46 protein-coding genes and 3 pseudogenes (2 of these 49 running past the window's edge) are annotated in these 57671 nt (G+C 57.7%); 20 read left to right on the forward strand and 29 right to left on the reverse strand.

Going from position 1 to position 57671, the window contains the following annotated elements:
* From GGI60_RS26900 to plsY, 6 genes are all read left to right on the forward strand, one after another.
* Positions 1–1337 carry the 3' portion of a sugar ABC transporter ATP-binding protein gene (locus GGI60_RS26900; RefSeq protein ID WP_183934883.1) on the forward strand. 217 nt of this gene lie to the left of the window's left edge, so only the last 1337 of its 1554 coding nucleotides appear in the window; its start codon lies off the left edge, out of view; its stop codon occupies positions 1335–1337.
* Positions 1334–2308 (forward strand): ABC transporter permease, encoded by a 975-nt coding sequence (locus GGI60_RS26905; RefSeq protein ID WP_050577727.1) that lies wholly within the window; start codon positions 1334–1336, stop codon positions 2306–2308. The genes GGI60_RS26900 and GGI60_RS26905 overlap by 4 nt, the downstream gene beginning before the upstream one ends.
* Positions 2309–2319: 11 nt before the next feature.
* Positions 2320–3339: an ABC transporter permease gene (locus GGI60_RS26910; protein WP_040140060.1), complete on the forward strand. Its 1020-nt coding sequence runs from the start codon at positions 2320–2322 to the stop codon at positions 3337–3339.
* Positions 3340–3362: 23 nt separating this feature from the next.
* Positions 3363–4850, forward strand: a complete 1488-nt coding sequence (locus GGI60_RS26915; protein ID WP_040114005.1) for an NAD-dependent succinate-semialdehyde dehydrogenase — start codon at positions 3363–3365, stop codon at positions 4848–4850.
* Positions 4851–5508: 658 nt separating this feature from the next.
* Complete coding sequence (locus GGI60_RS26920) at positions 5509–6081, forward strand: histidine phosphatase family protein (RefSeq protein ID WP_183934884.1); 573 nt, start codon at positions 5509–5511, stop codon at positions 6079–6081.
* A 161-nt stretch (positions 6082–6242) separates the two neighbouring features.
* Entirely contained in the window at positions 6243–6911 is a 669-nt protein-coding gene (gene plsY, locus GGI60_RS26925) for a glycerol-3-phosphate 1-O-acyltransferase PlsY (protein WP_183934885.1), read from the forward strand.
* Here the strand turns inward: plsY and tnpC are convergent.
* The 4 genes and pseudogenes from tnpC to GGI60_RS26945 all read right to left on the reverse strand — a co-directional run bounded on the left by tnpC (position 6912) and on the right by GGI60_RS26945 (position 10738).
* Positions 6912–8481, reverse strand: a pseudogene (gene tnpC, locus GGI60_RS26930) (IS66 family transposase).
* A gap of 68 nt (positions 8482–8549) precedes the next feature.
* Positions 8550–8903 carry an IS66 family insertion sequence element accessory protein TnpB gene (gene tnpB / locus GGI60_RS26935; RefSeq protein WP_183934886.1) on the reverse strand — a complete coding sequence of 118 codons (354 nt, stop codon included), beginning with the start codon at positions 8901–8903 and terminating at the stop codon, positions 8550–8552.
* Complete coding sequence (gene tnpA, locus GGI60_RS26940; protein WP_246720493.1) at positions 8900–9274, reverse strand: IS66-like element accessory protein TnpA; 375 nt, start codon at positions 9272–9274, stop codon at positions 8900–8902. The genes tnpB and tnpA overlap by 4 nt, the downstream gene beginning before the upstream one ends.
* Positions 9275–9631: 357 nt before the next feature.
* The gene (locus GGI60_RS26945) at positions 9632–10738 is read right to left on the reverse strand and encodes an NAD(P)-dependent alcohol dehydrogenase (RefSeq protein ID WP_040140064.1); all 1107 of its coding nucleotides are present in this window, start codon (positions 10736–10738) and stop codon (positions 9632–9634) included.
* A gap of 666 nt (positions 10739–11404) precedes the next feature.
* Here GGI60_RS26945 and GGI60_RS26950 point away from each other — a divergent pair.
* The 11 genes from GGI60_RS26950 to GGI60_RS27000 all read left to right on the forward strand — a co-directional run bounded on the left by GGI60_RS26950 (position 11405) and on the right by GGI60_RS27000 (position 24259).
* Entirely contained in the window at positions 11405–12493 is a 1089-nt protein-coding gene (locus GGI60_RS26950) for a substrate-binding domain-containing protein (protein WP_013984701.1), read from the forward strand.
* A 56-nt stretch (positions 12494–12549) separates the two neighbouring features.
* The gene (locus GGI60_RS26955) at positions 12550–14076 is read left to right on the forward strand and encodes a sugar ABC transporter ATP-binding protein (RefSeq protein ID WP_170961474.1); all 1527 of its coding nucleotides are present in this window, start codon (positions 12550–12552) and stop codon (positions 14074–14076) included.
* 9 nt (positions 14077–14085) lie between these two features.
* A complete protein-coding gene (locus tag GGI60_RS26960; RefSeq protein WP_013984703.1) occupies positions 14086–15027 on the forward strand; it encodes an ABC transporter permease in 942 nt (313 codons plus the stop codon).
* Between the two features lie 5 nt (positions 15028–15032).
* Entirely contained in the window at positions 15033–16031 is a 999-nt protein-coding gene (locus GGI60_RS26965; protein ID WP_183934913.1) for an ABC transporter permease, read from the forward strand.
* 62 nt (positions 16032–16093) lie between these two features.
* Positions 16094–17245: an NAD(P)-dependent alcohol dehydrogenase gene (locus GGI60_RS26970; RefSeq protein WP_013984705.1), complete on the forward strand. Its 1152-nt coding sequence runs from the start codon at positions 16094–16096 to the stop codon at positions 17243–17245.
* On the forward strand, positions 17205–17516 hold the full coding sequence (locus GGI60_RS26975) for a putative quinol monooxygenase (protein ID WP_013984706.1): 312 nt from the start codon (positions 17205–17207) through the stop codon (positions 17514–17516). The genes GGI60_RS26970 and GGI60_RS26975 overlap by 41 nt, the downstream gene beginning before the upstream one ends.
* A 77-nt stretch (positions 17517–17593) precedes the next feature.
* Positions 17594–18856, forward strand: a complete 1263-nt coding sequence (locus GGI60_RS26980) for an NAD(P)/FAD-dependent oxidoreductase (protein ID WP_013984707.1) — start codon at positions 17594–17596, stop codon at positions 18854–18856.
* 95 nt (positions 18857–18951) lie between these two features.
* Positions 18952–19137, forward strand: a complete 186-nt coding sequence (locus GGI60_RS26985; protein ID WP_013984708.1) for a hypothetical protein — start codon at positions 18952–18954, stop codon at positions 19135–19137.
* Positions 19138–19408: 271 nt separating this feature from the next.
* Positions 19409–20170 (forward strand): SDR family oxidoreductase, encoded by a 762-nt coding sequence (locus GGI60_RS26990; protein WP_312863473.1) that lies wholly within the window; start codon positions 19409–19411, stop codon positions 20168–20170.
* A gap of 183 nt (positions 20171–20353) precedes the next feature.
* Positions 20354–22870, forward strand: coding sequence for a methyl-accepting chemotaxis protein (locus GGI60_RS26995; protein WP_183934887.1), 2517 nt, complete (start codon positions 20354–20356; stop codon positions 22868–22870).
* Positions 22871–23140: 270 nt separating this feature from the next.
* A complete protein-coding gene (locus GGI60_RS27000) occupies positions 23141–24259 on the forward strand; it encodes an ABC transporter substrate-binding protein (RefSeq protein ID WP_052451674.1) in 1119 nt (372 codons plus the stop codon).
* Between the two features lie 329 nt (positions 24260–24588).
* On the opposite strand, the gene GGI60_RS27005 is transcribed toward GGI60_RS27000, so the two are convergent.
* From GGI60_RS27005 to GGI60_RS27085, 17 genes and pseudogenes are all read right to left on the reverse strand, one after another.
* On the reverse strand, positions 24589–24735 hold the full coding sequence (locus GGI60_RS27005; RefSeq protein ID WP_176439444.1) for a hypothetical protein: 147 nt from the start codon (positions 24733–24735) through the stop codon (positions 24589–24591).
* Positions 24715–25045: pseudogene (locus GGI60_RS27010) on the reverse strand (IS6 family transposase); the annotation flags it as partial. The pseudogene GGI60_RS27010 and the gene GGI60_RS27005, both read right to left, overlap by 21 nt.
* A 33-nt stretch (positions 25046–25078) precedes the next feature.
* Positions 25079–27793 carry a bifunctional diguanylate cyclase/phosphodiesterase gene (locus tag GGI60_RS27015; RefSeq protein WP_183934888.1) on the reverse strand — a complete coding sequence of 905 codons (2715 nt, stop codon included), beginning with the start codon at positions 27791–27793 and terminating at the stop codon, positions 25079–25081.
* Positions 27794–27969: 176 nt separating this feature from the next.
* The gene (locus tag GGI60_RS27020) at positions 27970–30237 is read right to left on the reverse strand and encodes a methyl-accepting chemotaxis protein (protein WP_183934889.1); all 2268 of its coding nucleotides are present in this window, start codon (positions 30235–30237) and stop codon (positions 27970–27972) included.
* A 271-nt stretch (positions 30238–30508) separates the two neighbouring features.
* Positions 30509–31510 carry an AraC family transcriptional regulator gene (locus GGI60_RS27025; RefSeq protein WP_013984715.1) on the reverse strand — a complete coding sequence of 334 codons (1002 nt, stop codon included), beginning with the start codon at positions 31508–31510 and terminating at the stop codon, positions 30509–30511.
* 357 nt (positions 31511–31867) lie between these two features.
* A pseudogene (locus GGI60_RS32685) lies at positions 31868–32030 on the reverse strand (IS6 family transposase); the annotation flags it as partial.
* 6 nt (positions 32031–32036) lie between these two features.
* A complete protein-coding gene (ribB, locus tag GGI60_RS27035) occupies positions 32037–32840 on the reverse strand; it encodes a 3,4-dihydroxy-2-butanone-4-phosphate synthase (protein ID WP_183934890.1) in 804 nt (267 codons plus the stop codon).
* Positions 32841–32855: 15 nt separating this feature from the next.
* Entirely contained in the window at positions 32856–33365 is a 510-nt protein-coding gene (locus tag GGI60_RS27040; RefSeq protein ID WP_040140080.1) for an NADPH-dependent FMN reductase, read from the reverse strand.
* 16 nt (positions 33366–33381) lie between these two features.
* Positions 33382–34398 carry an ABC transporter permease gene (locus GGI60_RS27045; protein ID WP_040140082.1) on the reverse strand — a complete coding sequence of 339 codons (1017 nt, stop codon included), beginning with the start codon at positions 34396–34398 and terminating at the stop codon, positions 33382–33384.
* Positions 34399–34410: 12 nt separating this feature from the next.
* Entirely contained in the window at positions 34411–35379 is a 969-nt protein-coding gene (locus GGI60_RS27050; RefSeq protein ID WP_013984720.1) for an ABC transporter permease, read from the reverse strand.
* The gene (locus tag GGI60_RS27055) at positions 35379–36938 is read right to left on the reverse strand and encodes a sugar ABC transporter ATP-binding protein (protein WP_013984721.1); all 1560 of its coding nucleotides are present in this window, start codon (positions 36936–36938) and stop codon (positions 35379–35381) included. The genes GGI60_RS27050 and GGI60_RS27055 overlap by 1 nt, the downstream gene beginning before the upstream one ends.
* A gap of 539 nt (positions 36939–37477) precedes the next feature.
* Positions 37478–37876 (reverse strand): GFA family protein, encoded by a 399-nt coding sequence (locus GGI60_RS27060; RefSeq protein WP_183934891.1) that lies wholly within the window; start codon positions 37874–37876, stop codon positions 37478–37480.
* 2 nt (positions 37877–37878) lie between these two features.
* Positions 37879–39090, reverse strand: a complete 1212-nt coding sequence (locus GGI60_RS27065) for an LL-diaminopimelate aminotransferase (RefSeq protein ID WP_210314578.1) — start codon at positions 39088–39090, stop codon at positions 37879–37881.
* A gap of 82 nt (positions 39091–39172) precedes the next feature.
* Positions 39173–40342, reverse strand: coding sequence for an ABC transporter substrate-binding protein (locus GGI60_RS27070; protein ID WP_064843764.1), 1170 nt, complete (start codon positions 40340–40342; stop codon positions 39173–39175).
* A 127-nt stretch (positions 40343–40469) separates the two neighbouring features.
* Positions 40470–41594, reverse strand: coding sequence for an LLM class flavin-dependent oxidoreductase (locus tag GGI60_RS27075; protein ID WP_183934892.1), 1125 nt, complete (start codon positions 41592–41594; stop codon positions 40470–40472).
* A 56-nt stretch (positions 41595–41650) separates the two neighbouring features.
* On the reverse strand, positions 41651–42070 hold the full coding sequence (locus GGI60_RS27080) for a carboxymuconolactone decarboxylase family protein (protein WP_007636445.1): 420 nt from the start codon (positions 42068–42070) through the stop codon (positions 41651–41653).
* A 73-nt stretch (positions 42071–42143) separates the two neighbouring features.
* Positions 42144–42653, reverse strand: coding sequence for a flavin reductase family protein (locus GGI60_RS27085; protein ID WP_183934893.1), 510 nt, complete (start codon positions 42651–42653; stop codon positions 42144–42146).
* A gap of 129 nt (positions 42654–42782) precedes the next feature.
* Between GGI60_RS27085 and GGI60_RS27090 the strand changes: the two genes are divergently transcribed.
* The gene (locus GGI60_RS27090) at positions 42783–43550 is read left to right on the forward strand and encodes an SDR family oxidoreductase (RefSeq protein ID WP_183934894.1); all 768 of its coding nucleotides are present in this window, start codon (positions 42783–42785) and stop codon (positions 43548–43550) included.
* A gap of 375 nt (positions 43551–43925) precedes the next feature.
* On the opposite strand, the gene GGI60_RS27095 is transcribed toward GGI60_RS27090, so the two are convergent.
* From GGI60_RS27095 to GGI60_RS27120, 6 genes are all read right to left on the reverse strand, one after another.
* Positions 43926–45158, reverse strand: a complete 1233-nt coding sequence (locus tag GGI60_RS27095; RefSeq protein ID WP_040140095.1) for an alpha/beta fold hydrolase — start codon at positions 45156–45158, stop codon at positions 43926–43928.
* Positions 45159–45267: 109 nt separating this feature from the next.
* Positions 45268–45957, reverse strand: a complete 690-nt coding sequence (locus GGI60_RS27100; protein ID WP_183934895.1) for a GntR family transcriptional regulator — start codon at positions 45955–45957, stop codon at positions 45268–45270.
* Between the two features lie 151 nt (positions 45958–46108).
* A complete protein-coding gene (locus GGI60_RS27105; protein ID WP_064843771.1) occupies positions 46109–46885 on the reverse strand; it encodes an N-acyl homoserine lactonase family protein in 777 nt (258 codons plus the stop codon).
* A gap of 21 nt (positions 46886–46906) precedes the next feature.
* Positions 46907–48031, reverse strand: coding sequence for a zinc-dependent alcohol dehydrogenase family protein (locus GGI60_RS27110; protein WP_183934896.1), 1125 nt, complete (start codon positions 48029–48031; stop codon positions 46907–46909).
* Between the two features lie 12 nt (positions 48032–48043).
* Complete coding sequence (locus tag GGI60_RS27115) at positions 48044–48937, reverse strand: MBL fold metallo-hydrolase (protein ID WP_183934897.1); 894 nt, start codon at positions 48935–48937, stop codon at positions 48044–48046.
* Positions 48938–49019: 82 nt separating this feature from the next.
* Positions 49020–51758, reverse strand: a complete 2739-nt coding sequence (locus tag GGI60_RS27120; protein ID WP_246720496.1) for a methyl-accepting chemotaxis protein — start codon at positions 51756–51758, stop codon at positions 49020–49022.
* Positions 51759–51991: 233 nt separating this feature from the next.
* On the opposite strand from GGI60_RS27120, the gene GGI60_RS27125 reads away from it, so the two are divergent.
* Positions 51992–54436 (forward strand): beta-glucosidase, encoded by a 2445-nt coding sequence (locus GGI60_RS27125; RefSeq protein WP_183934917.1) that lies wholly within the window; start codon positions 51992–51994, stop codon positions 54434–54436.
* 605 nt (positions 54437–55041) lie between these two features.
* The gene (locus GGI60_RS27130) at positions 55042–55299 is read left to right on the forward strand and encodes a hypothetical protein (RefSeq protein ID WP_183934898.1); all 258 of its coding nucleotides are present in this window, start codon (positions 55042–55044) and stop codon (positions 55297–55299) included.
* 178 nt (positions 55300–55477) lie between these two features.
* Here GGI60_RS27130 and GGI60_RS27135 read toward each other — a convergent pair whose 3' ends face one another.
* Together GGI60_RS27135 and GGI60_RS27140 are read right to left on the reverse strand one after the other, a co-directional pair.
* Positions 55478–56476 carry an MBL fold metallo-hydrolase gene (locus GGI60_RS27135; protein WP_183934899.1) on the reverse strand — a complete coding sequence of 333 codons (999 nt, stop codon included), beginning with the start codon at positions 56474–56476 and terminating at the stop codon, positions 55478–55480.
* 615 nt (positions 56477–57091) lie between these two features.
* Positions 57092–57671 carry the 3' end of a TRAP transporter large permease subunit gene (locus GGI60_RS27140; RefSeq protein ID WP_004130056.1) on the reverse strand. It continues 1286 nt past the right edge of the window, so only the last 580 of its 1866 coding nucleotides appear in the window; its start codon lies off the right edge, out of view; the stop codon is at positions 57092–57094.

Genomic DNA, 57671 nt, shown 5'->3' on the forward strand with positions numbered 1-57671 from the left:
CCGTCGACGCCAAGCGGGTCGGCCTGACCACCATCTTCCAAGAAGTTCTGGTTGCTGACGAGGCTAGCGTATTCGAGAACCTCTATGTCGGTCGTGACGGTGTCTTTCGTTCGCAGTCGACCGGCGATCGGCGGACCGAAGCAGCTGAAATCCTGGCGCGGCTCGTTGGAAAATCCGTAGACCTCGATCAACTGGCAGGCAGCCTGCCGCTCAGCATCAAACAATGGATCGTCATCGCACGGGCTATTCTTCGCAGGCCGCAGGTGCTGATCCTCGACGAATCTTCGGCCGCGCTCGACCTCGACTCGACCCTCCGGCTCCACGCGGAAATCGACCGCCTTCGTGCCGAGGGCGCGACGATCCTCATCGTAACCCACCGGATCGCGGAACTCGTGCGTATCGCCGACCGTGCGACGATCCTGCGTGATGGGATAACTGTCGGTACGCTCGGAAAGGATGAGATTACCGAGGAAAACCTGCTGTCCATGATGACGCCGGCAGATCGGCGCGCCAGCGATGCGACAGAATACGCCTCCCGAAAGAAGGCGCTATCGGCCCCTCTCATACTAACCGCGACGGGTCTCGCCGCGCACAGGTCGGCGCGCCTATTCGATTTCGACCTTCCCAAGGGGAGCATCGTCGGCGTAGCCGGGCTTGATGGGCAGGGGCAGGACGCTTTTATCCGCGTCTTGGCCGGCATCATCCAGCCGTTCGGTGGCGAGGTGAAGGTCCGCTCGGTTGATACGGACAAGATGATCGGGCTGCAATCGCTCGACGATGCTGCCAAGCTCGGCGTTTCCTACGTCTCCGGGGATCGCAAGCGCGAGGGTATCTTCCCGCAACAAAGCATCTTCGAAAACCTCGCCATCGGTGTCTACAGGAAGACGCTCGGACCCCTGGGCGTGATCCGCAAGCCCACGCTGAAATCCATGTTTAAGCGCGAAGTGGATCGTCTGCGCATCAAGATCGGCAGCCCGTCGAACAGGATCACCTCACTGTCGGGCGGCAACCAGCAGAAGGTGCTTATCGGGCGCGCCTTCGCAAACGATCCCCAAGTCATCCTCCTGAATGACCCCGCCCGCGGTGTCGATCTCGGCACTAAACGTGACCTCTACCGGGAGCTACGTCTGTTCGCTGAAAAAGGCGGCAGTGTCATTTACGTCTCGAGTGAGATCGAGGAGTTCATCGGGTTTGCCGATCGCGTCGACGTGTTCTTCGGGGGAACGTTGTTTCGATCCCTGACCGGCGAGGAAATCGCCGAGGCACCAATCCTCGCCGCTATGTTCGGGAAAGCCCGGGACGCTTCCGTTGATTTCGATCTGGAAAGGACCGCATGATGTCCGTAACCGCTTTCCGTCAAGTCACGCAGGACCGCTCGTTGTTCGTTCCGGCCGGGCTTTTCCTCGTCCTCCTTTGCGCTGTCGCCTTCCGGGGCCAGGGTCTGTTCACGAACAATGGTCTGGCCGGAGCCATTCTGGTTGCAACGCCGCTGATCCTGACCACGCTCGCGATAACACCGATCGTCATGGCGGGCCGCGGAGCGGTGGACCTTTCCGTGGGCCCGCTCATGGGCTTCGTCAACGTCACGCTCATTACGTGGCTGGTCGGCAACGGCATCACGCACCCGTTGGCCATCATTGCCTGGGCGGTGGGATTGGGAGCAGCGTTCCAGCTGGTGCAAGCACTTGTGATCATCTATGTGCGCGTCGCGCCCATCATCGTCACGCTCTCCGGTTTCCTCGTTCTGTCGGGCGTCAACCTGATGGTCATGTCGCGTCCCGGCGGTGTCGCTCCAGACTGGATGCTAAGCTGGGGCGCGGGAACGAGCATATTTTCGCCTGTTCTGTTGCTTCTGCTCGGCGCTTTCGCAATCTGGGGCGTCCTGAGGGGCACGATGTTTTACCGCAACCTGCGGATGACAGGCGCTGACGAGCGGATGGCCTATACCAGCGGTGTGCAGGTCGACGTCGTGCGCATCATCGCCCATACGGTCGGCGGCGTTTTTGCCGGGCTGGCGGCATTGAGCTACACCGCGCTGATCTCATCCGGCGACCCGACCCAGGGCAGCACCTACACGCTGCAAGCGGTGACGGCGCTGGTCCTTGGCGGAGCTAGTCTCTCCGGGGGCCGCGGCGGTGCGCTCGGCTCGACGCTCGGCGCGATCAACATGTTCCTCATCTCGTATCTTCTGTCCACTTTCAACTTCGGGACGGTTTCCGGCTTCGTCACGCAAATGGCCTTTGGCCTGATCCTCGTTGGGTCACTTCTCGTGAACGTCTTCGTCATCAGCCGCCGCACTGTCGCGTGAGGAGTAAGGAAATGATCTCCACTGTCTTGAACACAGAAATCGGCGCGACCCGTGGCGCCAGCCCTTTGCGCAAGCACAAGAGTATTTCGATCGGCTTCTGTCTCCTTGCGTGTCTGCTCATTCTTGGAGCCCTGCTCGTGCCGGGCTTCGTGTCGCCGCAGAACGCGCGATCGATCCTCCTTCTCGCCGCCTTCCTTGGGCTGGCGTCTGTCGGGCAGACGCTCTGCGCGCTCGTTGGAGCGCTGGATCTTTCCATCCCATACATCATCGGTGGCGCCAATATCCTGCTTCCAAGCCTCATGGTGGCGGGTCTTCCCGCCCCCGTCGCCATGATCGTCGTGCTTCTCCTTGGCATTTTGGTCGGGGCTTGCAACGGCGCCCTCAGTTTCCGGCTGCAGGGTCAGGCGCTGATCATGTCGCTCGGTCTTGGTTTTGCCGCCGTCGGGGCGGTCCAGATCTACACCTCGCTCGGATCGCAGTTCGGCGGTACCGTCTTTGCGCCCGTCCCCGGATGGCTTCGCAACCTTTCGGCGTTCAATGGCAAGTTCTTCGGTCTGCCGTTTCCACCGGTTATCGTCATATGGGCTTTCATCGCCGTCGCTCTGGGCTGGATAATGCACAACACCTGGTTTGGCCGGAGCCTCTATGCTGTTGGCGGGAGCCGCACGGCCGCCGCCCGCCTCGGAATCTCGGAATTCAAGATCTGGACAGTGATCCACAGCGTCAGCGGGGCGATGTCGGCACTCACCGGAATGCTGCTCCTCGGTTTCTCCGGCGGCGGTTTTGTCGGGGTCGGTGATCCCTATCTGTTCACCACCGTGGCGGCGGTCGTTATCGGCGGAACGTCTCTCCTAGGCGGTGCCGGCGGGTATGGAGCGACGGTCCTCGGCGTCCTCGTCCTTACTGTCCTGACCTCGCTTCTCGTCGGCCTGGGGCTCAGTTTCCCGGCACAACAGGCCGTCGTAGGGCTGCTGATCGTCCCCATGGTCGCGATCTACGCCCGCTCACCACACATCCGTAATCAGATTTGAACGTTGCATCGAAAGGAATACCAATGGCTATCTCCACCGCTCTACTGGATCGCCTGAAAGACCCCTCCCTGGTACGCGAGGAAATGCTGGTAGGAGGCGACTGGCGAAAAGAGGGCGCGAGCGGCAAGACGATCCAGGTCCACAATCCCTCGACCGGGGACGTGATTGCGAGCCTCCCGAGCGCAGGACTCCAGGACGTCCGCGAAGCCATCGACGTCGCCAAACTCGCCCAGAAAAAGTGGGCCGCACGATCGGGCAAGGAACGTGCCGGCGTCATGCGGAAGTTCTTCGACCTCGTCACGGCCAACACCGAGGACCTCGCGATCATCCTGACGTCCGAGATGGGCAAGCCTCTAGCCGAGGCACGCGGAGAGGTCGCCTACGGCGCTTCCTACATTGAATGGTTCGGGGAAGAAGCCAAGCGCGTTTACGGCGACACCATTCCGGGGCATCAGGCCGACAAGCGCCTGATAGTCATCAAACAGCCCGTCGGCGTGGTGGCGGCCATCGCGCCCTGGAACTTTCCTTCCGCCATGGTCTGCCGCAAGATCGCCCCGGCGCTGGCATCCGGCTGCGCCATCATCTTCAAGCCGGCCGCCGAAACCCCATTGTCGGCCCTTGCTCTTGCCATACTCGCTGAGCGCGCGGGAATACCCGGCGGCCTGTTCAGCGTCCTGCCGACAGACAACGCCCGGATGTTCGGTGAAGAAGTCTGCTCGAACCCCGTCGTCAAGAAGCTGACCTTCACAGGGTCTACCGAGGTCGGCCGCATCCTGATGGCGCAGGGCGCACAAAAGATCATGAAGCTCAGCCTCGAACTCGGCGGCAACGCTCCCTTCATCGTCTTCGACGATGCCGACCTCGACGAGGCCGTGGAAGGAGCGATGCTGTCCAAGTTCCGCAATGCCGGCCAGACCTGCGTTTGCGCCAACCGTCTCTACGTCCAGAGCGGGGTCTACGACCGCTTCATAGAGAAACTCGCGGCGCGGGTTTCCGCGCTCAAGGTCCTTGACGGGTTCGAGGATGGAGCCACCATCGGTCCGCTGATCAACGAGGATGCGGTGGCGAAGCTCTATAGTCACATCGATGACGCGGTCGGTAAGGGTGCGAAGATCGTTGTGGGCGGCGCAAGGGACGAGCGTGGTGGCACCTTCGTCCAGCCGACGCTTCTCTCGGAAGCCACGAAGGAAATGAAGGTCGCACGAGAGGAGACCTTTGCGCCGCTCGCTCCTGTCTTCAGGTTCAAAACGACGGAAGAGGTCATTGAACTGGCCAACGACACAGAGTTCGGTCTCGCCGCCTACTTCTACGCCAACGACCTTCGAAACGTCTGGAAGGTTACGGAGGCCCTGGAGTACGGGATGGTCGGCGTCAACACGGGCCTGATCTCCACGGAGGTTGCACCGTTCGGCGGCGTCAAGCAGTCGGGGTTCGGCCGCGAGGGCTCGAAATACGGCATGGATGACTTCCTTTCCATGAAATACGTCTGCATGGGCGGCATACAGTCATAGTCCAACGGCTGGTGGTGGGTCTTAAGGCTCGCCACCAGCAAGGTTTGAGCTCGTCACGGAAGCCCGATGACACATTCTGCAGAAGGCGGGGAGAGTCTTGGTCAAGACCGCGCCGACAGCCTTCAAAACGAGGCGGCCGACCGCGAGCAGGACCCGGCCGATCACGCTGCTCAGGCGAACGTCGAGGGCAGAACGGCAATGGAAGGTCGGAACGTGCGGAGAGAGGCAGGGGCGAGACTCGCCTTTGTCGTGGGTCTGTCTGCTTAAGGCTTCCGTTGGCCGAACGCCTGATGGCCCATCTCGACAGTTTCGTTGGTATTTTTCGACGGGACGGAGAAAGCGCGCCACCGGCCACTCGCTGGCAAGATCATCGCCGATTGTCTGGCATTTTGCTGGTGGCACGTCGACGCAAGGCGCACGTGTCGGGGGACGCTCGGCCTGCCGGCCCGAGTGCTCTTATGGCCCAAGGGCAGCATCAGTTGAATGTAAGCGGTGCCCCGGTTGCACCTTGACAAGATACTCAAGTAGTTTTGATGATTGCTACCATAGCGGCACGGCTGCTTCGGGCCAATTGCGGTCATCTTCCTCTCATGCAAATGTCTCAAATGAGAGGCCGATATTTTAAGCGCTCTCTTTCCGAGGGATTTGAAAAGCGACAATGATCTATCTCCTGCGACATGGCGAAACGGTTTGGAATACACTCGGGCGGTTTCAAGGCCAGAAGGACTCGCCTCTGACAACGCAGGGTATCGAACAGGCCGATTTTGTCGCTGAAGTTCTTCATCGCGAACTTGCTGGAGACCTTCGATCATTCGAGATGCAAGTCAGCCCTCTTGGAAGAACTCGCGAGACCGCATGCAGGGTGCAGCGTTTGCTGCCTCTCGTCAGCACCGAGGACGCGCGGCTCATGGAGGTGACGGTCGGCTCCTGGGACGGAATGACCAAGTTCGAGATCGACGCGGAGTATCCCGGCGCTCTCCAAGGCTCTGATATCTTCAATTGGTATTTTAAGTCACCCGATGGAGAGAGCTTCGAAGATGCTTGTGATCGTGCAAAGGCATGGTTCACCATGGTTCAACGCCCGACGGTGGCGATATCCCACGGGCTGTTCGGAAGAATCATGCGGGGTGTTTACGCGGGCCTATCAAAGCGCGAAATGCTGGAGCTTCCCGTGCCTCAGGATGGCTTATATCGTCTTCATGAGGGCGAAATAAGCTACATCGACGGCTGATCCCCCGCAGAGAGCGCTCCGAGGATATGACATCGGGATAGTGGAATCGGATGGAGAGGAGCCTTTAAGGACCACATCAGAAATAACCTTACGCAGATTCTCGACTTCATTGGGGCGGAAGGCCCTTGCAGAAGCAGAGGAATGAGGAAACGGATAGAGTCGTGTTTTGGATCGCCAGTGCCATTGGATTGCTTACCGCGTATCTGCTCGGTTCAATACCGACGGGATATCTTTTGGGGAAATTCCTTCGCAACATCGATATCCGTGAGCATGGCTCAAAATCCACGGGTGCCACGAACGCGCTCCGTATTCTCGGCAAAGGCCCTGCTCTTTTTGTCCTCATTGTTGACGTCCTGAAGGGGGCGGCGGCGGTCCTCTTTGCCTTGTGGTACTACCCTTGGCTGGCCAATAAGCCGCACCTTACGCCGCCCGCAAACTCTGATCTCCACAGTTTGGTGCCTTGGCTTGTGTGCTTCTCGGGACTAGCCGTTCTGGTGGGGCATGGGTGTTCGATATGGTTGAAATTTACTGGCGGGAAATCAGCAGCCACAGGTCTTGGGGTCCTGTTCGCAATATCACCGCTCGTCGGGATTGGAGCAGCGATAGTCTGGGCGGGCACCCTGGCCATTTTCCGCGTTGTTTCCTTTAGCTCGATCCTCGCCGCTGTAGCGGCTATCGCCCTTGTACTCAGCTTCGACCACCCATTGCCTTATCGACTGCTCGTGATCGCGGGAGGGCTTTACGTCATCATCCGTCACCGCGCGAATGTCCGAAGGCTAATTGCCGGTGTGGAACCCAGGTTGGGTCAGGCCAATTCGGAAAGAACCTAATCACCCGGAAGGTGCTGACGAAAAGGCGGTTCCGCGATAAGCACCTGGATAATTCCACGGCAGAAGCTCTTCAATCCGGCTCTGCATGACCGGTGACGATGGCGGTGAGCGTAGCGGTCAGGTAGGCGAGCGGATCGATAGAATTGAGCTTGCACGTCTCGATTAGCGAGGCGATGGTCGCCCAGTTCTCTGCTCCGGCATCATGTCCAGCGACCAGAGCATTCTTCCGATTTAGGGCAATCGGCCGGATGCTTCGTTCGGCGGAATTGTTGTCGATCTCGATGCGACCGTCGGTCAGAAAGAGGCAGAGCCCATCCCAGTATTTGGCAATATAGGCGAGAGCTTCACCAAGAGGAGACTTGCCAGCGACGCGGGCACGATGCTGAGTGAGCCGGGTTCGCATGTTGGCGACCAATGGCGCTGATCGTTCCTGCCTTCCAACCAGACGAGCTTCGGAGGTGAGACCGCGCAACTCAGCTTCGATGCGATAGAGTTCGCCGATCCGCTTCACACCTTCCTCAGCAATCGGTGCTGAGCCGGTGCGGGTGATCTCGACTAGCTTACGCCGGGCATGTGCCCAACAGTAGGCAAGCCGGATATCGGGACCGACGCGGTCTGGTGCGATCAGGCGATTATATCCGGCGTAGCCATCCACTTGAAGGATTCCAGTGAACCCTTGCAATATCCGTTCGGCATGCTGCCCGCCGCGACCGGGAGCATAGGTGAAGGCCACACCTGGTGGAGCACCGCCGCCCCATGGTCGGTCGTCACGGGCCAGCGCCCAGAAGTATCCGGTCTTGGTTTTGCGGGAGCCGGGATCGAGGACCGGCGCACGGGTCTCGTCCATGAACAGCTTCGTCGAGCGCTTCAGGTCAGCAATCAGGGCGTCGAAGACCGGGCGCAGTTCGAATGCTGCCCGACCGACCCAGTCAGCAAGCGTGGAACGGTCGAGATCGATGCCCTGTCGACTCATGATCTGGGCCTGCCGATATAGGGGCAAATGATCGGCATATTTGGACACCAGCACATGCGCGATGGTCGCCTCGGTCGGCAATCCTGCATGGATCAGTCGTGCAGGTGCTGCAGCCTGCGATACGCCGTCGGTGCAGGCACGGCAGGCGTATTTAGGACGACGGGTGACGATGACGCGGAACTGAGCCGGGACGACATCCAGCCGCTCAGAGACGTCCTCACCAATGCAATGCAGGCCGCCGCCACAGGTGCAGATCAAGCTCTCCGGCTCTATGATCTCCTCGATACGAGGAAGGTGGGCGGGAAGGGAGCCACGATTGGCGGCGCGTGGTTTGGAGTGCGGTTTACCCGAAGCACTGTCGGCCTCGTCTTCGGCGTGGACGGCAGCGACGGCCGTCTCCAGGTCCTCCAATGCGAGATCGAATTGCTCGGGATCAGCCTTCTCTGACTTGCGGCCGAAGGCAGCCTGCTTGAAAGCAGCGACCAGCTTCTCCAGTCGCTCGATCCGGTCATCCTTGCGAACTTCACGCGCCTGCGCCGCGACCAGCATCGCCTTCAGGGCAGCAACATCGTCGGGAAGATCAGCGGCGTTTAACATGGCGAAAGTCTATCAAAATCAACGTCGCTTCGCCGTTGGAATTTACCGCCCGAGTCATCGTGCCGCATCTATTCGACGGCATCTGGTGCTCTCGCCTCTATGGAACGGACGCGACGCCAGTCGAGACCTGCAAACAGGGCTTCAAATTGTGCATGGCCCAAACTCATCAGGCCATCTTTGATGCCCGGCCAGGAGAAGGTGTGTTCCTCCAGCCGCTTGTAGGCCATCACTAGTCCGCTGCCATCCCAATAGATCAGCTTCAGGCGATCCGCCTTGCGCGAGCGGAATACGAAGACGGTCCCTGTAAAAGGGTCCTTGTGCAGCTCGTTCTTGACCATTGCCGCCAGGCCATCGTGGCCCTTGCGGAAGTCGACCGGCTTGGTCGCCACCATGATCCGAACCCGGTTCGATGGAAAGATCATGCCGGAACCGCGCAGGCACGCGCAACAGCGGCGATCCGGGCGACAGACGCACCTTCCTCCAGGCGGATTGTGACGGAACCTACAATGATCTCGGGGCGACTGGCCTTTTTAATCGGCGGCTCGGAAACGGGCGGATCAACGAGCACCGCTGCAAACTCCATTGCATCTTCTGGTGCAGGCAGAACCAGCTTGCCCTGCCGTGCCATCGTTCTCCAGGTCGACAAGTGGTTCGGCTTCAAGCCGTGGCGCTCTGCGACCTCATTGACCATCGCGCCTGGCCGAAGGCTCTCCGAAACGATCTGTGCCTTAACGTCGTCCGGCCACTGCCGGTGAACCTCACGTCCAGACCTTCTGGTCGTGAGAACCTCCAATGTAGTCTCCATGGAGAAACTCCCGTTGCTCGTCCATGGAAAGCCGATCACAGATTAGTATCAACGGGACAACGTAGGAACGGAGCACCGCTTACAGTTGAATGACGTGCGGTCGTCAACTGCCGCAAGGCCTTGATGAGGGGGTCACGGATCGCCGAGAAATTGCGCCGTCGCAGACTAATATTTTGACCTGGAAGAGCCCACTACCGTTACCGCGACCTGGTCGCGTTGCAATGATGAAACGGGGTTGCGCCTCACACCTGCGTTCCAGAGTGTCCGGGCGAGACCGTGACGACCACGGCCCCGCCGGACGTTGCCTTGGGAGGCTGACTTCTGGACAATGTTCGTGACGAGAGCTTAGTGCTTCATGCGCAGTATTGGCTTGATGACCTTGCCGCTCTCGGAATCGGCCATTGCCTCGTTGATCTGGTTGAGATCGTAGAACTGGACGAGCTTGTCGAACGGGAACCGTCCCTGCTGCCAGTATTCGATGAGCTCGGGTATGAATTTGGAGGGAATGCTCTGGCCTTCGACCACACCGACGAGCGTACGGCCGAACAGAAAGTTGCCGATATCGACGATCCCTTCCGTTCCGAGCGCGGACGATCCGACCAGTCCACAGGTTCCTGGGGTGCCGAGGCAATCGACCGCCTGGCGAAACACCTTCGGCGAGCTCGTGCATTCGAGACTGAAGTCTGCGCCTTCGGGAATGATTTCCCTGATCGCCTTGACGCTATCCCTATTGCGGGCGTTTATGATGTGGGTTGCACCCAGTTCAATCGCCAGTTCGAGACGTTCATCGTTAAGGTCGATCACGATAATGGTCGAGCATCCGGCGATCTTCGCCGCCATGACGGCTGCCATGCCGACCGCACCCGCGCCGAACACTGCAATGGAAGATCCCGGTTGGGGCTTGAGGCAGTTGAGAACCGCTCCGGCGCCAGTTTGCAGCCCGCAGCCCAGCGGTCCCATGAGTTCGAGGGGAACATCTTTGGAAACCTTGACCGCATTGCGCTCGCTGGCGATGGCATAGGTGGCGAAAGAAGACTGCTCGAAGAAGCACCCGCTGATCTGGGTACCGTGTGAATCATGTAGCGGGCAACTGCCATCCGGCCGGGTGCCACGGAAATTTCTGCCGAAAAAGTCTTCACAATAATAAGGCGTGCCTCCCCGGCACTTCTCGCATTTCCCGCAATATGCGTAGCTTAGAGCCACGTGGTCGCCGGGCGAAAGCTCTTTTACATCGGCCCCGACCACTTCCACGACGCCGGAGCCTTCATGGCCGAGAACCACGGGCTGCGGTACGTCATATCCTTGGTCGCGAACAACCATGTCGGTGTGGCAGACACCGCTCGCCACGATCCGGACGAGGATTTCGTCGGGGCGAGGTTGATCGATACCGATGCACTCCAGAACAAGAGGCTTTGCCTTTTCGCGCGAAATTGCAGCGTATGCTTCTTTCATAAAATGACTCCATCAGTGCGCGCTCGGCCGGTAGATGACACTTGTAGGCGTTCGCAGACAATCAGTCAATTATCTTCAGTGAACCAAAATGCTCGCTGAGGCCATCCCAGCGCGCTACACGGACATGTAAAGAACAAAATCAATGTAATATCAATTGCTTCCTCAGGGCATTCGGCCGATCTAGATCTTGGTCCGAATTGTTGGCTGTCTTAAAGCTGGAATTCGCTTGACAGATTGACTGATTCAGAAGTGGCGTTCATCGAACGCGCCGGCTGACGGTGGTGCCCGTATTTCCTGCCTCGCGGCCTCGCTTTCCGGGTGATGGTAGCGATTATGGCTCCCAACTTCCTTTTTATGAACCTCGCCGGCGAGGCGCGGTCTCCTCTGGTTCCTGTTGGCGTGCTCGTGGGTGAGGTGACGGGCGGCTGCTTTGTCTTATTGCTATATCGAACCAAGCAGCAATAAAAGAATAGAAAAATCAGTATGATAACACAGAAGACACGTCAAAAAGCTGAAATTCAATATAGTTTATTGACAGATTGTCTGCTTATTCATAATGATGCGATCTGCCGTTTGTGGGGAGAATTCAGCGATGTCTGGAGGATAGCGGCGCTCCAGATCGCAGACAAAATGACCACGTTGGGTGGCAAGAGGAGGAGAGTTTCGATGAAAAGACGTACATTCCTACAGACGGGCAGTGCCTTGATTGCAGCTGGCGCGTTCGGAATACCGGGCATCCTGCGGGCAGAGGATACGATCACCCTGCTGCCCGACACTTGGCCGTCCGAAGGGGAAAACCCCGTCGTCGACGCTGGTAAGTTTGCCAAGTCAGGTCCCTGGAAGATTGGTCACAGCCACTATGGCCTGGCCGGTTCGACGCACACCTATCAAACCGCATTCGAGGCCGAATACGAAATCAGCAGGAACAAGGCCCGTGTCGGCGACTATCAATTCCGAAGCGCCGACCTCAACGCCTCAAAACAGGTCGCCGACATCGAGGATCTGATCGCACAAAAGGTAGATGCAATCATCATTGCGCCGCTTACGACAGGCTCGGCCGTGGAAGGCATCAGGAAGGCGAAGGCTGCCGGCATTCCGACGGTCGTCTATCTCGGTCGCGTCGACACCGACGAATTCACGGTGCAGGTCCAAGGCGACGACTTCTACTTTGGCCGGGTGATGGCGCAGTTCCTGGTCGATAAGCTCGGCAACAAGGGAAAAGTGTGGGTGCTGCGTGGCGTCGCCGGACATCCGATCGATGCTGATCGTTACGCCGGGGCGATCGAAGTCTTCAGCAAGTCCGGTCTCCAAATCACCTCAACCCAGCACGGCAGCTGGTCCTACGAGGACTCAAAGAAGATAGCCGAAAGCCTCTATCTGTCTGATCCGGATGTCGCCGGGGTCTGGACTGACGGCGCGAACATGTCGCTCGGGGTCTTGGACGCGCTGCAGGAAGCCGGGGCTTCCACCATTCCACCGATCACGGGAGAAGCGCTCAACGGATGGATGCGTCGTTGGAATGACGAAAAGCTCTCTTCGATTGGGCCCATTTGCCCTCCGGCTCTTTCGACGGCAGCCCTGCGTGCGGCCTTCGCGCTTCTCGAAGGCAAGCCGATCCAGCGCAACTGGACCAACCGGCCCAAGCCGATCGTCGACGACAATCTTGCACAGTTTTACCGCTCCGATCTCACGGACGCTTACTGGGCTCCGACAGAAATGCCGAATGAGAAGCTCCTCGAGTACTTCAAGGCCTGACGCATGGAGGGCGCGGACAAAGCGCGCCCTCTTCACCCTCGCAGATGGAAGTGTTCATGAGTATGCTTGTCGAGATGGTCGGCATAAACAAGTCCTTTGGTGCGGCCAAAGTCCTGTCGAATGTTCAATTTTCGCTTGAACGCGGCTCCGTCCACGCATTGATGGGCGAGAACGGGGCGGGAAAATCCACGCTGATGCGAATTCTGGCCGGCGTCTATCAACAGACCGCTGGACGCATCCGTCTGCGAGGAGAAGAGGTGACCTTCCGTTCCCCCAAGGAAGCGCGTCTCGCCGGGGTGTCGACAGTGTTTCAGGAGTTCACCCTCATCCCCAATCTCACGGTCGCCGAAAACATGTTTCTTGGACACGAACCGCGGCGTGCCGATGGGTCGATAGACACCGCCGAGGTCGTCGAGCGATCCCGCAAGCTGCTTGTCGACGTTTTCCCTCAACTGGACGCCACGGCGATTGTGGAAACGCTGACGGTTGCCCAGCAGCAGGCAGTGGAAATCGCCAAAGGTCTGACATCCAATGCCGATGTCTTCATTTTCGATGAACCGACCGCGGCACTAAACTCGACGGACGTCGCTCATCTCTTCAAGGTCATTCGCGATCTGAAGGCGCAAGGGAAGGCTGTCGTCTACATCTCGCATCGGATGAACGAGGTGTTCGAACTGTGCGACACCATCACCGTCATGAAGGATGGGGCTTGGGTAAAGACAGCCAGGGCAGAAGACTTCAATCTCCAAACGCTTGTGGCAAACATGGTTGGACGCGAGCTTCAGAATTTCTTTCCGCCGAGGGCGCAGACCATTGGGTCGCCGATGCTCGACGTGGCAGGGCTTCGTCTCAATGACCATGGCCCGCCAGTCGGTTTTTCCGTACGCACGGGCGAGATCATCGGACTGGCCGGGCTGGAAGGCCAGGGGCAGCGCGAAATCATGCGTGCGGTCGTCGGGGTCGAAACCGCCGCAGTTGTGACCGTCCGGCGTCGCCGCGACGATAGCATGATCGGTGTGAACGTATCCTCCGGCTTTTCGAGTGCGATCTCAGCCGGCATTGGTTTCATTCCTGAAGACCGCAAGCAGGAAGGCTTATTTCTTCGGCTTCCGATCTACGATAACATCGCACTTGGCAAGCAGTTGAACCGGAACATGGCGAGCGTTGCATGGCGTTCCATCTCCAGGGTTCACGATGTCATAAAGTCGCTCCGTGTTGCGGCTGCCGACCCAGCCTCGCCCGTCGGCAAACTTTCGGGCGGAAACCAGCAAAAGGTCCTTCTTGGCCGCTGGCTGCTTTCGGGGGTTGATATCCTTGTCATCGAGGAGCCGACACGTGGCGTCGATGTCGGCGCTAAAGCGGAAATCTATAAGCTGCTTCGCGATTTTGCCGATCGTGGCGGTGCAGTGATCGTCTCGTCACGCGAGCACCCCGAACTGATCGGGCTCTGTGACAACATCCTGGTCGTTCACGACAAAAAGATCGTCGGACAGATGCCCGCGCTTGATGCCACAGAGGAAACCATCCTGGGAACCGCACTCGGTTCGAACTCCGCGCACGATCCGCGCGCCGCTGTTCATTGAGGAGGATACATGAATACCGTCGCAAAGTTCCTGAAGGCACCCTATAGGGCGGGTGCGATCCGGCTGTCGATCGGGACGCTATTCGTGCTGGTGGTCGCCTCGGTTATCCTGCTTCCACAATTTCTGGCGCCGGAGAATCTGTCGAACCTGCTGGCCCAATCCACTGTTCTTGTCATTTCTGCGCTAGGCCAGACCTTTGTGATCCTGACGGGCGGCCTAGACGTTTCCGTTGGTTCGATCATCAGCGTGACGACTACGATCATGACACTCGACATGCCCGAGGTTGTCCGTGTCATGCTTTGCATTGCGGTTGCGATCGCATTCGGATTGTCGAATGGCTACGGCGTAGCCAGGCTCAACGTCCATCCGATCATCATGACCCTGGCAACCATGGGTATCGGCCAGGGATTGGCGCTTATCATTCTTCCTATCCCCGGCGGGAAGGTGCCCGAATGGCTTTCGGCGTCAGTCGCGGGTTCCGTTGGGCCCGTGCCAAACTCGCTGCTCTGGCTGATCGTCGCCACGTTCGTTGCTGCCTGGTTGCTTTATCGCAGACCGTTTGGCCTTTACCTGTTCGCTTCGGGTGGTAACGACTTCAATGCCCGCATGAATGGCGTCCCGGTCGAGCGCACAGTCATCAAGGCCTACATCCTGTCGGCGCTATTTGCTTGCGCTGCCGGGATGTTCCTCGCAGGTCGCCTTGCCTCGGGCGATCCCAAGGGGGGCGCCACATTCGGAATTGAATCCGTTACCGCAGCAGCGCTCGGGGGTGTTCACCTGGCTGGCGGTATCGGCAGCATCCTCGGCACTGTAGCCGGCGCGGCTATCCTCGGCATCGTCAACAACGTGATGAACCTCGCTAACGTCTCGGCATTCCTCCAGTCGGTCGTGAAGGGCCTTCTGCTGCTAGCACTCGTCGTCTCACAGCGTCGCAAAACGATCGGACTTTGAAAGAGATGGACCTCTCGATGACCACAACGGATGCGAAAATTGAGATGCCATCGCGCACTCTCACCGCCAGGCGCATACTTTCCTGGGTGCTCGGTTTGCCCCCGGCATATTACGTGCTCGCAATCCTGATCGCTGTGGCCCCCGCTGTAAGCGCGACGCTGATCAATCCAAACTATTGGTTCGTGATCCTGAAACAGTCAGCGCCGCTTGGGATCGCGGTGCTGGCGCAATCTCTTGTCATGCGGGTGCGTTCTATTGATCTCTCGGTCAGTGGCGTGTTTGCTTTTTCGATCTATCTCGCCAGCTCCGGGCTCCTCAACAGTTACCCGCCCTTCGTCACGGTCCTGATGCCGATCGTCATCGGCCTTGCCGTCGGTCTGATCAACGGCGCCCTCGTGGCCTATGTCCGCGCCTCCGCGGTCATCGCGACGCTGAGCGTATCGGCGATCCTCATCGGGATCATCCAATTCATGAGTTCGGGCCGTGCACCGGGTTCGACACCAAGCTGGCTTCGCGTCCTGACGAGCGGGAACATCTACGGCCTGTCTTACTCCGTGATCGTCTGGATCGGGATTTCCGTTCTCGTCGCATTAGCGTTCCGCTTCTTGATCCTCGGGCGCTACTTCCGCGCTGTCGGCGACAATCCGAGGGCGGCGGAGATAACAGGCATACCTCTGGCCCGCACGATTTTTGTCTCCCATACGCTTGCGGGCACGCTGACAGGCATCGCCGCCCTGGTTCAGGTGTCGGCTCTGGCCGTTGGCACGATCAAGCCCGGCTTCGACACCTTCATGAACGCTCTCGCCGCGACGATTCTCGGTGGGGTGACGTTCGGCGTCGACCGCGGTGGCGTCGCGGGGCCTTTCGTGGCGGTCGTCGCCTTCAGTTTCCTCTTCGCGATGTTGACGGTGTTCGGCATCCAGGAGCCCGGCAAGCTGATCGTCCAGGGCGGGATCATCGCGCTTGCTGCGATCATTTACGGAGCACGCGTCGGCCGCGTCTAGCCGCAAGGATCTGCCAAACAGGTCATTCCCGGTGTCAACGCGGGAGAATGCAGGAGATAAGAATGGTGAAGATAACGGCGGCCGTGGCCGCAAAACCGAAAGCTCCGCTTGAGTTTCGTGAACTCGAGCTGGCGGATCCAGAAGGCAATGAAATTCTCGTGCGGACGGTCGCCACGGGCATCTGCCATACCGACCTGTTGCTCCGTGATGGGATATTTGGGCCTCCCGCCCCGGTCATACCAGGACATGAAGGTGTTGGTATCGTCGAGGCCATCGGGGCGGACGTCCAAGGTTTAAGGGTGGGCGACCACGTTGCGCTCAGCCAGAGTTCATGTGGCTTCTGCGGCGATTGCCGGCGCTCTCACCCGATGAACTGCCAGAACTACACCCAGTACAATCTGACGGGGCTTCGTCCGAACGGCAAGAAGGCCTTGCTGTGTGATGAAGTCGGCATCGGCAGCAACTTTGTCGGCCAGTCATCCTTCGCGACCCACATCCTGGCGACTGAAAACAACGCCGCGCAGCTTCCCAAGGATTTCGACCTGACGAATGCGGCCCCGCTCGGTTGCGGCATGGCAACGGGAGCAGGTACCGTCATCAACGCCATGAAGCCGGAGATCGGTCAAACCATTGCCGTGTTCGGCGCGGGAGCGGTCGGCATGGCTGCGGTGATGGCCGCCAAGGTCCGGCGGTGCAGCAAGATCATCATCATCGACCTGAACGAGCAGCGTTTGGCCATGGCTGAGACGTTGGGCGCGACCCACGCTATCAACGGCAGGGACCCAGACGTCGTGGAGCAGATCCACGCCTTGACGGGCGGCGGTGCCGATTTTGCGATCGACGCCGTGGGTATCGTTCCCGTCATCCTGAACACGATCAAATGCACGCGGGCAGGGGGTCATGTCGTCCTCCTCGGGCTCGACGCGCTCGGCAAGGATATTCCAATCCCGCTGGACCTCATGGTCTTCAACCGGAAAATTCAGGGTGCCATCCTCGGGGATCAGATCCCGCAGCTCTTCATCCCCCAACTGGTCGAACTAAACCAGGCCGGCCTGTTTCCGTTCCAGAAGCTGATCACAAAGTACCCGTTCGAGAAAATCAACGAGGCCATCGCCGATGCCGAAGCTGGCCGCGTGATCAAGCCCGTCATCGTCTTCAATAGGAGCTTCCCACATGCCATCGAGCAAGTCCGACGAACAGCATCTCATCGTTGAGTTTAAAACATCGACGCGTAACCGGGACCGTGTCAACACACTGCTCCAGGAGTTTGTCGGCCCTGCCCGCGAGGAAGAGGGCTGCCTTTACTACAACCTCTACCAGCGCTCCGACGAGCCGAATACGTTCTTCATTCTCGATGGTTGGGCAAACGAGGAGGCAGCCGCGCGTCACGGAGAATCTGCGAACGTCAAGCGTGTTCTCGAACCGCTGCTTCCGTTGCTGGTAAGCCCCCCTTCCATCATTGTGAGCAGTCGCATCAGCGACTGAGCTTGCGATCGTGCAACACCGAAGGACGCGCTTCGATCCGAGGCGGGTTTTTTTCCAAAGGCTCGCGGGAGGACGAAATGGAGCATCGAGTTGTCATCGTGGGAGGCGGTTTCGCCGGCCTCCAATTGGCCAAGGATCTCAAATGTCCAAACCTTTCGATCACGATCGTCGACAGACGCAATCATCACCTGTTCCAGCCGCTGCTCTATCAGGTCGCAACGACCGTCCTGGCGACCTCCGAGATTGCCTGGCCCATTCGCGCGGTCTTCCGTGGAAGGAAAGATGTCACAACGCTTCTTGGCGAGGTCGTGGGCGTCGATGTCGAGAAGCGGCTTGTCTCGCTCAAGGGCGGTCATGCCATTCCCTACGATACCCTTGTTCTCGCAACAGGGGCCCGTCACGCGTATTTCGGCCGGGATGAATGGGAGCCTTTCGCGCCCGGACTGAAGGCGTTGGAAGACGCCACCACCATCCGCCGTCGTCTTCTCCTGGCGTTCGAAAAGGCGGAGCTGGAAACCGATCCCCAAGCGCGGGCCGCAATGCTGACCTTCTCGATAATCGGCGCCGGACCGACAGGCGTCGAGATGGCCGGGATCATCGCCGAACTGGCTCAAAGGACGCTTGTCGAGGAATTCAGAAACATCGATACGACTTTGGCGCGTATTCTTCTTGTAGAGGCAGGACCGCGTGTTCTGCCTGTTTTCCACGAGGCGTTATCGCAATACGCCGAGCGATCCCTTGCGTCGATGGGCGTGGAGGTTCGCACGGGACGGCCGGTAACCGACTGCACCGAGGAAGGTATATCGATCGGGGACGAGTTCGTCCCGAGCCGTACGGTCATATGGGCGGCGGGCGTGCAGGCATCCAAGGCCGCCGTATGGGTCGGGGCGGAGACAGATCGAGCAGGGCGGGCTATCGTGCAGCCCGACCTCACGATCTCAGAACACCCGGAGATCTTCGTTGTCGGCGATACCGCGAGCGTTAAGACCGGCGAGGGAATGCCGGTTCCTGGTATCGCTCCTGCCGCAAAGCAGCAGGGAAAATACGTCGCCCAGGTGATCAAGGCCCGCCTTAAGCAGCGCTCAGCGCCGCCTCCCTTCAAGTACAGGCATCTTGGTAATCTTGCCACCATAGGGCCAAGCTCCGCGGTGATCGATTTCGGCAGGCTTCGGCTCAAGGGCTCCATCGCCTGGTGGATCTGGGGCTTTGCCCACATCTACTTTTTGATCGGAACACGGAGCCGCATGGCGGTCGCGCTCAGCTGGCTTTGGGCATTTACCTCCGGACACCACTCTGCCCGCCTTATTACCCAGAAGGAGACGCTGAAGGACGAGGTCTAGCAGGGATTTATCAGTGACGTGGCGGAAGCACGCCACGCTTTCGTGGGCATTGCGCGGAACGACCTTGTCACCTGCAGCTATTGAAGGAACGAAACATGAGCGAGTTTTTGAAAGACAGCATTATCATTCCACCGACCTCGACCGTGGAACGCGAGAATGGCGAGTGCCTATCTGAAGGCCAGTCTGCAATAGACGTTGACGCGCTCGACGATGCTGCGCGTGCAAGCGTTGAGGGCCAAACGAATGCCATACGCGTCAGAGAGCCGCGTGTGAAAGCGTAGGACTTTCCGGAAAGATGCCGTTCCCCAGAGACATCCATGGGCTGTTCCATGGAAGGTCCAACTGTGGCACGGCGAGACCAAACCGGCGCGGGCCAAAGACCTCGTGAAACCGGATCGATGGATTGTCCGTCGATCATCTTCCATGTCCTCATGGCTTGGGGTCGGAGAGGCGGGAGACAACGTGATTTGGAGATAAGTGTGTGGTGGTTTCCCTGTTGAGATACGAACGAGTTGCTGGATCTCACGGTTTCACACATGGACCGTTTTCCGCGTGAAACCAGGATCTAAGACACACAACGCTTGCCGGACGCCGCCGACGGAAGGGTTTATCGAAGGAGGACAAAACGATGCCGGCTCTCATGCAGGCAAAGTATGCGTGTTGGTGGGCGCGTCAAACCCGGTCGGTTTCTGTCTTGCGCAGTCTTTCCTCGAAACTGGCTACCGTGTCGCCGTAGGTGACCTCGACCCTTCAGACTTCAGTTCATTAACCGCAGTCTCGGGGACGAATTTGTTTCCGGTTAAGGTCAATTTGAATAGGGACGTGTATGTCAATTCAATGGTCGATCAGGTCTACCTACGCTGGAGCCGGGTCGATATTCTGGTGAACATAGCCTTCCGTCGCCGTGAATGCGCCGAACCGCTTTCCGCTACGGATCTTGGGCTTGATGCCGTCTCCAACCTGATAAGGGTGACAAGTGCTTTCGGCTCCCGCCTCCAGGGAGAGGAACTCGCTGTTGTGAATATCGCCTGGTTTGACGAGAAGTCGCTGCTAGAGGCCGACCGTGAAGCTGTGCTCCAAGCGGCCTTACGAACTACGACGAGTGCGATGGCGAAGAAGTATTTCGACTCGGGGCTTCGGATAAACGCTGTTCATACCAGAAATGCGCGTTCTACATCTTACGTTCAAAGTGAGACGCTTAGGACACTTGTTCAAGCTGTCCAATTCCTCGCAAATCCAGAACTGTCTGGAAAGCTCACGGGGAACGTCCTGCACATCGACCTGAAACCTGACGATAGTCCTTTCCGAAGATAACTCGAGAAGACATTAACTTGTCGTTAAGGTTGATAGTTTGAGCGTCAATTCGACGTGGAAATCCTAACAAGATGTAAAGCACTTTGCATTTCCGCATTCGAACTTTCTTCCTCTTCGTTTAGGTCGAATAACTAAAACTCCAGAAATGGGCGGCAGTGCCCGCTTTAGTCATCTGGAGGTTTTATGTTCGTCGATCGCTTGCTATCCGCTTTCAGCATCAGAGCGAAAGTCTTATTAGTACTGGTGCCGCTGGTCATGATCCTGGCGGCCGTCGGTGTCGTGAGCCTACAGGCGACCGGATTGCTGCAATCTCGCCTTCGGCTATCGAGCGAAGTTCTCGAGACTTTGAGCGGATTTCGGGACGTCTCTGAGAGCATGAACCGGTTTTTGGCGCAGAGTTCTACGGAGAACCGTGATGAGGCCCTGGCAAGTCTAAGGGGGCAGGGCGCCACGATGCTGTCGCTTCAGGAAGTCGCCACTGACGTTGGTAGTGACACTCGTGCTCTTGAAAGCAGTGAGTCCGCGATGTCCGCGATTTCTGACAGCATGGACCGCATGTGGTCCCTGCACAACGATGAGCTATCCATTCGTCGTGACGTTGCCGCAAGCTTGACCGAGATCAAGCAGGTCGCGGCCGACCTGAAGCTGGCCGCGGTTAAAGTCCGTGCGCAGGTCCGCAACCAGGAAAACTCTGGCAAAACGATGCTCAGAGAGGCTACCCGCTCAATCGACACGGCGGCAATTATGCAGCGGTTGTCGGAAAATTTGGTGAATCTGCCGGCTAGCGCGATGCAAACCCCCGAGGCACAGCAACAGGCGCTCATGATCAAAAAGGCGATGAAAACCGTCAAGCGCGTCGTTGCAACGGACGATGGTGGACAAGCAGTCGCAAACTTGGAACAGGCAATCTCCAGCGTCGTCGCCAATTCCGGGCTGGATAGCGCTTTCCTTCACAGCCTAGGGATCGACCTTAGTGCGTTTGCCCCGCGACTGCGAGATGACGCCATACAGCATATGATCGAGGGAACCCACGCAGTTCGAGCCTTGGATAAGCCATTGGCGGAATCGGAGACGCTCATTGCGGCAGTGGCATCGGTAGGCCAGGATGCCGATTCGATAGAGATTGAGATAAACAACCTGTTGCGGGCGGCCAGCACTGAAAACCAGGAGCGACTCATTGAGCAGCTTACGAAACTGACTCGTGACACCGTAGCGGTTGGAGGCGTAGCCGGTTCATTGCCAGACTTCCCCAAAATGGAGGAGGTCCTCTACTTACAGGGGGATGCCATCGAACAGAATACCGAGAAGTTGGTCAAGATCGCGGAAGGGCGGCAGGCGAAATACGCAGAGGCGGATAAAACCGTCCAGTCGATATGGAAAAATCTCGTGTCGTTCGCGTCGACTCAGGAACATGACGCTCACCGGGAAAGTGATTTCGCCCGACTATTGTCCGCAGCTGCTACCGTCTCCGGTGTTTTGGTCGCCCTCTTGGCCGGAGCCGGCCTGATGGTGACATTGCGCGCTCCAATCGAACGGATCGCAAGGCGCATGCAGGGGCTTGCAACCGGTGATCTTCAATCAGACATCGATGGCTGCCAGCGGAAAGACGAAATTGGCGATATGGCTCGCGCGCTTGAAGTTTTTCGCGGAAATGCGGTCTCGAAGCTCGAGGTTGAAGCCCGCGCGCAAGACGACCGTAAAACGGCTGATCAGGAGCGGACGGATCGTGAGTTTGAACGTGCTCAGCTTGAGAAAGAAGTGTCCAGCGCTGTACAAACACTCGGGGAGGCACTCTCTAGATTGGCGCGAGGAGACATCTCGCAGACCATCGACCGTCACTTCCATCCCAATCTCGAGCAACTGCGGCGTGACTTCAACCACTCACTGTGCGTCCTAAGGGATACCGTGTCCCATATCGACGAAAACACCCAACAAATCAAATGGGGAACCGACGAACTTTTCAAAGCCTCTGATGATTTGTCACGCCGGACTGAACGACAAGCTGCTTCTCTCGAAGAAACCGCAGCAGCCGTTGAGCAGGTGACTGCGACCGTGAGGAACTCCTCGGAGAATGCCTGCGAGACACAAGCGTTTGTTTCTGCAGTCAAGGAACATGCAGAGGGCGCGGCCATCATTGTAACTGATGCTATAAGCGCCATGGCACGAATTCAGGATGCATCTTACAAGATCGGTCAGATCATAGGATTGATCGATACGATTGCCTTCCAGACGAACTTGCTTGCGCTGAATGCCGGCGTTGAAGCAGCTCGTGCCGGCGATGCTGGAAAAGGCTTCGCGGTCGTTGCACAAGAAGTACGCGAGCTTGCCCAAAGATCGTCAGCCGCAGCGCTCGAGATCCGGCAGTTGATTTCAGAATCTTCGTCAGAGGTGGCCGTCGGTTCGGATTACGTCGGCAGGACCGGGGAGGCTCTGCACAGTATAGCGGCATCAATCGTGCAGATTTCTGATCGCATCGACCAGATTGTGAGTTCCAGCCGCGAACAAGCGACGTCGCTGGCTGAGATCAATAACAACGTCAATGTTCTTGATCAGGGGACGCAACAGAATGCAGCCATGGCTGAGCAGACAAACGCTGCAACGAAGACGCTTTCTGATCAGACTATCGAACTCAGCGAACGGCTTGCTGGGTTCAAGTTGACAGATGATAGGCCGGCTCATCGGGTAAGTCTCGCTGCATAAGGCAGCCGTAGTTAGATTCGAAGCATTCCGATGGCGCGCCATGCGGCCATCCAATCGAATGAAGGTCACATAACCGAGCGCACGATTTTGCTTCGATGCGCCGGTCTCTCTCCTGGTAGCTCTTTGTCGCTCTCCGTCGCGCAGGATTCAGCACGGCCGGGTCAACCTAAAGACAAAGATACTATCTTCCAGTGCTCAGACTTTGAAAGGTGTCTATCCGTGTGCGTACGTGAGTTGATTATTGGATTTTTTCTCGCCGCAACGCTGGCCATGCCGCTGACGGTGAAGGCTGGTGGGCTTAGTGAACTGCCACGGGAAGAGCGGAAGACCTACGAGTTATTGGACCCGCGGTTGCCCACGGGAGAATCTGTATTTCGGAATTTCAGAGCAAAGCGAGCGCCACCGTGGAAAATTGGTTACGCCTCGAGCTACGCTGACAACACATGGCGTGCGAACGTCCTTGATGAGTTTACAAATGAGCTTCTGCCGACTTTTAAGAAAGCTGGGCTGGTATCCGAGCTCGTCGTTACACAGTCCAATCTCGATGATAACGCCCAGATCAGCCAAATGCGGCAGATGGTAGATGATGGTGTCGACGCCATAATCATATGCTGCTCCAACCTTACAGCGCTCAACCCGACAATAGAGTACGCCTATTCGAAAGGCGTGCCTGTTATCTCATACTCCGGTTATGTGACGTCGCCGTTCGCAATCAATGCGACAGAGAATAACATGCAAGGTGGTTTTGAGGCGTCAAAGTGGTTGGCTGAAGAGATCGAAGGCAGCGGCAATGTGTTGCTTGTGTCCGGAATCACTGGCTTCGCCTCCTCAGACAGCTTCCAGGTCGGCGCCACAAAAGCCTTGGAGTACTATCCCGAGATCAACGTCGTCGGACAGGTTGACGGGAAATGGACAGACAGCGTCGCACAATCAGAATTGCAGAAATTTCTCGCCGCTAACCCTGGCCGAATTGACGGTATTATTGTTCAGTCGGGAGCTGAGTCTGGTGTGATCAACGCCGTCCGCCAGTCCGGGCGCGAGATAGTGCCGATCGTGCTTGGCGGAGAGGCTTCGGCATCATGCTTCTGGCGTAAGAATCCTGAATTTGTAAGCAGGAGCTTTCACTTCTGGCCGCCGCGCTCCGAGGCTCGTTTCGTATGGGACGTGATGATGCGCACTCTGGAGGGCCAAGGTCCGAAGATACAGTCCATTCTGCGACCGGCAATTCCTTACACGATCGATGATGTAAAAGCGGATTTGCCAGCCGATTGCGATCCCAATAGTGAAGACTGGCTCGAACCGAAGGATGCAGCTTGGTGGACTGCTGACGCTGCCGCTAAATATTTCGACAATCCAGCAGATCCGCTTTCTTGGAGGCCAACAAACTGATCTTGCACGCTGTATAGGCTGCGAAACGCTACCCCGCCCGGCCTGGGGCGGGGTTGACGACATGGTGGATGCCGCTGGTCGCGTCAGCAGGAATTCTAGAAACAATCCGGTTCCGAAGAAACGACGATGTGCCCGGCCTGGGCACTCTCGCCCCGGATGCTGGGCATATTCTACTGGGCTGTTACTGATCCTGTTCCATAATGTTGATTACCTGATTTTCGCTAAGCCTCTAGAATCATTGTATAAAGGTCACTTTCCTGCGCCCCCATTGGCGTGAAAATGAAGGTCCGCCCTCGTCCCTCACATCGGAACATCAAATTCCGTGACGTTTATGCTTCGGCCTCGAGCGCATGCTTCACGCGCACAATCAGCAGCGCCACGGCAACAATCACGATTGGAATGGAAACAAGCATCAGCAGCAGGCTGATGTGCGGCCCCCATGGCCGCCCGGTATAGCGGTGGCTTTGTATGAGCACATCCAGAACAAATCCGTCCTGATCTAGGGTTCGCCAGAGCCAGTGCTTCTTGTCGCGGAAACGGCCTCATCCAGATGCCACTTTTGGCCGAGCCGACCGGAACTGCGGCGGCGAATGTCGTTGGCGAAGGTACGACCAAATTTACCTGCCCGCAGGCGGATCGTCTGGTGCGAGACAATGATTCCACGAGCGGCCGGCATGTCCTCGACCATCCCAAGGCTCAAAAAGGGAAACGGAGATAAAGCCACACTGCGTGGGCAACAATTCAGCAGGAAAGCTGTGGCGGCGATAAGTGGTCACGGTCTGTCATGCTCAATCATCGCACAGCGAATCCCAAGGTCCGTTAACGTTTCGATGCCTCGGGGCGTGCGTTTGCGACGAGAAGTTCGGACTTCGGGACGGGCTTACTATAGTAGAACCCTTGTGCCACAGCGCAGCCGCTTTCAACCAAGAATTTTTCTTGATCGACCGTCTCCACGCCCTCAGCGACCACATTTTGCCCTAGGCAGCGCGCGATCGAGAGAATTGCCTTCACCAGTTCTCTACTTCGCTTGTCTGATCGATTGATGAATGACCGATCAATCTTGAGGGTATCAATGGGAAAGTTAGCCAAATAGCTCAGAGATGAGTAGCCGGTGCCGAAATCATCGATCGCTATGGAAATTCCGCTCGCATGCAATTGAGAGAGTGTCGTCGAAACGCCCTCGCAGTTGTGGAGCAGGAGACTCTCAGTTATTTCGACCTCGATCCACTCCGCACAACAACCGGTTTCCTGCAATACGTCCGCCACCGTTTGCGACAGATGCGGGCATTGAAACTGCTTAGGAGACAAATTTATCGCGATCTTGTGCGGGGGCAGTCCATCTGCATTCATGATGGCAGCCGTGCGACACGCCTCATGCAGCACCCATCGTCCGAGATCGATGATCAGTCCGGTTTCCTCGGCGACACCTATAAATTCTCCCGGAGGGATCATTCCCATCTTCGGATGATGCCATCGAAGCAGTGCTTCTGAACCGATCACCTTTCCGTTGTCTAATAGGACCTTTGGCTGATAATGGAGTTCAAGTTGCCCACGTTTCACAGCCAGGCGTAGGTCTGATTCTAGCGCCAGGCGCTTTTCAGCCCCAATCGTGAGATCCCTTGAGTAGAAGCGGAACTTGCTACGCCCCGAGCGCTTCGCTAAATACATCGCAGAATCTGCATATTTCACCAAATCGTCGGGAGCGTCGCCGTCATTTGGGAATACCGATATTCCGATGCTGCAGGATACAAAGATCTCCCTGTCGGAAAGCATGAAGCGTTCGCCGAATGCGGCGAGCATTCTGCTGGCAATTTGAGCCAAATCGTCATTGTCCTGAACATTCGGCAGCAAGACTGCAAATTCATCGCCACCGAGTCTCGCCACGGTGTCGCTGGCGCGGACGCCTTCTTTCATGCGTGTCGCCACCTGCCGCAGCAACTCGTCGCCGACGGGATGTCCCATAGTGTCATTGATCGCTTTGAAATGGTCCATGTCGATCAGCATCACCCCGGCTCGCTGGCCCGCCGAAGCCGCGTCCCTGATCATCTCGCGTAGCCGTTCATTGAAAAGTGTCCGGTTAGGCAGGCCGGTCAGAGAATCGTAGAATGCCATCTGATGGATTTTCTTACGGGACGTGTCCAGTTCGGTGATATCGCGGGCGACGCCGAGAATCCCCATCAGCTTTCCCCCCGTGAATACCGGAACCTTACGTGTTTCCAAAAGCGTTGATCGACCATCCTCGTGCGCGGTGAACCGTTCCTCATTGATGAGAATACGGCCGGCTTGCATGGCCTCCTCATCCTTGTCACGAAAAAACTGGGCGAGTTCGGGCGTAAACAGATCATAGTCCGTTTTCCCAACGATTTCCGCTTCTGCCTTGCCGACCAACCCTTCGAAGGCATGATTGCACAACAGATATTTGCCTGTTACGTCTTTCAGCCATACCATATCCGGAATGGTCTGCAGGACACTTAGGAGGCGAGCCCGAGCTTCAATAGTTGTGCCCTCGGCGTGCTTCCGTTCGGTAATATCGCGAGATAGCACCAGAAAAGTGATGGTTGAGTGGTCACTGCTTGGTCGCTTTGCCACCGACAGTTCAAACCAACGGGATTCGCCGTTTGGTAGGGCAATACGGACACAACGACCGTAGGAGGCGCCGGTTTCATCGGCTTCTTCAAGAGCCAGCATAGCGATGTCGGCCTGATCTGGAGGGAGCACATCGCGGACAAGCTTACCGAGCAGCACTTCTTCTCGCTGCGCCAGGAGCTCCTGATTCCTTGCCCAGACCTGCAGGTAGCGACCGTCGGCATCTACCTCGAACAGAACGTCAGGAATGGCGGCAATAATTCCCTCTGCGAATTCAAGAGCCTCTTTGAGATCATGCTCCGCACGTTTTCGCTCTGTGATGTCCAACATCGCGCCAACCAAGCCGATCCTGTTACCGGCGATATCAGTGATCGCTGTTTTGCTGAGTAAAAGATCAACGATACCACCATCTTCGGCGGTGGCCTTTGCTTCATATTGCTGAACACCGCCATTTGCAAAAAGCGCCTCGTCCAAGGCTGCATACGTCTCGGCTATGGGTGCGGGTACCAAATCGAAGACGGTTTTTCCGATGATATCTTCCTTTGAACGGCCGGAGAAGCTTTCGAAGGCCCTGTTGCAACCAAGGTGTATCCCATCTCTGTTTTTGAAGAAGACGGGTAACGGGATCGCGTCGAGTACGACGGCACTGGACATCTCTTCGGCGTTGAATGGCAAGTCGACGTTTGTCGCAGGATGCCGGGGATTCGCCCGAAAAGCCTTCTCAAACGGTTGCTTTAGACTTGCGACATCTGCGTTGTGACCGTGCGAGCGCCGGACGACGGAGGCTTCCGAAAATGGCGGTGCCGTGCCCGTAGCAAGCGGAGGGCTGGCATTGACCGCGTTGCGGAAGGCGCCACGCCCCTGGTTGATTTGAGCATCAGTCGCCATCTCGGCTTCCACAGGCTGTTCGGGGCGGGATGTGCGTGCCGATTGACGTACGTGTTTCATGTGCCTGTCCTGCTTTGTCACGTGGCTGAGCAATCATGCGTCAAGCCAGCTTTTTGTTAGGACCGCACAAGTCATTTGGCGGGAGTACCATGCCGCTACCCCACCGGGATATCGCTCTCATTTAGAATCATCAAAGATGCGTATTTGACTGTCGTCGGCGACGCCGCCCATGCGATTTAGAACGCTTGCCAATCATCGTTCGAAGGCGCGAGCGCCAGGTTACCGCGGCGCATCGGATAGTTTCCGCGGTCGACCCTTGTATGACCGGCCGGGGACATCTTTCCAAGTTCGCCCGTCACCGTCTGTGGCTGGAAATCCGCGCTCTTTTCTTCGAAGTGGAAATGTCTCAACAACGCGGCGAGGCTTTGGCTCTCTTGGGCGAGATGTGATCCTGCAGAATTCATCTCCGCGACCATGTTCGCATTTTCTTGAGTGGCATGGTCCATATGATTAACCGCGCCGTTGATCTCGCGCAGGCCCGACGATTGTTCCTGGGAGGCTGTTGCGATTGCGTCCATATGAAGATTTACATCCTGCACAAGCTCTTCAATCGTTCTCAGGCCCGATCCGGTTTCGCTCACGAGCCTTACGCCCTCGTCGACGGCTAGAGCTGAATTGCCGATGAGATCCTTGATTTCTTTCGCCGCTGTCGCTGAGCGCTGTGCAAGCTCCCTGACCTCCTGGGCAACAACCGCAAAGCCTTTTCCCGCGTCGCCAGCACGCGCTGCTTCGACGCCGGCGTTCAGCGCCAGGAGGTTCGTTTGGAAGGCGATCGCGTCGATGACGCTAATGATCTGCGCAATCTGTTTAGAGGAGCTTTCAATGCGGTTCATGGCTCCGATTGCATTGCGCACAACGCGACCGGACATTTCCGCATGATCTCGCATCTGTCGGACGGCTCCGCGCGCCTCAGCCGTCCTCTTTGTCGTCGATACAACGTTGGCGGTTATTTCCTCCAGCGCGGCTGCAGTTTCCTCGAGCGAAGCCGCCTGCTGCTCCGTGCGTCTTGAAAGATTTTCAGATGCGGCCGAGACGCCCGAGCTGCCATTCGTGACCGTTTCGACTGAATGACCGACGGTAACAAGCGCGTCCCGGAGCTGACGAATGGAAGCGTTGAAATCCCTGCGCAAACTTTCAAACTGTGGTGCTAACGGCTCCTCAATCTCATAAATCAAGTCTCCATCCGCCATCCGCTTCAACCCGGTTGCCAATGCCGTCGTCGCTCGGACGAGGCGCTCTTCTGCTTCTTTTTCCGCCCTTACCTGAATATCCCGCTTCTCTTGGTCAGAACGAATGCGCTCAGCTTCCGCGGATGTCTCCAGGTTATTTTTCTGTATGGCCGCGCCGCGGAAAAACTCAAGGCAACGCGCCATGTCCCCGATCTCGTCGCGTCGGATCGTCAAGGGTACCGGCGCCGACGTATCGCCTTCTGCGAGTGCCTTCATTCGGCTTGTCAGAGTCCGAATGGAATTTGAAATTCTCCGAACGACCGAAATGCACAGAACGAGTACCGTAGACATGATCAGAAGTGTGGCGCCGGTGTAGCCGATAAAGGCATTGCGAAGATCGGCGTACCGCTGAAATGCCATCTCGTCCAGTTTGTCGCCGGTGCGCATTATGAGCTCGGTCAACAAAGCAGCCCGTTGTTGAGTAATTTCATTCCATCGATCCAACGTCTCGGGGGGGAAGGAAACGCCCGGCTGGTTCGCATACATCTGATCGCGAACGCCCGCGATGAACTTGCCTGCGGCGCTGGCCTCGAAGTCGTCATAAGATTTGACGAGATCGGCAGGGAGAAATTCGTGCATCGTAGGCACATAAAGCTGCTTTAGATTTTTTGATTGTAAGAGGGACGAAAATAGATCGAAGGACATCGCTGAATTTTTGATGAAGGCTCGGCCGGGCCTGATCTCCAGCAAACTAGCTTCCGTGATCTGCATCAGCGCGTGAAAACCGGTAATTTGGCGTGCCAAATCCAAATTATTGACAGTCGCCCCAGTGCGACGGACGAGCTCCAAACCCGCAACGGCAGCTGGGCGCAAGGCAACAGCTCCCTCCGCCTCGCCCGCCGTTCCGTCATCGATGCGCCGGCGGAAGCTATCGATATTGTCCCGCCTTTCACGAATGATCTGCACTGCCCGTTCTATGGCCGGATCGTCAAATGCCTTTTTCCAAGAGTCGTAAGCGGAAAAGACCGCTGTAAAAGCCCTGTCCGATGCGGCTCGCTTTGCCCGACGGACGTCGGTGCCTGCAAACGCTTCCGCCGCTATAGCCTGGGCGAGGAATCCGCCTTCCCGCCCAAGTTGCTGCGTTGTTTGTGCGCTTCGGAACATAGAATATTCGTGGTAATATCCCAGTGATGTTGATACTCCGATGAGTACGAACGCCGTCAACGGAATAATTGCCAAAATCATTAAAAGTAGGGATAGCGGCAGTCTGGACATACGTTCCTCATGGACTATAAATTACACCGGATTCCATTAGCGACGCGGTCAAGAACTTTGTGAAATCGACCGCTACATATGAGATGAGCTCGGCAGACTTACCATATGATTAACCCCTGTACTGATTTGAAACTGCGTTGCGCAGATCGGAACATCGTTGCGTTCAGGGGATCATCTGCAAGACAGATCTTGGGCCGAGCCAGTCGGTTTGCTGGAGAGTTCTGTTGCTATCAAGCCTTGAAGACGGTCGAGCGCGCTGACTGATCGTAGATCAGTCGGCGCAATCCGCCTCTGATATACGCAATGTTTCAGAGGGATATACTCCATAGCGCTTGCGATAGTCCGCAGAAAATCTGCCTCTATGAATGAAGCCCCATTTCAGAGCGACCTGCTTGACCGAGATGCCAGGCTCGCCTGTCATCAGTTCCTGATGCACTGATTCCAACCGTAGGTGCTGCAGAAATGCCAGAGGGGTCGTATTTCGGAAGTTGCGAAAACCGCTCTGAAGAGTGCGTCGGCTCACGCCACAAGCCGTTGCGATTTCCTCAAGAGATAGCGGCCGAGCAATATTGGCACGCATATAGTCGACCGCCCGCTTAACGGCCTTGGGTAAGGGTGGTTCAGCAACGCGGCATAACTCAGGTGAGTAGCGATGCTGCGCAGCTTCGATCAAAAGCTCTATCGTCGTTTCGGTGAGGTGATTAAGTGCTATCGGCGATTGAAGGAGGGTTCCGTCTCGTAATCCTGCATAAAGCACTGGTACCAGTTGCACCAAAAGGGAGCCGAACCCGACCGATAGGTCGATTTCTGGCGAAAAATCGAGGCTGCCTCTTATTGGCGTATTGAGCCGACGTGCTAAACGGCGCGTCAGCTCATCATGGGAGATCCTAAGACCCAAATGTTTCCTGGGCCCAATGAATTGGGTTGTACTCGCCGACATACTGTTCACGAAAACGCCACGCCTTCCCTCTGACAGGATTTGTCTGCCGTCCACGGTAACGACCGATCGCCCATATAGTGGAAGCATGATAATGTTTGCCTCCGCCGGTCCCTGGTGCTGGACCGTTAGGTCGCCCTCGTAATGCGCGGCAATAACTGCAATCGGGCCATTGGTAATCGCATGTATATCGTAGGCGATCGTCTTGTCGCCCTGTACATGCGCTGGAGATTGCGGGGAAAGCCTGGAAAGCGCTTCCGCGAGTTCCTCGCTGCAAGTGCCTTTGAGCGAGAAATGGTCAATCTTGGAGGGGACACTCTCAACTCTCCACATCATCACTTCCTTCCCGAAACGGTTTCCAAGCATGAGGTCGGCCTTTCGCCATCGACGGGCGAACAGGGCAATTGAGGGGTTGCAACCGGTCCTTCGCCGTCACTTCGACGGGAATCTTAGACTTAAGGGCAAAGAGGCGAGCCCATGACGCCGGTCGATTTTGTCAGTGATGCGCGAGCAATTTGGGCCCATAGGTTCATCGCTTCTACTCCCAGTTCGCGACGATGGCTCGTGGTGAGGTCATGGGGTGGGGTGTGGAACAGGGTGGAGCCGAAGCGCTACATCCGGCATGAACTCTCGTTTTACAGCGTGGTAGGATCGAAGCTTGTTGTTGGCGAAGGTATGACCAAATTACTCTGCCCACAGGCGGATCGTCTGGTGCGAGACAATGATCCCAGGACCGGCCAGCATGGCCTCGATCACCCGCAGGCGCAAAAGCAAAACGGAAAGAAAGCCACACCGCGTGCGCAATAATTTCAGCAGGAAAGCGGCGGGGGCGATAAAGCGGGTCACGGTTTGTCATGCCCAATCATCGCACAGCGAACCCAAGGTCCGTTCCCCCCGTTGGCACCTGCGAAACGCGCTTTTCTTGTGCTGTATCAGAGACTGCGAACGCAGTAGTTCCGCTCTCCCGCTGGGGGCATGTAGAACGTCTGCTTGCCAGATACGAAACATTTGACAGAGCCGCCGCCGCGCCCGCGTCCTCTAAACGAGGGCCGCGTTCATCGATCTCGCGGCAATAATCGATCAGGGCTTCGATGGTCACCATGAGAAGGTTGTGGCGCGCGGCGAATTCGCTGAGTTCGGGAAGACGCGCCATAGTGCCGTCGTCGTTGGCGATTTCGCAGATAACACCCGCTGGCTCGAGCCCGGCGAGCCGAGCGAAATCCACCGCGGCTTCCGTATGGCCGGGGCGTCCGAGAACACCGGACGGGTTTGCCCGAAGGGGGAATATGTGGCCTGGCCGGGAGAGGTCCTCCGGCATCGTCGATGCGTCGGCAAGCGCCCTGATGGTCTTGGCGCGGTCTTCTGCGGAAATACCGGTTGATACGCCTTCTATCAGGTCCACCGAGACCGTGAACGCCGTCTGCATGGAATCCGAGTTGCGCTCCACCATGAGCGGGATATCCAGTTCGTCCAACCGGTCCCCGTTCATCGGCACGCAGATCAGGCCGCGCGCATAACGCATCATGAAAGCAACATGATCATTCGTCACCTTGTCCGCGGCAACGAGGATGTCGCCTTCGTTTTCCCGGTCTTCATCGTCCACGACGATGATCATCTCTCCGGCGGCGATTGCTTTAACCGCGCTCTCGATGGAAGCAAAATTCATGTTCTTCTCCTTGAACTAAACATGGCCCAGAGTGCGTGCGAGTTGGCGGTCGACCCGCTCCCGAAGTTCCGCAGACGGTGCCGAATCCGGGAAGTCGCTGTCCATCGCATAGATGAAGTCACCGCGAATCTCGGCTTTGAAGAAGCCCATCAATGAACGCAAGTGAGCCTCGACATGCTCGCCATGGGCCTCGGCCTTACCCGTTGCGAATATCGAAACGGGTTTCCCCTGCAGAGCTGTCATTTCGAAGAGGTCGAAAAGATGCTTGAGAAGACCGGTCATCGAGGACTTGAAGACCGGTGTCCCCACAACGAGGACGTCTGAAGACTGGATTGCGTCAAGAACGTTCGCAAGTTCAGCAGGAGCCTCCGAACGCCACAGGGTGGTTCCTAACACCGGGAGCACATCGACCAGGTCAAACAGATATCGGGCGTAGCCGGGAGGGGCGCTCGAGAGTGCATATTCCCCGAGCGCCCGCGTCTTGGAGGGGCGCGAGACATTGCCGGTTATCGCGACAATCTTCATTTTGCCGGCCCTCCGATCAGATCTGGTTGCGGATATGCGGGGTACGCGCATAGACGGCCACCATCGGCACGATCAGCAGACCCACGATCGCCTGTTGCGCGGCAAAGCTGAGGCCGAGCCCAACCAGCAGAGACGTCAATATCGTCAATACGAGTACCCCGAGAACGGTTGCCCCGTATCCGCCTGCGCCACCGAGCAGCGAGGTGCCGCCGATCACAACGGCCGCAACGGTGGTGAAGAGGTATGGATCTCCGACGCCAACGAAGCCGCCGCCGGAAAACCCGAGCAGCAATACGCCCGTCAGTGCCGACATCGACCCACTGATACCGTGAATGCTGGTCCAGACCTTGGTTTCGGAAATGCCAAGCCGTGCCGCTGCAGTCCTGCTGCCGCCGACGGCGTAGATGGAGCGGCCGAACCATGTGTTATACAGAGCCCAGATGGTGACGAGCGCCACGAGGAGCCACACCAGCACCACGGGCGGCAGGGGCAGCCCGAAGGTCTTCCCGTTGAACGCTGCGATATTCCGGAGCCAGTCCGGTACGGGGGCGAAAACCGTTCCGCCGTAGTCGGAACCGATGGAGGTGTAGAGTTGTACCGCGCCGACAAATGCGAAGCCGACCCCTAGGGACATGATGAGAGCCTGGCCCTGCAGCCTGAAGCTCAAAAAGCCGTTCGCAAGCCCGATTGCTGCTCCCAGGAGAACGACCACGATCACGGCCAGCCAGGCAGGCATCCCGGTGACCAACAGGCTTGGGAAGAGAATATTCGCTCCCCCGATGACATAGGGAATGGAGAGATCAAGCGCGCCGACCATGGCACATAGCGTCTGTCCCAACGATGCAAGCCCCAGGAAAGCGGCAAGCAGCAATATCGAACGCGCGTTACGGGGCGAGATAAACCCCGGAACAAGGATCGTACCCAGCACGAGAAGTGCGACAAGCAGACCAAAGCCAATTACGATACTGCGCTGCAGCTTTACCGATCGTCCTGTGATTTGGCTCATCGTCTGTTCCGTTGCGAGTGAAGTCATTACCAGTCCTCCCTAGAAAGCCGTGCGCCGGGCCGTCATGAATACGTTGACGAGGAGCGATGCCACGAGGATCAGGCCGAAAGCCATTTGCGTCACGAACCCCGTCACGCTTCCGAAGCTGAAGGCGGATAGCAGGTACGAGATGAGAAACATGTTCAGCGCACCAAGCGTGGACCCCAAAGCTCCCCCTCTCCCGCCAGCCAGGTTTGCGCCACCGAGCACCAGGGCGGTAACCGCCTGGAGCGTGTAGCTGCTTCCCTGGGTAGGATCGCCCGAAGAGATCAATGCCGTATAGCTGAGCGCGGCAAGGCCGACGAAGACGCCGCCGAGGAGATGGGCGCAGATGCGTACGGTGTCGACTTTCACCCCGCTCGTGTAGGCCATGCGTTCGTCAGCGCCTGTCATGCGGAGGTGAGAGTAAAAGGTGGTCCGGCGCATAACGGCCCAAAGAGCCAACGCCGCCAAGACGATGATCAGCACCGGAGATAAGATCGTCGTTCCTGCTCCCCACGTCATCATCCAGTCCGGCGCAACACCGCCCGGCCTTGACATGACCATGAGGTTCAAGCCTGAAAGGACGAGGAAGCTGGAGAGCGTGACGATGATGGGGGCGACCCGGACGTAGATGATGATGAGCGCCTGCAGCAACTGGTACAGTGCGCCGACTGCCACCACCCAGCAAATCACCGCGAGCGGAGACGTGTAACCACTTGCCGAGAGCCAGCCGATCAGGGTGACGTTCACGAAACCCATCAGCGGGCCAACGGAAAGGTCGACCGAACCGCGGCCTGCCATCACGATCGGTGTCAGGGCCAGCGTCGTGAGGATCAAAGGTGCTGCGACGATGATTGCTCCGCCCATTCCGGTTGCGGTGAACAGCCGCGGCGAGAGCACGGCTGCGGCGGCGAGCAACACTCCGAAAAGAACGAGCGGTACGGTCAGCGACCTGTCGAGCGCAGGAAATCCAAAACGTTGCGACATCAGTGTGCCTTTCTCTCTTTGGAGAATTCCATGGTGTCGGCAACCGAGCGACCGAACATTGCAGCGAGAATGGTTTCTTCGTTGATGTCAGGGCCGTCGAGGGAACGATGGATGCTCCCTTTGTGAAAGACATCAACGCGATCGGCGAAACCGAGAAACTCCTCGATCTCGCTCGAAAGGTAGATTACCGAGCCGCCACCTTCGGCAAACAGCCGAAGCTCGCGATACAGGTCGCGTTTGGTGTTGAGGTCCACGCCTCGAGCAGGGTCGTTAAGAACGATCACTCTGGGATCATTGGCGAAGGCACGACCGATCAGGACCTTCTGCTGGTTACCCCCCGAAAGGGACGTAATCCGGTTGTCCGGGTGTCCGATCTTGACGCGGAGCCGCTCGACCTCCCGGGCAAACGTCTGCTTCAGCTTTTTCCGCCTGATGACACCGAACGGCCCCAGGTTCTTTTGGTAGATACCGATGGCGAGGTTCTCGAAAATGCTCTGCTGCGGGAAAATTCCTTCCCGCTTCCGGTCTCCGGATACGTACACAATGCCCTTGTTCGCGGCGTCGTCGAGCGTGCTGACTTTGACGAGACCGGTGCTCTCCCGATCCAGGATCCGGACCTCCCCTCCGAACGGCGATATAATCCTCGCGACCAGTCGCACGAAGGCGTCCTGGCCCTGGCCGTCCAGTCCCGCAACGCCCACGATAGATCCCTGCGGGAGGACGAAGTCGAACGGTTGCGATGCCTCTTGGGGGCGCGCGCCATGCACGGAAAGAACCTCCCTGCGATCACCCAACAGGCCCGCTGCAGACGTTGAAGCGGCGGCGGAAATCTGGCGGTCTTGAGGGGTCATCATGCGGAGGAGGTTCGCCTCGGTGATCTCGGATTTCTCAAGGACACCGACGGTGAAACCGTCTCTCAGTATTGTCGCCCGGTCGGCGATACGGACGAGCTCAGCGATGCGGTGCGTGACGATGATTACCGCGCACCCCTCGGACCGGAGCCGATCGATCTCTTCGTGGAGCCGGACGGTCGCATCGAGATCGAGTGCAGCCGAGGACTCGTCCAGGATCAAGACCTTGGGTTTCCTTAGAACGGCCCGGGCGATCACGATCCATTGCTTGATGCTGAGCGGAAGATCACCGACGTTCTGCCTGAGATCGATATGCTTTCCGACCAGGCGGTCCAGAAGGCTTTGCGCAACGCTTTCACGTTCCCTGGAGGATTTCCGAAGCGAGAACAGGTCCTCGCTTCCCACGAAAAGGTTGTCGAGGACACTCGCCTCATCGGCGACAAGGACTTCCTGGAAGATCGTAGCGAGCCCAACCCCTTTGGCATCGACTGGTGAGGCGATGGGCTTGCCAAGGATCAGGACAGATCCTGCATCGGCAGCGATAACTCCGGACATGATCTTCGCCATGGTGCTCTTGCCGCTGCCATTCTCGCCAACGATCGCGTGCACCTCTCCTGCCCTGGCGACAAAATCGCATTTCTTCAAAGCCTTCGTTTCGCCAAACGATTTGGCAACGGCCGTCATGCTTACGGCGACGTCATTCGTCATGCCCATCCTCCCTTTAGGCAGCAGCAAATCGCGCCAGGGCATCCGATGCCCGGCCTCTTGCTGGATTGTGACTGCCGTCCTTGAATGATCCGAGTACTCACCCGGCGAACAGCAGAATGACAGATTGTCTGCTAATCTGTCAATAGAGACGTCGTGGCCTTGTCGGGATGTCGAGTTGGTTTCGATGAAATCACGATGATATGGTCGCTAGACGCCCCGATATTTGCGAAAGCGCGTTGCCACGCACCTGACGTCCGGTCAGTGGTTCTCAACCGGAACTCGTCCGCCAGATCGGAAGCGATCTGGCGGCCTTCGGCTATCAAGCCAAGACCAAAGCGCTGTTGAAGGTGTCCGGTCATGGGAATTACCATCGCACCCACTCCGATGAAGGCGACCGTTTCAATTGGGGGATACGTCACAGCCCAACCTCCACGCTTCGAAGGCGGCAAGTGCCACTCGATTTAGCCCCTTCACGGGGGTGCCCGGGCAAACCGCACTCATTGTCGATCAGCCCATAGGGGTGCGCAACCGTGAAAGGATCACGGGAATTCTTCGAAGTTTTCCTTCGCGGGGTCGTGGGCAAGCCACGGCCTGGCGTGGGACAGCCAGACGTTGGACATAGGAACTGAACCAGGATCAGTGTCAAAAGTGCCTGCCCGCAGCACCTTCATCTCCGGGTTGGCAGGCCGTTCGGCATAAACGTGCGAACCACACCGTGAGCAGAACCACCTCAGTTTTCCAGGCGTCGACTCAAAGCTGTGAAGGACGTCATCGCCGGAAATCAGATTAAAGTTCTCACTCTTCACCTTGGCGGCAGTGTTATGATCGGCCGCATGGGACTTTCTGCACGTCTGGCAGAAGCAGTTCCACATCGGGCCGTCCAGTTCCAACACTTCGTACTGGACCGCTTTACATTGGCAAGATCCGAGGATCGGCATCTTCAAAATCCTTTCATTGCTTTATCGAGTTGTGGCGGTCGCGCGCTCGCGGAAAGCCACCGCTTCAGGTTTCGTGCAGCCTGCCGGATTCTGTCTTCATTCTCCACGAGAGCCAGCCGTACGAATTCGTCACCCATCTCGCCGAAACCGATACCAGGCGAAATCGCGACCTGTGCCTTCTCGAGCACGAGTTTCGAAAACTCCAGCGAGCCAAGGTGTCGGAAATCCGGAGGTATCTTAGCCCATGCGAACATCGTCGCCGCAGGAGCTGGAACGTCGAAACCGGCATCGGCAAAGGTCTTCACCAGTGTATCTCTGCGCGTCTTGTAAATGTCTCGGGCCCGCGCGGCGTCCTCCCCGTCCGAGTTTAGGGCATGAGCGGCGGCGACTTGGATTGGCGTAAATGCTCCGTAGTCCAGGTACGATTTCACGCGCGTCAACGCCCGGATGAGCCGTTCGTTGCCCACCGCAAACCCAACGCGCCAACCGGGCATAGAGAATGTCTTCGACATCGAGGAGAACTCGACGGCCACGTCGATCGCGCCGGGGACTTCGAGAACAGACGGCGGTGGCGGACCGTCGAAATAGATTTCAGCGTAGGCGATATCCGACAGAACGATGAGATCGTGCTTCTTCGCGAAGGCGATGACGTCCTTATAGAAGTCGAGCGTCGCGACGCGAGCGGTGGGGTTCGACGGGTAGCTTATGATGAGCGCCAGAGGCTTCGGTACCGAATGCCGCACCGCCATTTCGAGAGCTTGGAAGAAGGTCTCATCCGGCTCGACCGGTACCGACCTTATCACGCCCCCTGCCATGAGAAATCCGAACGTATGAATCGGATAGGAAGGGTTCGGACAGAGAATGACATCCCCGGGGGCGGTTATGGCCTGCGCCATGTTCGCAAACCCCTCCTTGGACCCGAGCGTTGCAACAACCTGGGTATCCGGATCAAGCTTCACATTAAACCGGCGGGCGTAATACGCAGCCTTGGCGCGGCGAAGCCCGATAATGCCCTTGGAAGCCGAATAGCGGTGCGTGCGCGGATGCTGCACCGCTTCGCATAGCTTGTCCACAACCCAGCTTGGCGTGGGAAGATCGGGATTGCCCATTCCAAGATCGATGATGTCGACTCCGGCCGCGCGCGCGCTGGACTTGAGACGGTTCACCTCGTCGAAGACGTAAGGAGGCAAACGCTGTATCTTGTGGAATTCCAACTTCTGGCTCCTTATCGTAGGTCCTCCGCGCCGACGGATGAAGCCGGCGCGGAGGTCGCTGGACAACTTGGGAGGTCGTCGATTACTTCTTCGGGCGCCAGGCCAGCGGATCTTCCGGGCGCTCGAAGTACTGTGCTGCTACGTCCGCGGGCCACCATGCGTCGCCCTTGGGCTCGATCCACGCCGTGGAGTTCGGATCGCAATCTTCCGGAATTGCTTCCTTCACATCGTCGATCGTGTAGGGAAGAGCCGGTCGCAGGATCGACTGGATCTTCGGCCCCTGGCCTTGGAGTGTCCTCATCATCACGTCCCACACCAGGCGAGCATCGGCCCGCGGCGGCCAGAAATGGAAGCTCTGGCTGATGAAGTCGGGATTGTTGCGCCAATAGCACGCCGCCGACGCCTCGCCGCCGAGGACGATTGGCATCATGTCGCGCCCGGACTGCTGGACCGCGTTGACGACACCGTTTTCCGACGCCGACTGGACCAGGATACCTGCGATTTCGGTAGGGTTGGTCGCGAGGAATTTCTGGACTTCGACCTGGGCGACCTGATCGGTCCACTTGCCAGCGACATCGCCCACGACGGTGATGTCCTTATACTCGTCGAACGCCTTCTTGGCACCGACATTGAAGCTGTCGGACGATGCGAAGCCCGGGATGCCTGAAACCGTCAGGACGTTGCCCTTACCGCCGATTTCCTCCGCCAGCCATTTCGCGGCCGTGTAACCGCCCTGGGTGTTGTTTTCGGTCGCATTGATCGCGTAGGGCGATGTCACGTAACCCGAGAAGGAGAAAACCGGAACGCCCTTGGAATGCGCGTATTCGATGGTCTGGTTGATGGCCGTCACGTTCGAGCAGCAGATGATGATGGCATCGACGCCGTCGTCGACCATCTGGCGCATCTGCTGGATTTGCGTCGCGTCCTTCAGGTCGGACTGCGTGACGACAAGGTCAGATACCAGTCCAGCCTCCTTGTATTTGGGAAGCAGAACCTCGTTCATTTCAGTGAGGATCTGGGCACGCCACGTGTTGCCGGCATAAGTGGACGCGTAGCCGATTTTCCACGGCGGCGGCCGCTTCGCCACAAAATCCTTGAGCGGCGTACCGCCGAGGGGAATTGCCGGGTCCACGAGCTGGTAAAGCTGCTTCTGGTCCGGTGGTAGCGAGTCTAAGCCGTCCGCGAATGCGGCGGTGGTCATCAGGCCTAGCCCGATGATCACGCTCAATGCGGTGTAAACCTTCTTCAGCATGTGTAGGGTCTCCTCCCCTTCGTACATCCGCTACAGCAGTCGACGCCGTTGGCGTCGAGCCACGGAATTGGTGAAACGTGTTTCGATTTCGGATTGGTGGCGGGCGGCTTAGCCGCCCGCGGAACGGTCAGTTCCTGAGGCCAGCCTGTTTCAGCAGGGGCATGACGCGGTCGTTGAAGAACGGCAGTTCTTCGTTGTAGTCGACCATTGTGAGAAGCGCGCCGTCGACGCCCGTATTGCTCAACGCGACGAGCTTGTCGGCGACCTGTTCCGGCGTTCCGACGATCGGGTAGCCGCCCCAGCCAGCGATAAAGCGCTCCTTGAACTTCTGGTACATCTCCGCCGAGTGGTTCTGTGACTGAACCTGGAGAACCTCGCAGATGTTTTCGCAGGCTTCCCAATCGCCCTTCTGGTTCACGTAGTAGTCATAGTAGTCCCGGGCTTCCTTTTCGGTCTCGCGAACGACGACCGGGCACGCGGTGAAGGTTCCGAGTTCGCGCTTGTATTCCTCGCGAGCCAGTTCCTTCACCTTCTTCACCCAGGCTGCGCCCGATTCCATGTCCTGCATGAAGCCGAAGTTGAAGTCGCAGAACTTCGCGGTGAAGTGCAGGCCCTTGCCCGAGGAGCCGGCGCAGATGAGGACCGGGCGGCCCGTCTCCTTGTTATAGGGCTTCGGCTCGCTGAACGCGTCTTTCACCTTGAGGAACTGGCCGTCATAGGTGACGCCGTTCTTCTTCCACAAGGTGTCAACGATTTCCATCCATTCCGTGGCATATTCGTAGCGGGTGTCGTGTTCCATCATCGGAACGCCGAACATCTCCATTTCCGGGGTAAACCAACCCGTCACCAGGTTCAGGCCGTATCGGCCCTTCGAAATATTGTCGATAGTCGTCGCCATCTTCGTCGCGACGATCGGGTTCAGGGTCGGGATATGCGTCGTCGAGAAAAACTGCAGCTTCGTGGTCACGGCAGCCAGGGCCGCGGCCCACGTGAACGTGTCCATGTTCACGCCGTTGAAGTTCGTCGGCCCGCCGAAACCGCGCCACCGGGCGATCGGCACCATGCATTCCCACCCGGCCGCTTCGAGCTTTTTGGCAATTTCGACATTGTGTTCGAAAGTCGGTTCGAACGTTGATTCCGCGGTGGTGATGGCGCAAGCGCTCGAACAATTTGTTCCAAATACGCCAAGCTTCAGCTTGTTGCCGTTAAACATAGGGTTTCCGGCGGCGCGGAAATCATCGCTGGTCGTCATATTGAAGTCTCCTCCACAGAGTTGGTCTGTTCCCGGCCCGAAGGCCGGGGCACCGATTAGATGCCCATGTCCTCGAAGACTTCCTGTGCGACGCGGAAGCTGTCGATCGCCGCGGGCACGCCGCAATAGATCGCGACCTGAAGGAAAACTTCACGAAGCTCGTCCTTGCTGAGGCCGTTATTGATCGCGCCGCGAACGTGCAGCTTCAACTCGTGGGGGCGGTTAAGGGCGGAAATCATGCCCAGATTAAGAAGGCTGCGTGAACGGCGGTCGAGGCCGGGCCTGTTCCAGATCTCGTTCCAGCAATATTCGGTGACAAGCTCCTGCATCGGCCAGTTGAACTCGGTCGCCTTGTTTACCGAAGCGTCTACATATGCACCGCCAAGAACCTCCCGACGGGTCTGCAGACCCTTCTCGAACCGTTCACTGACGGGACGCCCATTCACTTGCGATTTCACATCGGTGGCAATAGTCACGGATCAAACTCCTCATTATCGGCCGAAAGGCATTTGGGGGATGTCAAAGGCCGAAAAAGCTCGGCCAAACGTTTCAGGCGGCAGCATCGATCAGCGCTGCCGATCGAACCAATTTCCCGTCCTCGTAGAGGAGCGGGGCAATATTCTCGATAAACCGGGCCTCGATGACTTCGCCGAGAACGACGTCATGGGTGCCGACGGTAACGGCGGAGTTGAGGCTGCAAACGAATGCGGCCTGGGCGTCGCCAAGGATGGGAACTCCGCCAGCCGTGATCCACTCACCATGCGCGAACCTCTCCTCTCCCTTCAGTTTTCCACTGAACAGCGGAACCAAAGGCGCATGGCTAAGATGCAGCATGTTGACCGCGAATTTTCCCGTAAGCTTGAGTGGGCCGCTGATCGAAGCAGATTGGTTGATGCAAACCAGGAGGGTCGGCGGGTCAGCCGTCACCGACTGGACGGCGGTTGCGGCCATGCCGTAACGGGCACCTTCCCATTCCGTTGTGATCAGGCAAATTGTCGATGTGAACCGGCGCAAAGCGGTCTTGAACGCCGCTTGCGCTGCTATTTCAGCACCAGCCATGGTTACCTCCCCAAGTCATTCGATAGGCAAGATAAGCAGATTAGCAGACAATCTGTCAACACGTTTTATTCGTCATTGACAGATTGTCTGCGAAAATGTTTTCTCGATACAGCGAAAGAGGAGACGATTATGGATCTGGAATCGAAAGTATGTGTGGTGACCGGGGCTGGCAGCGGGATCGGGCGCGCAACAGCTGAACTGTTTGCGCGCCAGGGCGCTAAGGTTGGCGTCGTCGACGTCAACATCGATGCCGCACGAGACGTCGCCCGAGAAATGGGGACAAGTGCGATCGCGTTAAAGGCCGATGTGTCTTCCTCCGCCGAAGTAGAGGCGATGGTCAGGTCAGTTAAGGAAAAATGGGGGCGCATCGACGTTCTCGTCAACAACGCGGGGTTCGGAATGACCGGAAACGTCACGACCATCGCCGAATCCGACTGGGACCGGATCATGGCGGTGAACGTGAAGGGGATATTCCTCTGCTCGAAATACGTGGTTCCCATTATGGCGGAACAGGGCAGCGGATCCATTATTAACACGACCTCATACACGGCCGTGTCAGCCATCGCTAACCGCACGGCCTACGTGGCGTCGAAAGGCGCGATCTCGGCACTCACGAGAGCCATGGCACTGGACCACGCAAAAGACGGGATCCGCGTCAACGCTGTCGCCCCCGGAACGATCGACTCGCCCTATTTCACCAAGATTTTCGCCGAAGCGGCAGACCCGCAAGCCCTGCGGGAAGACTTCAACGCCCGTGCAGCCCTGCACCGGATGGGCGACCCGGAAGAGATCGCCGAGGCGATGCTTTTTCTCGCTTCGGACCGCTCGCGGTTTGCGACCGGAAGCACTCTCACCGTCGACGGAGGATCGTCGATCGGGAACCACTTGGTGCGCTAAAGCACATGGGTGCTGATGGGTGCCTCCTTCTTGACCAAGGGGAGGCACCTTTACTGTGGCAACTACATGTCGGAAACACAGAGGCCCGCGGCGGGAAGATAGAGATCACGCGCAAGGCTGCGTGATCAGGACCCTGCGATGAGACGCCGCTACGGCCTTTCTTAAACGCGTCGCCGCGCCTGATCCTTCACTCAGATATCGCAGGAATTTTCCCAATTTTTTACCGGAATTTCTCGGGAGCGTGAGGGATGCCGCCCGCGATGCCGGCTGTGTCATCGCCGGGACGCCAATTGCAAAGCCTCGGTAGGCGCCCGCCCACTTTCGCGTTCGATCGCCCGGCGTGCTGCACCGGGCGACCAGAGTCAGTCCGACCGCTTAGCGCGCGGTTTGCCGGACAAACTCGAGCCCTTTTACAAGATAGCTCCGGAAGAAATTCGGGTGTTCGCACATGGGAAAGTGACCTAGACCGCCCATGACGAGGTGGAGGCATCCCGGAATAAGTTCGGCGAGCTTGGCACCGTCGTCCGGAGTGGCTGAGTAGTCATAGTCGCCCGAGAGCAGCGCCACCGGGGTTCGCGATGGGTCAATACGGGGAGCTGTCACTGCTCCGTCGAACTCCTCGCTGTAGAAGGAAAGATCGCCTGGGTAAACTCCGGGTGCTCCCTGCGAATAGATCCAGCTTGACCTCCTGCGCTCCCCTGAGGGGCTAAGTGGGCTCATGATCCCTCTGACATACGCCGAGTTATGAAGTGAGCCGTGTACGTTTACGTTATGCTGGTACGGGTTCCGGCGTCCCTTGGAGCGGAAAGGTGGCTCGATCGCCACGATCCCGAGGACATGCTCCGGCCGTTCCGCGGCGAGAACCAGCGACATAGCCGCGCCCATGGACCCACCCGCGACAATCGCCTTTTCGCGAACGACCTGTTCGAGTATGGCCGTGCACCATTTCAGGTACAGCGATGCCGTGAGCTTGTAGGGTGCTCCATCCCATGTCAGCGGCGGCATGGACCGACCGTGGAATGGTAGGTCAACCGCGATCAGCCTGTAGGTTTTCGCAAGCTCGGTGTCCGCCAGTTGAGGAATGAATTGACGGCTATCCGCTCCGGCGGTGTGAAGAAACAGGACCGGCACCCCTTCGCCTGCTTCTTCGTAATATATTTCATGGGGGACGTCATCGATATCGACGACGGCATACTGCCCCCGGATTTGACGCAGGTCGCGTTGAGCATGCTCCGCTTTCATCTCGGGGGACGCAACGACGAGCTCGAACACCCGCTCCAGAGCCGGGCGTGCTTTCGCAAGGGCGAGCGGTGAGCCGGCGATCTCGAAGAGAGGATTTGCAAGCTGCAACGCTGTGAAGGAGTGAAAGGTGGCGGGCGGCGGCGTCATTAGAACCTGCTCCCAGGCGTCCGCAGTGGCCCTCACTGTCACCTGGGGATCATCGCTTTCCCCCGAGATCGCCGCGCCGCCTTCAGCGAAATTGAGGGCGATCACCTGATCGCCGACGTAGAAGGCGATGTCCATTGTCAGGTCCGGAGTGAGCCGGGGCAATTCCGGATCCCCAAGAGCCTCCGCCATGCGGGACCGCAATTCATTAAAAGTGCCCAAAGCAACCTCCCTGTTCGAACGAGCGCCAGGCCGCACGCGTCGGCACCGCCATGACTTCGAATAAGCAGATTATCAGACAATCTGTCAATACCGGCTGTTGCCGCTTCCTTTAATCGCCGTCGTTTTCGGAGGTTTTACGAAGGTAGTCCAGTGCGACCTTAGCCGCCATGTCGATGTGGTACTTGCAGGCTGCGGCGGCTTTCGCTCCGTTTCGGTCAGTAATGGCCGCAGCGATCTCCTTTATCTCTTCCACACTGTGGTTCAAGCGCCCCGGCTGCGTCATCGAGGTCATGCGCAGGAGAGTCACCCGATTGTGGAGCGATGTCAGCATTTGCTTGACGAAGACGTTTCCACTCCCTTGCATCAGGCAATCGTAAAACGCGGTTTTCGCCTTGATGAGCCTGCTCCCACCGCCGCTTTCCGCCGCTTCCGCAAACTCAGCAACCGCCTCATTGAGTGTATGGATATCCTGGGCGGTTCCGTTTTCAGCGAATTCCTTTCCGGCATAGCTCTCTAGCAAAGCCCTGACGCTGTAGAGCTGAGCGGCTTCTTCGTAAGTGATAGTGCTGACGACGGGACCGCGGTGCGGATAGCTGGTAATGAGGCCCTCGGCCTCGAGTTGTCGAAGCGCCTCGCGGATTGATGTCCGTCCTACACCGATCGACTCGCAGAGTTCTCGCTCAACGAGGCGCTGACCCGGCTTGAAACGGCCGCTTGATATCGCCTGCCGCAGTTTATCTTCTACCTGAGTGCGCAATGTGGCACTCTGTCGTGCAATCTGTAAATCCATATCACCCATTGGATCCAAAAGTCCGTTTTACCAAGGCCGAAAGCGGCCGTGCAAGTCATGGTACTATATGGTGGGTTATCCTGATGAGACAACCCGATTGTCTGACAAAAGCGAAGAACGCCGCAGCTTTATCTCTTACCGGACATTCCACGCGTCCCCATTACCGTAGAACCTTTGCAAAAGCGAGATCGGGTGACAGCGATGGAAAACCCGTCAGGACTGCGGGATCATGGCCTGGAACAAGTAATCCGGACGGTCCTGATAGTTCACGGAGCGTTCGGTATCCCTCCAGTACGTCGGCGTAATCGGCAAAAAGCGGAAAGACGTCGTCATGCTCCAGATAGCGTTGAAAATGGAGTGCGTCCGATGCGATGACGACGACTTCATCGCCATCGTCCAGCCTCACGACCTGAAGGCCTTTGGAATGACCGCCGACGAGATGGATGGTGAGTCCCTCCATAATCTCGCCGTTCCCGTCGTGGAAGCGCATCCTGCCGGAAAACGTCAGGCGGACCGCATCAACGACGGCGTCCACTGCAAAGGGACGCCGAAGACGATCATGGCACATGCATCGTCCTGTACCGTAGGCCATCTCCCGATCCTGCAAGTGGAACAGGGCTTTGGGGAAGTCCACAAGGTTTCCCGCGTGATCATAGTGGAGATGCGTGATGACGACGTCGGTAATGGACGATGCGGAAATCCCGAGCTGGCGAAGCGCCTCGACCGGATGGATCAACATGGTCCTCCCGCGCCTTTCAGCCTCCTGCGGGCTAAACCCGGTGTCAACCAGGATCAGACGTTCACCATGGCGGATCAACCAGACGAAATACTCGATCCTGCCCGGGGCGTCGTGGGGATCTCCTGCTTCCAGGCCGAGTTCGCTAACGGGCCGAACCGCAGTGCCGTAATGTATCGCCAGGACTTTCCAGTCGTTCAAATTCTCGCTCCTTCCGCAGGCTCAGGGAACCAGCAGATGCCGGATCACCTCGCCACGGTCTAACCGGTCGAAGGCCTCGTTGATTTCCTCAAGCGGGCCAGTGCTGGACAGCAGTCTCTCCACGGGCAACCTACCTTTGAGGAACAGGTCGATATAACGGGGAATATCGCGCGAAGGCACGCAGGACCCCATGTAGCTGCCTTTGATGATGCGTTCTTCCCCGACAAGAGGAAGCGGCGAGATCTCGAATTTGGTGTTCACGTTCGCCAGACCCGCTGTGGCTGTCGTGCCGCCGCGCCGCGTAATGCCATAAGCGGTTTCGAACGCTTTGCTCGACCCTGCCATCTCGATGGCGTAGTCCACTCCCCCGCGTGTCGCTTCCTTGACCTCGCCGACCACATCCGGCGAGGTTGCCAGGAAGGTACGCGTCGCGCCCAGCGACCTAGCCAGCTCAAGCTTTTCCGGCATCAAATCGATGGCGACGATCTCGCTTGCCCCGCTGGCCACCGCTCCGAGGACCGCCGACAAGCCCACGCCCCCAAGGCCGATGACGGCGACCGACTGTCCCGGCTTCACGCCACACGTGTTTACGACCGCACCGACGCCTGTCATGACGGCGCATCCGAACAGGGCCGCCATCGTGACGTCCACATCTTTGGTGATCTTGACGACCGAGTGCGCCGACACGATCGCGTATTCCGAAAACGCCGATACGCCGCTGTGATGGTTGATATCGTAGCCGCGAAGACGGATATGCTTGCTACCGTTCAACAATGTCCCGGCGGCGTTTGCGCGATAGCCAGGCTCACAGAGGCTAGCGCGTCCTCCCGCGCAGTAATCGCAGTGTCCGCAGATCGGCAGGAACGACATCACGACGTGATCGCCAACCTTCACTGTATCCACACCGGGTCCGATTTCTTCGACGATGCCGGATGCTTCATGCCCCAACGCGACAGGCAGCGGGCGGGGCCGGTCGCCATTTATCGCCGACAGGTCGGAGTGGCACACACCAGCGGCCTTGATTTTGACCAGGACCTCAAGATTGCCCGGAGGCGCCAGGTCGACGGTCTCGACACTGAGAGGTCGCGAACTTGCATACGGCTTGGGAAGCCCTGACTCTCGGAGAATGACGGATTTCATCTGCATTGTCGCGTATTCCTATCTCGAGAGCATCTGCATGGCGGCGGGTACGTAGCGGAAGCCTTCCCGCTCCCGGGCGACGTTGCCGAGCCCGGGCCACGCAAAGTGATAGGACATCACTGGTATGCGGTCTGTCGCGAGCATATCCAGCACCCGGGTGCGCGAGCGCGCCGAGAGCTTGGGATCGGTGTCGTACTTGAACTCCATCCACGGGCGTTCCATCAGCAGGATATGATGATGGGTCAGATCGCCGAGGAAGCAGAGCCGATCGTTGTCAGACTGCATGAGGAAGCAAAAGTGGCCCAAGGTGTGGCCTGGAGCGTGCACCGCTTGCACGCCCGGCAGGAACTCCTGACCGTCCACGAAATGCGCTATCCGATCACGGTGTGGAAGAAGGTTTCTCCGGGCATTTTCCACCTGAGCCTTGAAACCGGCATCAAGCTTGCCTCCGTCGGTCCAGTCATCGAAGTCGCTTTCGCTTATGAAGATCTCCGCGTTCGGAAAATTAAGCTTGCCGTCCTGATCGCAAAGTCCGCCGGTGTGGTCGATGTGTGCGTGGGACAACACCACGGCATCGACTTCCAAGGGGTCGATGCCTGCCTCCTGCATGCTTTTCAGCAAGCGGCCGGTCGTCGGCCCGAAAATCTTCGACGTCCCCATCCCGGTGTCGAACAGGATGGTCTTTCCGTTGATTTTGACCAGCGGGATGTTCTGCTCGAGGGTTACCGACGAACTGGACAGGAAGTTCCTGTCGAGCATATCCGTCACTGTGGCCGCGTCGACCCCGAGAAAATTCTCCCGCGGATCGCCCAATTCCAACGGTCCGTCCGAAAGCACCGTTATTTCGCCGGTTCCGAACTTGAACGGATAGAAATAGGGCACCTTAGTCTGATGCGCTTGGTCATTGAGCACGCCGCATATCCTCCCAGATTGGCTGTACCATTTGACAGATTGTATGAAAATCTGTCAACAGAATATTGATGATAGTCTGTCGTCAGGAAACGACCGAAAGCATGTGACCCCTCGGCCTGCCGATGTTGAACTGTTCTATCTGCTGCATCAGCCGCTGGGTCTCCTTTGTGAGTTCCTGAGTGGCGGCGTGGGCTTGCTCGGCGATGGCAGCGTTTCGCTGGGTGCTGTCATCGATCTCGCCGACGGCCTGGTTCACTTCGATAAGCGAAGCCGCCTGGTCCCTGCTTGCCGCAGCGATAAGCTCAACCCTTTCGGAAATTCCGGCAACATTCGACGATATTGCAATGAGCACACTGCCCGCCTCGTTCACCAATCTCGATCCCGAGGCGACTTCCTCGGTCGATCTTGCGATGAGTCCCTTGATTTCCTGGGCGGCTAGAGCCGACCGCTGGGCAAGTTCCCGGACTTCTTGGGCGACGACCGCGAAACCCTGCCCAGCTTCTCCTGCTCTCGCGGCCTCGACGCCGGCATTGAGTGCCAGGAGATTGGTCTGGAAAGCGATCTCGTCGATTACGCCGATGATTTGCGAAATGCGCCCGGAAGCCGCTTCTATTCGGCCCATAGCGTCGACCGCGTTCGTGACCACTGAAGCAGACGCATCCGCGGCCTGTTTGGTTTCCTTTACAAGCCGGGCTGCGGCCTGCGCCTGCTCTGTCGACGAATGCACCGTCGCGGTGAGTTGATGAACCGCAGCCGCTGTCTCCTCCAACGACGCGGCTTGGCGCTCGCTGCGGCGGGAGAGATCATCGGCGCCACTGCTGAGATTGTCTGCATTTTGCCGAATGAGCACGATGTTGCCGCGAAGTTCCGACATCGTCGCCTGCAAGCGCAGCAACGAATTGTTGAAGTCCCGTCGCAATTGTTCCAGCCGCCCGGAGAACGGTTGATCGATCGTGCTCGAAACATCACCGTTGGATAACCTCTCCAGCCCAGCGGCAAGACTGTCGACGGCGTCGCCGATCTGTTTGTCGATCTCGGCTTTCTCCGCCTCGTTGTGCCGACGTTCAGCTTCGGAAGCCGATCGTTGACGATCCGCGTCGTTCTCGATCTCGATCTTCCTCGCGGCATTCTCCCTGAAGACACAGAGCGCCCGGGCCATTTCTCCGAGCTCATCAGCGCGCTCAGAACCGCCGATCTCAATGTCAAGGTCCCCTTCCGCCAAACGCCGCATGTCGTCGGTCAACTGGACGACAGGTTTTTTGAAAGTCGCAATCATCCCGAAGCCAGCGAGAAGTGCGACGAGGACGCCAGCAAATGTCGTGATGAGGCCAATGCCATTCGCGTAAGCCGTCTCTTCAATGGCTCTTGCGCGCTGGGCGTCGGCAAACGTCGTGAGGTGGCCCCATATGGTGTTCAACTGGTCTGTCGTTTGCCTATATTGCGCACGCCTCACTTCCGAGATCTCGACGAGCTTCGCACTGTCCTGCGTCAAACCCTCTACCGCCGGCGGCACCGTATTCTGGACTGCCTTGAAAAGGTCGAGGTCGGAAGCGGCACTCCATATGTCCAATATCTCCTTCTTCGTTCTGTCAAAGTTCTGGACGAGCTGCGCGCGGTTTTGTTCGGTAGGGTCGGCTATGAAGCGCGCAAGGTTTATCCTGATGAGGTAGCTGGAGTCCGAAAGTCTTCGGCTGCCGTCCAAGGCGCTGCTGATCTTCGCCAAACGTTGGTCGAGACCTGCGAACTCGACGATTGCTTTCTTTGTTTGTTGGTTCGCTACCGCGTTAATTGCGTCGGAGATTTCCTTGAACGCGGACATTGCGGTGTCGAGGCCCACGGCGTTGTCCGATGCGGCGCCCTGCGACAGAAGTTGTGTTACGCTTTTCACCGCGCCATCGACCGAGCTCGACAGTTTTGTGGCGTCTGATGGCAAGGAAGCCCGCAGATTTCGGGCGCTCCGACGCAACTCGCCGACTTTGCCGCCCAAATATTTGAGTTTCAGCTCGGTCGTTCCGGCGGATTGGTAGCCCGCGGCAAGATCAAGGAAGAAGGTTGCATAGCCTGTCACCCTGTCGGCATCGCGCAACATCGATTTGGCGGCGCCCTCGGACTGCTCGCCGGACTTCCTTAACTCGTCTGCTAGCTTGAGCATTTCATTCTGCGACCAAACCAGCGATTCAGAATGATTGGCGATCGAGCTTATCAGTTTCTCTTCGCTTTCATGGATGCTCCAGAGAGAACCAAAATTGTTCACCACGTCCAGCATAATCGCGTTTGCCGACTGGAGGCCTTCGCTTTCCCCCGTAGCTCCGGCATTCGTCACCAAAGCCTGCAGATGCGATTGCTGCGAGAGCAGGTCAGCCTTCACGCGATCGCGCCTTTCTTCCGACGCCTCGTCGAGAAACTCTCTCATCGAGGCGGAGACGTCACGGAAACCCGAGAGCACCTGCATCACCTGGCTTGAGGTTTCCAGGCGGCTTTGTAGGAGACCCGCAGCGTAGTGCCCCAAAAACCCCACCGCGCAAATACTGATTATGAAAGGCAGTACGAAAATGATTACTTTTGTCTGTAGCCGGAAACGGGACAACAGCCTGTCCATTGTGGTCCATCCTTGTCCATAGGAAGCTTCATCCATCGGGATCCGCCTCCGATGGAAGCATCGAATCATCAATGACGACACGAGGCTGCGCGACTGAGGATTGTCTGTCAACAGATTGTCTGATAAAGCATGTTCAGGTTTATCAGATTGTCTCGCGAACGTGCGGAGGAATAACTCCAGAACCGGCGCTGCCGCAGCCGGCACAACTTTCACCGCTGACATCGATCAAACCGCGATGTCCTTGTTTTCAGTGGAAAGCGGTGATGGCATCTCGGCCATGTGAAGGCTGCGAACATGTCGTCGTCGTGGTGACGGCGCCTTGGTGAACAAACGGGCCTTCCTTCTCATGGATGGACGGCTCCACGGATGACGCCGACCTCACCAGCTTTCCCAATATGCATATCGAGATGCCCGATCTGGGAACGGTAAGTGTTGAGATTGAGGAAGCAGAGAAGATGACTGATACGAGAGCATTGCTCGATAATATGACCTTGGCCGAGCAGGTCTCGCTACTTTCCGGCGACACGTTCTGGTCTTTACCGCCCATCGACCGCCTAGGGATAGGGAGATTGCGCTTGACGGACGGCCCCAACGGCGCCCGCGGGGCGGGATCTTTTGTCGGGGGTGTGACTGCAGCGGCTTTCCCGGTAGGCATTGCCATCGGAGCGAGTTGGAACCCGGACCTAGCCAGGGAAATCGGCAGTGCGCTAGGTGACGAGGTTCTTTCCAAAGGGGCCCATATCTCGTTGGCGCCGACCGTTAACATCCAGCGCAGCGTCACAAACGGCCGCAACTTTGAGTGTTTCTCTGAGGATCCGATACTGACGGCGGAACTTGCCGTCGGCTATATCGAAGGTCTGCAGTCCAAGAAAGTGGGTGCCACGATAAAACATTTCGCCGGCAACGAGTCCGAGATCGAACGTACAACCATCTCTTCAGATATCGATGAACGCACTCTGCGCGAAGTCTACCTAATACCCTTTGAGGCGGCGGTGAAGCGGGCAAAGGTCTGGGCCGTGATGTCTTCATATAACAAACTAAACGGTACTTACACGGCGGAAAGCCATTGGCTGTTGAACGAGGTACTGCGCGGTGACTGGGGTTTTAACGGCGTGGTGATGTCGGACTGGTTCGGCTCGCGTTCGACCGCACCCACCGTGAATGCTGGGTTGGATCTGGAGATGCCGGGCCCGACCCGCGACCGCGGCTCCAAGCTTCTGGCGGCGATCGACGCGGGCGAGGTAAGTGTCGAGACCGTCCGCGCCTGTGTGCACAATATCCTGACCCTGATGGAACGCACCGGCGCAATCAACGATCATCGCGAGTTTAAGGAGTACGCCATTAATCGGCCGGAACATAGGGCACTCATCAGGCGCGCGGGAGCGGAAAGCGCAGTTCTGCTACAGAATGACGGCATCCTGCCATTGGCTCAGCAAGGTACGGTCGCCATCATTGGACCCAATGCCAAGATCGCGCAGGTTATGGGAGGCGGCTCGGCGCAGTTGAACCCCCACTATGTCGTCAGTCCGTGGCAGGGGCTGGCGGACGCCCTGGGTGAGGAGAACGTGTGCTACGCTCGGGGTTGCAGCAATTATCGGTTTCAGCCGCTGATCGAAAACCCGACAACCTTCGAATTTTTCCAAGAAAGGGAGCTTGCTGGCGAGCCCGTGAAGGTTATCGAGGAACCGTCGAGCCTCGGTGTATGGTTGCCCCCCGTGGCCGGGGGCCTAGTCGATCCGCATCGCTTTTCCGCCCGAATGCGCACCGTCTTCACAGCCTTAGAAGCCGGCGTCTATCGCGTCGGCCTGACCTCGGCCGGGCTTGGTCGGGTCTATGTGGACGGCAGGCTTGTGGTGGACGCCTGGGCTTCCTGGACACGTGGTACCACATTCTTTGAAGAAGGCTGCGAGGAGGTCGTGGGTGAAATCACGCTCGAAGCCGGCCGTACATACGAGGTCGTCGCCGAGTACGCCCGGCACGATCACGTCAACCTCTATATCGCCGCAATTCGGGTAGGAATAGGCAGGTTTTCGGCCGAAGCGGAGATTGCCGAGGCAGCAGCCGTCGCCGCGAAGGCTGATCATGCGGTAGTCTTCGTGGGCAGAACGGGCGACTGGGATACCGAGGGCTCCGATCTCCGCGGCATTGCACTTCCTGGTCTGCAGGACCAGCTTGTTGAGGCGGTAATTGCGGCCAATCCGAACACGATTGTCGTCCTACAAACCGGTGGACCGGTGGAAATGCCCTGGCTTTCCGGTGCTCGTGCAGTACTGCAATGCTGGTATCCCGGTCAGGAGGCTGGCAACGCGATCGCCGATGTGCTCCTTGGCAAGGCCGAGCCCTCGGGCCGACTGGCACAGACTTTCCCCGTGCGCTGGGCTGACAATCCCACACATACCGAGGATGACGCGGTCTATCCAGGCAAGAATGGCCATGTGCGATATGACGAAGGTGTGTTCGTTGGATATCGGCACTACGATCGCCAGGACATTAAGCCACTGTTCCCCTTCGGTCATGGTCTCGGTTATTCAAGCTTTGCGATGTCAGACCTGACGGTGGGGCTGCCGGATCCTGCCGGCGCGGTGACAGTGACACTGGGATTGACCAACGTCAGCGAGCGGCCAGGTTCGGCAGTGGTGCAAATCTATGTCGGCGATGTTGAAGCATCTGTACCCAGACCGGTTAAAGAATTGAAGGCCTTCTCGAAAATCGGCCTGGAACCCGGTGAGAAACGAAGGCTCAGTTTCATTCTTGACGCCCGAACATTTGCCTTCTTCGACACGACCGAGCGGTGCTGGCGGATAGAGACGGGGGAATTTGCAGTTATGGTTGGGTTCTCGGCCACCGACATCCGTTTGAGTGGAACTGTCACGCAAAAGGGCGCTGTCTTAGCGCTCTAATCGTGCAGAGAAGCAAAGACTACGTTTGGCGGTGGTTGAGTCCCAAAAAAGAGCGCAGTGGCGGTGAAGCTCGGTGAATGAGTGAATGAATGGCTCAAGACGGGCGATATTGTCATCGACAGGAAGGATACCGACCTTCATAGGCGGCGAAGATGGCGTCGGAAGCGTTGGCGGACACGTTCGCGACAGCGTCGGTCCTACGCTTTTTTTGATGCCTTTCGCAGTCTCTCGAACTGAGCTCACGCTAGCCGCGAGATCGGAATCGTCAATCATATCGAGGGCTGCCACATTCTCGTGCAGTTCGGCTCGACCGATCTCCTTCAGGACATATGTATCGAGCAGTAATTTCAAGCTTAGTCATCCAGCGCGCTAAGATCGGGAGCACCGATCGACCCGAGCGATATCGTATCCACCGGTGCGAAGATTGCGGGCAGCAAAGGTGGAACTCGATCGCCCAACCCTGATCATTTCTGGCAATGAGAAATCTTGTTTTCGGACGCGGAGCCACGGACAGACGCCGTCGCTCTGTGCGGAACTTGAGCCTGCAGCCCTTTCCAGGTATCTATCGGTCGAGAGCGCCAAAATTACAGGCACAGGATGCGGCGATGCTGAAAACCGACACCCGCCAAGCAAATTGGCGCCGTGCTAATCCAGCGAAATATGATGCTCATCTTGCTGTACAGCGAGCTGTAAAGGCAGGCGAGCTGGAAAAGCAAACATGTGAGGTCTGCGGGATTGAAATGGTCGACGCCCATCATGATCAAGACGACGACCCTTTAAAGGTGCGCTGGTTATGCCGACGGCATCACACGAGGCTTCACCACTACGGCGAGGATATGTTTCCGATCAGGAATGGCCTTTAGGTGCGGTCCGCCGATCGCTCTTGATTTCAGTTGGCGTTCCCGCGAGACTTGATGTCTAGCAACGCGATGAAGGCGCACACTGCTTGTTGCGTAACTTCCGCCATGTGATGATTTTCGTTCGACTGCCCTCCGGATAGGATTGACGCGAAGGTATTGCCCTCGCGCCCTTCTCTACCACTCAGTCCAACAGGCTAAGATGTAGTGGCTCAGGAAAATACTCGAAGCCCTCTCCCGCTATGCCAACGTGCCCGTAGCCCGGCCATGGGAAGTGGTAGGACATGAAGGGTATTCTATTGGAGGCCAGCATTTTCAGAATGCGCACACGCGATTGAGCCGACAGTTTGGGATCGGTATCGAACGCAAATTCCATCAAAGGCTTTTCGAACAGAAGCACAGGATGATGAGTGAGGTCGCCGCCATAGCACATTGTCTTTCCTGCTGATTCAATCATAAAGCAGCTATGGCCGAGTGTGTGTCCAGGAGCGCTAATGGCATGAATACCAGGAAGAAACTCTTGTTCGTCCTGGAAAAAAACCATGCGGTCCCGCACGGGTTTGAGGTTGTGGATCGCGGCTTTAACAAGACCGTTGAGATCGCCTCCAAGTTTTTTCTCGTCGGTCCAGAAATCGTAGTCGGTTTGGCTGATGTACACCTGGGCGTTTGGAAACGTTGGTTTCCCGTCGTCGCCCCAGATTCCGCCGACGTGGTCCCAATGAGCATGCGAACAGACGACAGCGTCAATATCTTCCAGCGCAATATTCGCGGCGGCCAAGCAAGACTTGAGACGGCCAGTCGTCGGGCCAAATTGCTTAAGCGATCCCATCCCCGTGTCGAACAAAATCAGCTTGCTACCGATGTTTACGACAGGTGCGTTCTGAGCGAGAACGATCTCATCCGTGGGCAGGAAGCTGTGGTTTAGCATGGATCTTATCTCGTCGGCCGGCACGCCGAGAAAGCTTTGTGTCGGGTCGCCGAGCGGAAGTGGGCCGTCTGATACGATGGTTACCTGGGCGTCCCCAATGGCAAATCGATAAAAGTCCGGAGCTTGTGCCCCGGAAACGGGGCTCGCCCTAGCGTGAGCCGCTATACTGTTCGCACCCAAAACGGCTCCACTCAAAGCAGCTCCCCCTGCCAATAGTAAGTTGCGGCGGTCGATCTCGAAACGTTCATTTCCCATTTCACTCCTCCCCATTTGTAAAAAAGCGTCTGCAGACCGCGCTTGTCTTGCGACGGATTTCGGCTTTGTCTGCATTGGAAAGGTATCAAGTGGCAGGTCTACGACAATTGAATTGCAAGTCCATTTCAATGAGCATCGCTCAACAAATGATCTCGCTCGGACCTGCGATTAATCAATCGAAACAAGCGGTTTCGGGGTACCGCGTTGCTCCGGCCATCAGATCTCGTTGGCTTACGGTGAGTTCGAAAGAACTCTTGGTTCCCTGACTGCGGGACGCGGCTCGCATCCGAGTATCGGCAAGATTATCGTGGATCGCCTTGGCTGCCTCTTTGTCATGTGAGTGGCTCTGCGTCAGGTCGCCAACGGTGTTCATTAAGCGGTAGGAGGATAGATGTTACCTCTTCCCTCGAAGAGCGCACCGCTCCTTGAGGAAGAAGCCACGGAAAACCGCGAGGACGTAACGATCTTCCGGTGGGCGCTACATTCCTTCCCGGGCATATTGCGGAGCCAGCAGCATGCTTCTGAAGCACGTTGCCAGCCCGGCATTCCGCCTTATCCGACATGGTTACGATCGTAGAATGGCCGACTTCTCTACCGGCCGCCTACGGTCGCACGTCATAGGAAGCCGATCGAGATCCATGGCACCGCTGCGACGATCGCAAGCCCGAGAAGCAGGGCGATCATGTACCCCCACAGCGGCTTTATCCCTTCCACCGGGTTCACACGGCCGATTGCACAGGCGGCATAATAACCGACGCCGAACGGCGGGAGGAACAAGCCCACTCCCATGGCGAGAATGACCACGATCGAATAGTGCACGTCGTGGATCCCTAATCCCTTGGCGATCGGAAATACCAGAGGTGCGAACAGAACCACCGCGGGAATGCCTTCCAGCACGCTACCGAGCACAATGAACGCGACGATCGACACGATCATAAAGATCGGCGCTCCTCCGGGTAGACCCGCCATCGTCTGAACCAGCCCACGCGAAAAACCCGATTGAGTTAGGCACCAGGCCACAGCCGTTGCCGCCGCGATGATGAAAAGGATGGCTCCGGACAAGACCGCCGTTTCCACCAGCATCGGACCCACCCGCTTCCAGTCGAACCGGCGGTAAATGAGGAGGCCTGCCAGCAGCGAATAGGCAATGCCGATTGTCGAGACTTCCGTGGCGGTAGCAACGCCTTCGACAACC

The sequence above is a fragment of the Rhizobium lentis genome, from assembly GCF_014200175.1.
GTDB classification, from domain to species: Bacteria; Pseudomonadota; Alphaproteobacteria; order Rhizobiales; family Rhizobiaceae; genus Rhizobium; species Rhizobium mulingense.

Bases quoted from the DNA above. Each gene is read 5' to 3' on its own strand.
- GGI60_RS26970 (WP_013984705.1), top strand. From the start codon at position 16,094: ATGGTGAAGATAACGGCGGCCGTGGCCGCAAAACCGAAAGCTCCGCTT.
- GGI60_RS27070 (WP_064843764.1), bottom strand. From the start codon at position 40,342: ATGCTGAAGAAGGTTTACACCGCATTGAGCGTGATCATCGGGCTAGGC.
- GGI60_RS27050 (WP_013984720.1), bottom strand. From the start codon at position 35,379: ATGTCGCAACGTTTTGGATTTCCTGCGCTCGACAGGTCGCTGACCGTA.
- GGI60_RS27120 (WP_246720496.1), bottom strand. From the start codon at position 51,758: ATGTCAGCGGTGAAAGTTGTGCCGGCTGCGGCAGCGCCGGTTCTGGAG.
- GGI60_RS27045 (WP_040140082.1), bottom strand. From the start codon at position 34,398: ATGACTTCACTCGCAACGGAACAGACGATGAGCCAAATCACAGGACGA.
- GGI60_RS27130 (WP_183934898.1), top strand. From the start codon at position 55,042: ATGCTGAAAACCGACACCCGCCAAGCAAATTGGCGCCGTGCTAATCCA.
- GGI60_RS27110 (WP_183934896.1), bottom strand. From the start codon at position 48,031: ATGCAGATGAAATCCGTCATTCTCCGAGAGTCAGGGCTTCCCAAGCCG.
- GGI60_RS26975 (WP_013984706.1), top strand. From the start codon at position 17,205: ATGCCATCGAGCAAGTCCGACGAACAGCATCTCATCGTTGAGTTTAAA.
- GGI60_RS27135 (WP_183934899.1), bottom strand. From the start codon at position 56,476: ATGGGAAATGAACGTTTCGAGATCGACCGCCGCAACTTACTATTGGCA.
- GGI60_RS27020 (WP_183934889.1), bottom strand. From the start codon at position 30,237: ATGTCCAGACTGCCGCTATCCCTACTTTTAATGATTTTGGCAATTATT.
- GGI60_RS26980 (WP_013984707.1), top strand. From the start codon at position 17,594: ATGGAGCATCGAGTTGTCATCGTGGGAGGCGGTTTCGCCGGCCTCCAA.
- GGI60_RS27055 (WP_013984721.1), bottom strand. From the start codon at position 36,938: ATGACGAATGACGTCGCCGTAAGCATGACGGCCGTTGCCAAATCGTTT.
- GGI60_RS27090 (WP_183934894.1), top strand. From the start codon at position 42,783: ATGGATCTGGAATCGAAAGTATGTGTGGTGACCGGGGCTGGCAGCGGG.
- GGI60_RS27125 (WP_183934917.1), top strand. From the start codon at position 51,992: ATGACTGATACGAGAGCATTGCTCGATAATATGACCTTGGCCGAGCAG.
- GGI60_RS26920 (WP_183934884.1), top strand. From the start codon at position 5,509: ATGATCTATCTCCTGCGACATGGCGAAACGGTTTGGAATACACTCGGG.
- GGI60_RS26910 (WP_040140060.1), top strand. From the start codon at position 2,320: ATGATCTCCACTGTCTTGAACACAGAAATCGGCGCGACCCGTGGCGCC.
- GGI60_RS26985 (WP_013984708.1), top strand. From the start codon at position 18,952: ATGAGCGAGTTTTTGAAAGACAGCATTATCATTCCACCGACCTCGACC.
- GGI60_RS27040 (WP_040140080.1), bottom strand. From the start codon at position 33,365: ATGAAGATTGTCGCGATAACCGGCAATGTCTCGCGCCCCTCCAAGACG.
- GGI60_RS26955 (WP_170961474.1), top strand. From the start codon at position 12,550: ATGAGTATGCTTGTCGAGATGGTCGGCATAAACAAGTCCTTTGGTGCG.
- GGI60_RS27085 (WP_183934893.1), bottom strand. From the start codon at position 42,653: ATGGCTGGTGCTGAAATAGCAGCGCAAGCGGCGTTCAAGACCGCTTTG.
- GGI60_RS26960 (WP_013984703.1), top strand. From the start codon at position 14,086: ATGAATACCGTCGCAAAGTTCCTGAAGGCACCCTATAGGGCGGGTGCG.
- GGI60_RS26905 (WP_050577727.1), top strand. From the start codon at position 1,334: ATGATGTCCGTAACCGCTTTCCGTCAAGTCACGCAGGACCGCTCGTTG.
- ribB (WP_183934890.1), bottom strand. From the start codon at position 32,840: ATGAATTTTGCTTCCATCGAGAGCGCGGTTAAAGCAATCGCCGCCGGA.
- GGI60_RS27000 (WP_052451674.1), top strand. From the start codon at position 23,141: ATGCCGCTGACGGTGAAGGCTGGTGGGCTTAGTGAACTGCCACGGGAA.
- GGI60_RS27075 (WP_183934892.1), bottom strand. From the start codon at position 41,594: ATGACGACCAGCGATGATTTCCGCGCCGCCGGAAACCCTATGTTTAAC.
- tnpB (WP_183934886.1), bottom strand. From the start codon at position 8,903: ATGATCTTTCCATCGAACCGGGTTCGGATCATGGTGGCGACCAAGCCG.
- GGI60_RS26945 (WP_040140064.1), bottom strand. From the start codon at position 10,738: ATGAAAGAAGCATACGCTGCAATTTCGCGCGAAAAGGCAAAGCCTCTT.
- GGI60_RS26915 (WP_040114005.1), top strand. From the start codon at position 3,363: ATGGCTATCTCCACCGCTCTACTGGATCGCCTGAAAGACCCCTCCCTG.
- GGI60_RS26950 (WP_013984701.1), top strand. From the start codon at position 11,405: ATGAAAAGACGTACATTCCTACAGACGGGCAGTGCCTTGATTGCAGCT.
- GGI60_RS26965 (WP_183934913.1), top strand. From the start codon at position 15,033: ATGGACCTCTCGATGACCACAACGGATGCGAAAATTGAGATGCCATCG.
- GGI60_RS27100 (WP_183934895.1), bottom strand. From the start codon at position 45,957: ATGGGTGATATGGATTTACAGATTGCACGACAGAGTGCCACATTGCGC.
- GGI60_RS27015 (WP_183934888.1), bottom strand. From the start codon at position 27,793: ATGAAACACGTACGTCAATCGGCACGCACATCCCGCCCCGAACAGCCT.
- GGI60_RS27025 (WP_013984715.1), bottom strand. From the start codon at position 31,510: ATGATGTGGAGAGTTGAGAGTGTCCCCTCCAAGATTGACCATTTCTCG.
- GGI60_RS26995 (WP_183934887.1), top strand. From the start codon at position 20,354: ATGTTCGTCGATCGCTTGCTATCCGCTTTCAGCATCAGAGCGAAAGTC.
- GGI60_RS27060 (WP_183934891.1), bottom strand. From the start codon at position 37,876: ATGCCGATCCTCGGATCTTGCCAATGTAAAGCGGTCCAGTACGAAGTG.